This window comes from Cytobacillus sp. T106, from assembly GCF_040492155.1.
Classification (GTDB): Bacteria; Bacillota; Bacilli; order Bacillales; family Cytobacillaceae; genus Bacillus_AB; species Bacillus_AB infantis.
In genome coordinates this window covers 55,207-111,195 of sequence record NZ_JBEUMK010000002.1, presented here as the reverse complement: position 1 = coordinate 111,195, position 55,989 = coordinate 55,207, and the positions used below count along the sequence as shown (strand labels likewise).

Sequence of the window (55,989 nt, the reverse complement as noted above, 5' to 3'; positions counted from 1 at the left end):
TGGAAGCCATCAAGGTCCAGCAGGGAGCGGTCCTCATCGGTTGGTTCCTCTACGATGATTTCTTTTTTGGCAAAGCTGATGTTCAGGTTCAATTCTTTTTCAAGGTACTGATAGATGGAATCCCTGCAAATATCACCAGTCAGATGGGGAACATGCTTCTCAGCCAGAAAGTCGCGGTCAAGAATGATTCTTTCTCCTCCCATCTTTCTTGTCCGCAGGACGTCCCAGACCAGATCGCCTTCCTCCAGCTGCAGCTCTTTTTTGATAAAACCCCCGGCTTCTCCAAGGCTCAATCCGTTAAGAATAGTCTCGGGAGGTTCGCTCATCTTGCCTGCCAGCTCCTTGAAGCTGACCAGCCCGGATACTGGGAAGTCGAATTTAGAAGTATTGAGGACCATGGATCCTTTTCCCCTGATTTTTTGAATATAGCCATTTTGAGCAAGGAGATTCAAAGCTTTGCGAATGGTTTCCCTTGAAGCCTGATATTCTTTTACCATTTCATTCTCAGATGGAAGATAGGTTTCCGGTTTAATCCTTCCGCTCCTGATTTGCTCTGTGATGCTTTGGCAGATATCGAGATACTTCTTTTTCATTGGACAAATCTCCATTCTCAATTTTATCAAGCAAAGAAAAAAAGAAGGGAGAATCACCCGTCCCCCTTCCTGTATGCAGTTAGACAGCTGCACTCTGTTTCTTTTGCTTTTTAAAAGTAAAATTCTTTACGCCTGTTTTAGCAAAGATGGTTGTCAGGACGAATGGAACGACAATCGCAATGATCATGCAGATGGCAAATGTTCCGATATACTGCGCCTGGATGGAAAGAATTCCAGGCAGTCCGCCAACACCGATTGAGTTGGCCATGACTCCGCTCGCTACAGAAACAACAGCTGCAATCATCGATCCAATCATGGCAGCCAGGAATGGGAACCCGTATTTCAGGTTGATCCCGAACATCGCAGGCTCGGTTACGCCAAGGTAGCAGGAGATGGCCGCAGGGATGGAAACCTGCTTTTCTTCCTCATTTTTGCGGTTGATGAAGATCATGGCTAATACTGCTGAGCCCTGAGCAATATTTGAGATGGCGATCATTGGCCAAAGATTTGTTCCGCCAAGCTCACTCATCAGCTGAAGGTCAATGGCATTTGTCATATGATGCAGGCCGGTGATGACTAGCGGTGCATAAACGAAGCCAAACACTGCCGCAAACAGCCATCCGAATGAAGACGTCAGGCTTGAGTATACGACATCCGATATCACTGAACCGATCTGCCAGCCGATAGGGCCGAGCACTGTATGCGCTATCAAAACAGTCGGCACTAGGGCAAGGAAAGGAACAACAATCATTGAGATAGAGTTTGGAACCACTTTGCGCAATCTTGTTTCCAGGAAGCCTAACGTCAGACCAGCCAGGATTGCAGGGATGACCTGTGCCTGGTAGCCGATCATATCAATCTGGGCAAACCCGAAGTCCCATTGCGGGATATCTCCTGCCCCTGCCCCGGCAACGCCATAGGCATTCAGCAGCTGCGGCGATACTAATGTGATACCAAGGACGATTCCGAGAATCTGGGATGCACCCATTTTCTTGGCAACAGACCAGGTGATCCCGACAGGAAGGAAGTGGAATATCGCTTCCCCAATCAGCCACAGGAAAGCATGGACGCCAGCCCAGAACTGGGATATCTCAACAATCGTCTTGGTGCCATCTTCCACGAGCTTAATGTCACCGATTACATTTCTGAAGCCGAGAATCAAACCGCCGACTACAAGGGCGGGAATCAATGGTGTAAAAATTTCTGCCATATGCCCCATCATCCGCTGAAGCAAATTCTGGTTCTGCTTGGCCGCTGTTTTGGCTTCCTCTTTTGAAGTGCCTTCTACACCGGCAATCTTAGTGAATTCATTATAAAAGCTGGAAACTTCATTGCCGATGACTACCTGGAACTGGCCGGCTTGTGTGAAGGTTCCTTTTACAAGCTTAATGTTTTCGATTTTCTCAATATCAGCCTTGGATGGATCATTCAGGACAAAGCGCATGCGTGTCACACAATGTGTCACCGCTGCAATATTGTCCCGGCCGCCGATATGCTCCAGCAGCTCATTTGCAGGGCCTGTATATTTCGTCATAGGTATTCCCCCATATTTTATAATCAGCATAAATATATAATAGCGCTTTCATTAACTTGTATATACAAATACTGAGCTCTCTTAAAATTTAACTTATATATACAAGTTTGTCAATACAATTTATTCACCCGCTTAGGCAAATTATAAGTGAGCGTTCGGAGGGATTTCCGCCCCGCTTCTAAAACAAAAAAGCACCTGCCGCTTAAGCAGATGCTTCAGTACCTTATTCCGCAGAAGAAAGTTCCTCTTCAGTGACCCATAAATGATTCTTCACTTCCGCTCCCCCATCTTTAGGAGTGAAATTGATGACGTAGACAGTCTTCTCCTCTGCTGTATCAATGATAGCAGCCGCCCCTTTCATCCCTTCCATGTGCTCCGCCTCAATGATGGCCTCACTGCCCGGTTCAAAGGGCTCCTCTCCTGCATCTTGAAGCTCTTCGTGAACAACCCACTTATGGTTTTCTATCCGGTCGCCCCCTGTTACAGGGTCATAGGAAACTGTATAAACCGTCGTGTCGTATACAGCAGCAACGGTTGCTTCGGCTCCCTGCATCCCCGGCATATGTCCTTCTTCAATGATCACTTTGCTTCCCACTTTATATTTCGGATTCTCCGCTTCCTTCATGCCTTGAGGGATTTCCCCGCTGCCTGAATGATCCATTTCTGAATGGTCCATTCCCGCATGATCCTCTTGCTCTCCTGCTGATTGGCCATTCTGATGATGCTCTGTACTGTTTCCTCCATTGTCTTCACTTGTGTTGTCCGGATTGTTAGAACTGCATGCCGCCAGGATCAGGGTCAGCGTAAAAATCAAAATAGCGAGTGTTTTTTTCATCATTTTCTTCCTCCTTCTTTTAACATGTTTTATTATTTCAGATAAAAATGCAGAATTTATGTAGATAGCTTTACATTTATATTTCCCCTACCTGATGATTTTTGTTCTCCAAAAGCGTCCCTTTAGAATAGTTATCTTCAAATTTTTTGCAAATGTTAATGATATATTAGGTAATGCCGGCTCTCATCTGCTTAGCGCCTGGCCTGGAAACGGAGGGACTTTATGAATAAAATATCGACAAAGCTGGCTGCCTGGTTTCTACTTGCTGTTTTAGTCCTGGAATCTTTTTTAATGTTTTATTTATACAACAATATCATCGATTCGCGGGTGGAGGAGGAGTTCAATTCCATTCTCTCAAGAGGCAACAGCCACCGGGATGTGCTGGAGGACAGTTATACTGAAGGCACCCTCAGCCATATCGCGCTAATGGAATCAAAGACGGAAACAGAGGTCGTCATTACTGATTTAGATAAACAGATTATTGTAAGTTCGAGAAGCGTTTCTAAAAGAATGAAAGAAATTATGACAAGGCATTCTTCTGATGTTTCAAGAAATGGGACTGTTATTGAATCCAACTGGAGGGAAATGCGCTATCTTGCGACAGTGACCCGGTTCAGCAGCTCCGGCCAAGAAGGCTATGTGTATATGTTTAAGGATACCGCTCCAATGAGGCAGCTGATTGAAAAATTAAACCGCCACTTTTTTCTTGCAAGTGTTCTTAGCCTATTGGCGATTGCCTTTATCTATTTTATTTTATCCAAGTTCCTGACACGCCCTTTGATCAAAATGAAGGAAGCAACTGAGCAACTAAGCAAAGGCCATTTTCAGGTAAAACTTCCTCCCGCCGGCAAAGATGAATTAGGAGAGCTGTCCACTTCCATCCAGAAGCTTGCCAGCGACCTGAAGATTATCCAGAAAAGCCGCCTTGATTTCCTGGCCAGCATCTCACATGAATTGCGTACTCCCCTGACTTATATGCAGGGCTATACAGCAATCGCCCTGCGGGAAGGCCTGCCAGACAGTGAACGGCGGGAATACCTAGAGATCATCCAGGATGAATCTGCAAAGCTCGGTAACTTAATTGACAACCTTTTCCAGTTAGCCAAGATTGACCAGACCAATTTTACAATCCAGAAGCAGGAAATCGACCTGTGCAGGATACTGGGGGAACTTACAGCAAAAGTCAAGCCGGCGTTCAACGGGAAAAACATAGAGCTTCAGACTTGCTGTAAAGAAGGGCTTACGCTGTCAGCTGACCCATTAAGGTTCGAGCAAATAATCTATAACCTGCTTGATAATGCTTTAAAATACTCTGATGAACATACGAAAACAGCTGTACATGCTGAACAAACTGCAAAAGGGACAGTAAAGATCCTGATTGAGGATCAAGGTAAGGGAATCCCGCAAGCAGATCTTAAATATGTATTTGACAGGCTGTACAGAGTGGATAAGTCAAGATCGCGCGAGAACGGCGGCTCCGGCCTCGGACTTTCGATTGTAAAGGAATTAGTGGAGGCCCACGGGGGCACCATCCATATTTCCAGCCAGGAGACTAAAGGAACAATCGTTGAGATTGAAATTTAAGAGGTGACGCTTTTTGAAAACCATTTTGCTTGTTGATGACGAGGAACGGATGAAGAATTTGCTGGCTCTGTTCCTGGAGCCGCATGGTTACAAATGCCTGAGGGCGAAAGACGGATATGAGGCAATCCAGCTGGTTAAACGTACACATGTTGACATGCTGCTGCTCGACATTATGATGCCAGAGCTGGACGGTCTGGAGACATGCCGGAAAATCAGAGAATTTTCGAATGTCCCCATAATTATGCTCACAGCCAGGACCGACAATCTGGATATGATCAAAGGATTTGATTGCGGAGCCGACGACTATGTGACCAAGCCTTTCGATGAGAGGGTGCTGCTCGCCCGGGTAAATGCTTTATTCAGGAGGCAGCAAATCCAGCATGGGGCAAAAGAAGTCATACGCGGGGATTTCAAACTGGATATGGATTCTTATACATTAAAGTATAAAGGGAAAGCCGTTTCGCTGACCTTAAAAGAATTCCTGCTGCTCGAAACACTAATGAAACATCCTGAACGCGTATATACACGGGATCAGCTGCTGGCAGTCGCATGGGATATTAATGCCAGCACAGAAATCAGGACGGTAGACTCTCATGTAAGGAATCTGCGCGAAAAATTAAAGGGGGCTTCCTTTCCAATAGAAGAGCATTTGGCAACCGTATGGGGCATTGGCTATCAATGGAAAATAAAATAAAAGGAAAGTATGCACACATTCTGCAAACTTAAAGGGGATTTAACCTATAACCCCAATTTAAGAAAAGGAGTGAGCAGAATTGAAACCATACTGGAAATTTGCCGGAATGGTCGTGACCTCTACCATTATTATGTTCCTTTTTAAATATTGGAGCACCTTTAAGGCGGATCATATCTTCTTCAGCGAGATGCGCGCATACATGGCTTTGCTGATGGGGGCAACCATGGCTGTGATCATGCTTCTCTTTATGAGAAATATGCTGAAAAACAAGAAAGCCAACATAGGCATCCTGGCTGCCAGCTTCCTCTTATTCTTTTTATCGCTGTTCCTGATCCGGAGCCAGGCGCTTGTCGATGATGTCGATTATATGGAAGGTATGATCCCCCACCATTCCATCGCAATATTGACTAGCGAGCGTGCACAAATATCGGATCCAAGAGTAAGGAAGCTCGCAGATGAGATCATTAAAGCGCAGGTTAGGGAAATCGATGAAATGAAGCAGCTTATTGAGGATCTTAAAGATGAGGAATAATTTAAAAAATCAGCCTGGCAGGCTGATTTTTCCTTTTCAGGTAAAACAGAACGAGAAGATTCAGAAGAAGAAAATTTATAGAACATAGATAAAATCCGAAAAGAAATGATTCGGGCTGCTTCTGCCAAAATCCTGGATTTTCTTGATGAAGAAGTATTGGCAATGAGCCCCTGGAGCTGAAAAATTGCTGCATTGCCAAAGAATTGGCCCGCTCCTTCTCCGAAAAATCCTTACTGACTCTTCCAGCCCCAAAGCTATATCTGGTGCTCCACCACAACTGTCATCCAGCCCTCTGCGTATTCCGCGTAGATCTTCCCGCCATGCAGCTCAACGATCCTTTTGGAAATAGCCAGTCCCAGACCTGTTCCCTGGCTTTCTGTTCTCGCTTTTTCGCCTACGACAAACCGGTCGAATAATTGATTCAAGTCGGCAACAGGAGGCTTATCCGTCCTATTGGAAATTTTCAGTACGGCCATGGAGCCTTCAGCATTTAGAGAGAGTTCTATTGAAGAGGGCTTCGTACTGTATTTTATGCTATTCGAGAAAAGATTTTCATAAACCCGCACCATCATTTCCACGTCCATTAAAATCCGGACAGGCTCTCCTGTAATAGCAGAATGAACGGTGAGCTGCTCCCGTTCCATGATGGGCATATACTCGCCGGCCATCTGCCTTAATAAAGCTGAGAGGTCAACCTTATCCATATTCAAGAGAACATCAGGACTGGCCAGCCGTGTGTATTCCAATAACTCATTCATCAGTGATTTCAGCCTTTGTGATTTCGAATAGGTTGTTTCCAGATACTCCTTTAATTCTGTGCTGTCCTGGTATTGCCCTTTTCTCAAGAGATCCAGATAGCCGATAATCGAGGTTAACGGAGTCCTTAAATCATGGGAAACATTGGTGATCAATTCATTCTTGGCGTTTTCAAGGCTTCTTTCATGCTCAAATCTGCTCTCAAGCTCCTTGGACATAAAATTGATATTACCGGCGAGCTGGGATAGTTCATCCTTCCCTTTGATATGGATGGTCAGGCCCAACTGTCCTCCGGCTATTTCCTGGACACGATCGCTGATCATCTTCAAATAGAAGATTTTCTTGCGTACCAGCAAAAGGAAAACCAGAATGAAGCTTAAAATAATGATTGTAAAAAACAGGAACATGGTGACATTGTAAATCGGCACACTCAGTTCTGTCAGAAATTTCACATCGTACACTCTGAAAATCATTTGAGATAGCAGAACCATCACCAGGAAAGATGCTACAAAGCTGATGGCGATAGACCCGAGAAGTTTAAAAAATAGCCTGTTTTTCAGCATCATATCTTGTATCCCACGCCCCAGATGGTTTTGATATAAATCGGATGCTTAGGGTCTTCCTCGATTTTCTCCCTGATTTTTGTAATATGGACCATGACTGTGTTGTCCGATTTCAGGAGGTCCTCTTTCCAGACGGACTCGTAAATCTTGCTGACGCTCATGACAATCCCTTTGTTTCTCGCAAGCAGCTCGAGGATATCAAATTCCTTTGGGGTAAGTCTGATCTCTTTTCCGCCTGCATACACCAGCCTTGTATCTGTATTGATCTCCAGGCTGCCAATCACAATCACATTTTTATCTGCTTCTGATTCTGTATTGTATTTCTTGTATCTTCTCAAATGGGATTTGACCCTTGCGATCAGCTCAAGAGGGTTGAACGGCTTTGATATATAATCGTCTGCCCCTGAGGTCAATCCCTGGATCTTGTCCATATCTTCCGATTTCGCCGAGAGCATGATGATCGGCATATGCTGCTCTTCCCTGATTTTCATGCATGCTTCTATGCCATCCATTTCCGGCATCATGATATCCAGGATAATCAAATCGAATGCCTGCTCTTCCAGCTTGCCTAAAGCTTCCAGCGCGTTCTCCGCCTGGCTTGTCTTCAGCCCTTCGTTTTCCAGATATACCGAAATCAAATGCCTGATTTCTTTATCGTCGTCCACAATTAAAATATTGCCATCCACCCGTAACACATCCCATCATACTTCTAGTTTATCGTTGCTGCAGCTCAGTACATAAGCCGGCGGAAAATTGCGGTACTCCCGTTTAATGTCTATATTCTTAAAGAATTGCTCTATATATGCTTTTTTCAGCATTGTATATTGAAAGGTGATGAAACGCCCTTCAGGTCCCAGCAGCCTTCTGGTGTTATTTAAGATAGCATGGGACACAGGCTCAGGCAAACTTGCAAAGGGCAGTCCGGAGATGACAAAATCAATCTTTCCAAGTCCGAAGCTTTCAATATAAAAATCTATCTTCTCTGCCGACCCGTTAACAATAATCACATTATCTTCGTTCTGATATTTTTCCTTCAGCAAAGAATAAAATTCCAAGTTGTTTTCGATCAATAGGACGGTCGCATCGGAGTTTCTGTATTCCAGGATCTTTTTGGTGAACACGCCTGTTCCAGGGCCATACTCAACAATCAATTTAGCGCTCCCGAATGCAGGATCACTGACCATCTTTTCAGCCAGATAGCCGGAGCTTGGCAAGAGTGCCCCAACTTTTCTTGGATGCTTTAAATATTGCTGCAGAAATACATGCCCTTTCATTTCGCTTCACTCCATCTGTCGAATTTATACCTTTAGCATAAATTCAAAACCTGAAGAATTTCTTAGGGAATTTATTAAGAATTATTAAGATGCTTATATAGTAGTATGGGCTGGAAAACTAAAAAAGCTGCCTTAATGGCAGCTCAGATTTTAACCTTTATAAGAATAAGCCGGACTTCCCTTCACATCCGTTTTTACCCTGAACAGCCCGCCTGACAATGGATACTCTTTCTGCTGCTCTTCGTTCAGCCCATCTCTTGCAGTGGTGATGTACAAGTCCTTTAAGTCCTCGCCCCCGAATGTACAGCAGGTCACATTCTTGGCAGGGACCTTTATTTCTGACAGCTTCTTGCCTGTATGAGGATTCCATCTCGATACCTTGCCGCCGCCATAGTGGGCAATCCACAGCATTCCCTCTCCATCAATCGTCATCCCGTCCGGTGCACCGTCTCCTTCTGGAAAGCTGATGACTTCAGTGCGGTTTTCAATTGCCCCCGTTCCGAGGTCAAAATCAAAGCGGCTGATCTTTTTGGTTGGTGTATCGATGAAATACATGAATCTGTTATCCGGTGACCACGCTAGGCCATTCGAAATGCCAAGCTGATCTAACTTTTTCTCAACTTGCTGATCGGTATCCAGACAGTACAGCGCCCCTTCAGCACCTGCCCCCTGCTGGTCCATCGTCCCTGCCCAGAACCGGCCGGCAGGATCACACTTGCCGTCATTAAAACGATTAGAAGGAATATCGCTCTCTAATTCTTTTATTAAAGTGAGCTTCTCTGTCTCTAAGTTAAGAAGATAAAGGCCATCCTCCAACGCAACTGCCGCTTCCTCCGCATTTCTCGGAACAATCGTCCCTATGTTCTGATCCAGCTGGATCTCCCGGTTTTCTCCTGAAGCCGGGTTGAAGATATTCACCTTTTTCTCCTTGATATCCACCCAGTATAATAACTGCTTTTCTGCGTCCCAGCATGGGCCTTCTCCCAATGTGGCATTTGCGTCCAGGACTAATTCCGCTTCTCCCATTTTTAACACCCCGCCAATTGTATTGAATTTACTTTATTATAAACCTTCCCGGGAGGAAGCGGCTGGAAACGTATGAGCTAACAATATAAAAACGGCTGCCGACTTAGTCGGCAGCCTGAAGTGCGGCATCTTTAGGGGCATTTATCAATTTTTTTTCTTAGCTGGAACCATTATTTCGGCTTTACCCAGAGATAGTGGTTCCAGCTCTCTTACCTGGAACCACTATTCCGCTTGTCCCTGAAATAGTGGCTCCAGCTCCCTCATCTGGAACCACTATTCCGGCTTTTCCCTGAAATAGTGGCTCCAGCTCTCTTACCTGGAACCACTATTCCGGCTTGTCTCTGAAATAGTGGCTCCAGCTCTCTCCTGGAACGCTAAATTTCCTTCCGCTCCACCCGCCGGATCAGCTCTTCCAGCCAGTGAATCGTATGCTCCATCCTGGTTGAAACATAGCCTTCCATGAACTCTCTGATATTCTGCTGTGCCTCGCCGACATGCTTCTCGGCGTCTATGCTGCTGATCTGCTCCCAGCGGGCCTTGATGGCGTCCAGCTTTTTTTCCAGGATGGTGATGACCTTGCCGCGGTCCACATATTTAATATTGGCGATCGCGACGACCATCTCCCCGATCCCAGTGGATTTCTCGAATTCCTTGTAGATTTTCTTCGGCAATTCTTCACGGCCTTTTGCTGTGATACCGAACACCTGCTTATCAGGGCGATGTTCCTCTTTGATGATTTCGACTGTCTCAATGAGGCCCTGCTTCGCCAGTGTATCGAAGTGGTAGTACAGCTTGCTTTCCGTCAGCCCGCTCAGCTGATCGAGCGGAATCGGTTCGGAAAGCTGTTTTTTTAATTTATACGGATAATTATTATCCTCCATCAGTTTGCTCAATATGAAAATTTGTATGGACATACTATATCCTCCTGGAAGAAGACTCTCTTCATATCATAGCAAAACTAGGCGGTGACTTCACCTGCAGCCTTGAGGGAATCACTTGCGTCAAGCTCTGGAATCACGACCGGAGCCGGTTTGTGAAGGAACGCAACAATGGCGATATTGATCAGCATGGCAGCACCTCCGACTGCAGCCATGGACCAGAGGTACGGGCTCGGACTGATGCTGCTGTACATATTGGCCATATATGCCTGCACAGAGTAGTACATAGGAGAAATATGGCTCATCCATTGGAATGGAGCATACATCATTTCCCTTGAGATCGTAGCGCCATTGGCCAATGTCTGCATCAGCAGGATTGGCAGGTTCAACACCATGCCGCCCTCTCCGATCAGGAAAACCAGGACTGCTGTGAAGTTGAAGCAGACCATATAGTTCAGAATCTGCTGTCCGGCCATGCCGAAGAACAGATCACCGCTTGGCTCATTGACCAGATACGCCACTCCGACGGCAACAGCCGATGATACAACAGCGATCAGAAGAGCTGTTAATTGCACATAAAGAAACAGCCTGGTTTTACTTGCTTTGCCGCGGCTTTCCCTGAAAGCGGCGACCAGCTGCATCGCACCAATCATCGCACCAACATAGCCGGCCATTGTCAGGAACATCGGCAGCATATTATTATTCATGCCAGCTGGAATCTTATTGATTGAAATGACAGTCCCGCTATACGCTGTTTCAATTTTTTTAGCCATCTCTGCTGCCTGGTCTTCCGGCAGATTAAAGTTCATCAGGACACCCTGTGCGGTTTGCTGTGAGAATTGGCTGCGCAGCTGGTTGTTAATTTCACCGACGACAGATTTCATAGTAGAAGAAACGGTAGTGGCCGAGGCTTCATTAATTGTAAAATCAATCCCTGTCGATCCCTCACCTTTTTGCAGATCCGCAGAGAAGGTTTCCGGAATTCGCACAACTAAAGCCAGGTCATTATGATTCAGGTCTTTAATGGCCTGCTTATTGCTTATATCTGTTTCAATTTCTTTAAAAGGCAGATTCTCCTGGAGCTGCCCGGCAATCTGGGCACCATAAGTGCCGGCATCTTCGTTCACTATCGCAATCGGCATTTGATCGACATTCCCTGGAATCGCAGAATAGCCTGGGAGAAAGATGCCAAGCATCGCAGCTGCATAAAAAATCCCCATAAAAATCGATGCGATCGCCCCTCGTGTTTTTAGAAACTGCGTAAATTTCATTATTGCTTTCCTTCCTTCTGTGAAATTTATATTACTTTTACTAATATACTTTATTAAAAGTACTTTAATTTGAGTACTTTGTTAGTTTATTGTATCTTTTTGGGAAAGTCAACATAAAAAAAACTGCAAAGAGAGGCGCAATTAAGCACTCTTTGCAGTCACATATGATATTCATCAACCCATTCGCTATATTCACCATACAGCTGCCTTAAGCTATCAGTCCGGGCTGCAATAACCTCACATCCGCGGTCATCATAGATGAAAAAGATAATATCCCTCGTCATGTTAATGAAAAAAATATCAGGATAATAGGAAACCTCCGCACTGCCGAACCTTGGCTTCAGGAGGAAGTCTTCATTGCAGGCTGCTTCAATAAGCTTGCGGCAATGAAAATCACTTTTTCTGCCTTTCAGATAATATCGGGAAGTATACCCGGCCTCTTCATCATTAAGCAGATGCTTAAGAGTTTCATGTATGATTTTATATTTAAGCTTCTTATTTATTAAGTAATGACCAAACACCTTTGTTGGCCTTTTTGTCGTTCTGTCCGTTTCGGGATGATAGATATTTAAAGCAACAGCCATTTCATCTTCTTCCGAAAAAAGTGACATAAAAATGGAGCATGCCTGGCTGTATACAGTCTCGAACAGATCCAGGTTCAATTCCCCATCTTCCTTGAACTGATAGATTCCGTTCCCGAGTTCAAAGTGGATGCCAATATTCCATTGGGAGTAAAGGCTCGGCTTTAATATAAGATTAGGGAAAGTCCTCTCCAAGTAAGCTTTGACTTCCATCAGTATAACCTCCTAAACCCAGCTCAAAATCAGCACAAACAATCCAACACCGCAGACCAGAATCTCAAAAAAATGAATTCCGACTACGACCATATGGCTGGTGTTTATTTGATGAAAGCCGAGAAATGGGGCGTGCTGGTTGATATACAGGCAGGCACAGGACACCAGGAGAGCGGCATTGAGATGGAATTCTGTCCTGAGCGAGGTGGCATAAGGGCTGTAGCCTTCCTGATCAATCACAAGGCTGATTCCGTATTTTTTGGATAAAAGCAATGACAAGTTCATCAGAATAAATAACAGGAGGGCGAGGCTCAACGGATGCCTGCGGTAATCAATGAAACGCAGCCAGCGGTAAGCTTTGCCTGGTTCATCGTCTTCCTCCGGCTCGGCTTTCGCCATATATAGAACGAAGCCGGCTCCAACAGCTGTCGGGATCACTGTGAAAACTACATCGAGCAGCGGAAAACCCGGAAAGGCAAAAAAGACCGCAGCCAGGATGATTACCACGGCAATCAGCAAAGCCCAAATACGCTTATCACCGTTTTGTGCCTTTGCCGCTAAAGGCTGGATATATTCCCTCATATCTTTTCTTTTAGAACCAGGGAAGCCTGAATCGCTTCCGCCGGCCTTCCCCTTCAGCACTTCCATAAAAGTAAAAGATATGAGCATAAGAAGAACTCCGGCAAAGAGCCATAGATAGGCGGCGAACGGATAAGGAGCAGGGTCTTCATAGCTGCTGATAATCCAAATTCCGTCGCCAAGCAGGCATATCAGGCCGGCAAGCATCAGGTATGCTGATATTTTATAGAGAAGCATAAGATTCCCTCTTTTTTCACTCTTTTTCTCTTATTATATCAAAGGGGAAGCAGATGGAAATTCCCTGTCGGCTCCGAGTATGGATGCGCTTACTTTTTTTTCAAGTCTTAAAAGCTACTCAAAGAACGAAGTATTGAGTCGGACAACCAGCTTTCCGAACATCTCCTTTTCTTCTTCTGTCCAGTCATTTAGAACTTTGAAATAATGGGCCCTTCGGTTTGCGATATCTGCTTCCAGTTTTTCTTTTCCCAGGTCTGTAATTGAAAATACGCTTACTCTGCCATCCTTTGGATCGGAACAGCGCTTGATAAGGTCCTTTGATTCAAGTGACGCAGCCTGTCTGGACAATGTCGAGATATCAAGCTTAAATGCTTCAGCAAGCTCTTTAACGCGGGCTGGGCCGAATTCATCAAGCTGTCTGAGCAGCAGATAGGCTGAGCGCTCCAGCTGGCCGATCTTCTTTTCCGACTGCTCAAGATAGACTGCCTTGCGGATGAAGGTCGCCAATTCGTATTCTATTAGTTCAACGTCGTTTTGTTTCTCTTTTGACATGCTTTCATCTCCTAGTATGAGTGGCACATAGATTGACAAAGATTAAAATGCTTGTATAATACAAATATATACTTGTACTATACAAACATTTATCTGAAAAGTAAAGTGATTTTGAAAGGAGGAACGCTGTTCTTATTTTCCAGGACGGCTATGACTATCATGAAATGGCTGCAAATTGTCCTCCAAATCTGTGTACTATACGCCTTCACCTTTACGGGTGATGTGATCCAGCGGGCTTTCCATATACCAATACCAGGCAGCATCATAGGACTCTTACTGCTGCTTGCCTGTTTGCTGCTCCATATTGTGCCGGTCATCTTTGTGAAAGACGGAGCAAGCTTCCTGCTGTCGATCCTGCCTCTCCTGTTCATCCCGTCGATGGCAGGTGTCGTCAATTATCCGAGCCTGCTTTCCGCTACCGGAGCAGTACTGGCTGCCATCGTTGTCGTGAGTACGATAGCCACGATTGCCGCTGCAGGCCTGATGAGCCAGTTTTTAGAAAACCGTGCCGATAAACGAAAGGAGAAAAAAGCGTGCAAAGCCTTATCATCGCAATCCTGATGATTTTCTCGACCATCACCATCTATATGGTGATGGCTTCCGTATATAAGCGATATTCTTATCCTGTATTCATTCCAGTCCTGACTTCTACCATCATTATTGTCGCCCTGCTTGCAGGACTTCATGTGCCGTATAAAGAGTATATGACAGGCGGGAAATGGATCCACTTTTTGCTTGGCCCTGCTGTGACTGCCCTTGCCTATCCGCTTTATACTCAGCGCGAAGTTTTGAAAAAATACAGTCTGCCAGTACTTGGCGGCGTGTTCACGGGCCTGATCACCGGGATGATCACCGGCATGCTGTTTGCTATGCTGCTCGGGATGAACCACGAGCTCATCCTGTCGCTCATCCCTAAATCGATCACCACGCCCGTTGCCATGCAGATTGCAGACGGTATTGGAGGCATTCCTTCCATGACCGTCATCTTTGTCACACTCGCCGGCTTCTCAGGTGTCCTATTAGGCCCTTCCATCATCAAGTGGGTCCGGATCCGCTCCTCGCTTGGCCGCGGCATCGCACTCGGCAGCGCCTCACACGGACTCGGCACCTCAAAAGCGTCCGAGTACGGCGAAGTCAGCGTCTCCATGAGCTCTGTTTCGATGACCCTGTGCGCCCTTCTTGGATCCGTGTTTGGTCCGGTTATTGTGTGGCTGTTCCATATTTAAAGAAAGCCTGCTTATCCATTTGGAAGGCAGGTTTTTTTTATATGCAAAGCCGCAGCTCACTTCACAATCAGCACCGGACAGGCCGCCCGCTTGGCAACCTTATAGCTCACACTTCCCAGAACGAATTCCTGCAGGACATTCAGCCCCCTGCTGCCGATGATTACGATATCAGCTTTATTTTTATTGGCATAGTCGACAATGCATGGGCCCGGGTCTCCATCCAGAACAATGATCTCATACTGTACTCCGGATTCCTTTGCAAGCTTTTCAACTTCAGCCAGCCGCCTCTTTTTCCCCTCGCCAAGATTGGCAGAATTCCAGTGGCTCAGCGTTTCCGACTTGGCTTTATCAGGATCGGCGACATAGACGATTTCAATCCTGGAACCTGAACTGCATTTGGCGATATGGATGGCATTTTCAGCAGCCCTTTTACTGTGCTCTGAACCATCTGTTGCTAATAATATCTTTTGGTACATTTGATAACCTCCTGATATTAAGAATGATACCGCTTTCTTTTTTTGTAAAAAAAGCTTTTCCCGCAACTTATTTATGATTATAACTATTTCTTATTTGAATAGCCATGGTTCAGAATAAAAAAGGAAATATTGCCCTCCTGGACTGGAGGGCATCTGTTTTATTTTACGATAAGGACAGGGCAGTCTGTCCTTTTCACGACTTTATGGCTGACACTCCCGAGAACCATTTCCTGGAGAGCATTCAATCCGCGGCTGCCGATGACAACCAGGTCAGCATCAGAAGAATTGGCATATTCAACGATTGCAGGGCCAGGTTCGCCATGAAGGATTTTGACACTGAAGGAAGTACCGAGCGCCTCCAGCTTTTCTTCAAAAGGCAAAAGCTTTTCCCGCCTCGCAAGATCAAGGTCCTCTTTGCTTTGTGTATGGAGGACGTCAGTCATAGCTTTGGAATAGTCCGCGACATAGACGATTTCTATTGATGCACCGGACAGCTCTGCCAGCCCGGCAGCTTGGTCTGTGGCTCTTTCTGAATGCTCTGACCCGTCAATGGCCAGAAGGATCCTCTTGTACATATTTATTCCCCTTTTCCTTTAATGTGCTGATAGTTTTGAGTTTGGATCCTGGAAGGCCGCCAGCTTGTCGACCAGCTTCTTGCTCGCTGCATTCAGGTTGATCACTTGTACGTCATTATGGTTCTCCCTGAATTTGAAGACGGCCTTATCAATCGCCCCCACGGCTGAATCATCCCATATATGGGCGTTTGTGAAGTCCAAAATGACCGTTTCATTTTGGACAGCAAAATCCAATGAATCAAGAAAGCTTTCAACAGAAGCAAAAAACAATTGGCCTTCTACTTCGTATACCACTTTTTGCTTGTCCGTTCTTTTGCCCAGCCTGACAGTTGATATTTTCCAGACAAAGAAAACGGCACTGAGGATCACTCCTGCCAGAACACCCTTTGAGAGGTCATGGGTGGCAACAACAATGGCAACTGTTGCAAGCATAACAACCGCATCTGTTCTCGGCGCTTTCCGCAGATAAGTGAATGAGCTCCAGTCAAATGTTCCAATCGATACCATGATCATGATCCCTACAAGGACCGGCATCGGTATCTGCACAACCAGATCTCCCAGTACAATGATGAGAAACATCAGGAAAAGGCCTGCTGTCAAAGTGGACAGTCGTCCTCTTCCGCCTGATTTGACATTGATGACAGACTGTCCGATCATTGCACATCCTGCCATGCCGCCAAAGAAGCCATTCACCAGGTTTGCCATCCCCTGGCCCCTGGATTCTTCATTTTTATTGCTTTCAGTGCCTGTCATATCATCGACGATGGAAGCTGTCAGCAGCGATTCAAGTAATCCAACAATTGATAAAGCTAGTGAGTATGGAAAAATAATGGCCAGTGTTTCAAAGCTGAATGGCACATCCGGAATAAAGAAAGATGGCAATGATCTGGTGATGGCCCCCAAATCACCTACCGTCCGAAGCTCTGTACCAGAATAGATCGCAATGGCCGTCAATACGACTATCGCAATTAAAGGAGCCGGGATGGCTTTTAGAAACCTTGGGAGTATATAAACAATGGCAAGAGTTATCGCGACGAACACATAGGTCATTGTGGAAATGCCCAGGAAGTGCGGCACCTGTGCCATGAAAATCAAGATGGCTAAAGCATTAACGAACCCGATCATGACCGCACGCGGAATGAATTTCATCAGCTTGGCTACTTTTAATACCCCGAAAATGATCTGCAGGACACCAGTCAAAATAGTGGCTGCCAGAAGATAATCAAGTCCATGTTCTTTGATGAGCGGCACCATCAATAAGGCCATTGCCCCTGTGGCGGCTGAAATCATCCCGGGCCTTCCGCCGACAAAGGCGATAATGACAGCGATAGAGAAGGAAGCGTATAGACCCACCATGGGATCGACACCTGCTATAATGGAAAAAGCGATCGCCTCTGGAATGAGGGCAAGAGCGACGACGATGCCTGCAAGAATATCCGCCCTTACGTTTGAAAACCATTCTTTCTTAAGTTTTTCGACCAATTTAGATCCTCCTATATATATAAAGATAATGAATAACCAAAACTCAACTAAGACAGTCTAGCACGAATCTTCCTAAAAAGGAACCATTTTGAACCTTTATTTACGAAATCACAATGTGTTATGCTGATTGTAAACCTTTCATTAAAGGAGAAAAATCATGCTTATCGGATATATGAGGCCTCTTCAGGGCGATGAAAACTGTGAAAATCAACGGAATACACTGCAGAAAGCGGGCTGTGAAATCATTTTGGCAGAAGAGCATGCATCGCCAAAGAGACGCACGCAGCTGGACTCCCTGCTGGAAGGGCTTAAGCCTGGCGACAAGATTATGGTCACCAGGTTATTCAGCCTGGCGGATTCCTCACGCCACCTTGTTGAATTGCTGGAAGAAGTCAATTCAAAGAATGCTTTTATTTTTTCACTTGCTGAAAATATTGATACAGGCAATCCTGCCGGCTATTCTTTTCTTTACATAGCCAGGCATCTCGTTGAATTTCAAAGCGATGTGAAAAGCGAGAAAACGAAGCAGGGGCTTTTGGCAGCCAAGGAAAAAGGAAATATTGCCGGAAGGCCGCGCAAGGCAGATGAAAACGTCCGCCGCGCCATCGAAATGTATCAGAGCAAGCAATACAGCCTGAGGGAGATCAAGGAACAAACCGGCATCAGCAAGTCTACGCTTTACCGGTATTTAGAAAGCTGATCCCCTTTATTTCTCCATTTTTCGGTACTTCATGTGGATAGGGGGATTTTCAATGATAAAAGAGAGATTCCAGGGCATCTATTACGGCTGGGTCATTGTGTTTGTGGCTGCCCTCGGCGTGTTTTTCTCCGGCCCTGGGCAGACCTACTCTGTTTCAGTTTTTATTGATTCTTATATACGTGACTTCGGATGGAGCCGTTCTCAGGTGTCAGCGGTCTACTCGGCAGCTACTCTATGTGCAGGACTGTGCATGTTTTTTGTCGGGCGCTTCATTGACCGGCATGGACAGCGCAAAATGGCAGTTGCTGTTGGATTCAGCCTGGCACTGGCGTGTTTCTGGAACAGCCTTGTTGCCAATACCGCCATGCTTTTTGTCGGTTTCTTCTTGGTAAGACTGCTCGGTCAGGGTTCTATGTCCCTTATCCCCAACACACTTGTACCTCAATGGTTCATCCAGAACCGGGGAAAGGCATTGAGTCTGATGGCCTTGGGGGGCTTCACCAGCTCTGCCCTTTTCCCGCCGCTGAATGCCTGGCTGGTCAATACATGGGGATGGAGCTTTTCCTGGCGTGTGTGGGGAGTTGCCCTCCTGGTCATTTTTGTACCGCTTGCCTTTCTCTTGATCCGGAACAAGCCTGAAGATATCGGCCTCCTTCCGGACGGACGGCAGAAGCCGGTCCTGAAACCAGGTGAGCAGAATATGGCTGAGAGCGAACTAGAAGAAAACTGGACCTTGAAGGAAGCCATGAAAACCAAGGCTTTTTGGATGCTATTGTTCTGTGTGTCCATACCGGCATTAGTCAATACCGGGCTTACCTTCCATCTCATTTCCATTTTCGGGGTCCAGAATCTATCGCCTGGTTTGGCAGCGGTGGTTTTAAGCCTGATGGCCATCATCGGCTTTCCGATTACACTCGCAGCCGGCTTCATTCTTGATAAAGTAAAAGTAAATTATGTCCTCGCCGGCATTTTCCTTGGGGAAATCGTCTTTATTCTGATATTGCTGTCCGCCAAAAACGTCACGGTTGCCATCATTTTCGGGGTGCTGTGGGGCATCAGCGGCGGTTTTGAGAGGATCGCCCTCAATTATGTGTGGCCCAGCTACTTCGGCAGGCAGTCACTTGGCAGCATTAAAGGAACTGCCATGACCGTGACCGTCATCAGCTCGGCACTCGGCCCCCTTCCTTTCGGTTTTGCGTTCGATCTCTTCGGCGGCTATCAGGAAATATTGTATTTGACTTTGATATTGCCGCTGCTTGCTATATTCAGTTCATTGCTGGCGCGAAAGCCTGTGAAATCAGAGCAATCCTATTCCGTTTAAACCGATGCCGCATTGGCCAAATCAGATGAAAGCCTGCATTTCTTTATGAAAGGCAGGCTTTTTAACGATATTGGGAAAAGCAGATCCCCCTCCGCTTTTCCAGTTAAAAGAGATAATGTTACAGTATAATAGGAAGCCAAATCTATTAACTGGGCGCCAGAATACGTTATGAATTAAAAGAGGGGGTTTTTTAACATGGAAAACAAAGGCAAACATTACATAGCCATATTTGCTGTTTTATTAGTACTGCTATTAGCGGCTTGTGAAAGCTCAGCTGGTGTATCAAACGATGAGTCCGAGAAGCAGCAGAATAATGATTCGTCTCAAGATGCAGAGCATGAATCTTCTGGTGCAGACTCTGCAGAAGATGACACAAATACCGGCAGCACGAATACAGATGACACAGCATCTGAAAAAGAAGAAGACCCTCCCGCCAATGAAACCGAAGATAGCTTGAAGGAAGAGTATCTCCAAAAACTGAATAACAGCAAAAAAGAAGCAGACGCATTAGAAGCGGCAGATTCATCAACATACGCTTTGAAAAAAGTAGAAAATGACCGTTGGGAAATCTGGGATGAAAGGCTGAATGAGATTTATGGAGTTCTACAAGAGCGGCTTCCGGCAGAAGAGATGGAATCCTTAAGAGAAGAACAGCGCGACTGGCTAAAGGAACGTGACGCCCGCGCATTGGAGGCATCCCTCAAGTATGAAGGAGGCACGCAGGAACATTTAGAATATGTCGCTGTCCTGGCCGATCTCACAGAAGAAAGATGCTATGAACTGGTTGAAAATTATATGAATGAGGCTAAATAAGGAACACACAAAAAGGCATTGCCTCTGCGCAATGCCTTTTCTTTTAACTTCATGTATTTTGAAGCGGAATCTGTTTAACAGGTGATAGTCTACTAGCCGGCTGATTTAGTAAAGCTCACGATTCTTTCCAGCATTGAAACCAATTGCCGCCAGAAATGGTTCTGCCAGATTCTAGTTCAGTTTTACGCTCACATGCTTCCCCTGCTCAACCACATCATGGGATTCATTGACAGCATCGCTCGTCAACAGATCCACCGATTGATAGTCATCATTCTTTTCCAGGATAAAGCCCATGCTGCCCTTTTTAACGGAATTGCCTGCGATTTCCCCGGTCAGCTCTTCCAGGTAGATATCGTCTTCCCATGTTTTATGCTCGCCACTGTTCATCCTCAGGGCCGCAATCGGATTAAATTTGACTGAAGTGTCGGTATCGTTTTCTATTTCAAAGCTTACCTTTACAAAGTCGAATGCTTCTTCATGGGTAAAAGCATGGAAAAAGTCGATCATGCTGTAATCCGGTACATAGTGAAGCACTTTGACATCTTTGACAGTCATCGTTATTGGCCCGACTTTAATGGTCTCATTGACCGGGTTGTACGCTTTCAGGGTAAGCTCGCCCTTGCGGTCCTTAACGGTCTCGCCGACCAGTACCAGATTGCTGTCATCTGTCACCTGCGGGTTGGGCACATATACATCCTTTTTGACTGCTGCAGAGGCCTTGACCGTCGGCTCCCCGCTGTCTGGGTTTTTTTGGGTCTGGGATTCCGCTGAACAGCCGGCAAGGGCCGCTGCCAGCATGATGAGAACCAGCTTTTTCAAGTGAGTATCCTCCCTTAAGAAAAAGCTCCCGATGCGCTGGGCAGCGGGAAGCTTATGGATATTTTAGTTATTGAACCACCAGTGTGATTTGTTTCCTTTGCTCTTCAGCAAATCAAAAATGATTTCGGCATGGTCTGTATTGTTGACCTGGCCGGCAAAGCGTTCTTTGTAAGGGCCGTAAGCATAAACTGGTACGTCCTCGCCTGTATGGCCGCCAGTAGTCCAGCCGGTGTAGGAGCGCTTGTTAAAAATATTCTCGATTGCATTATCAATATCCACTGCTTTTTTAGATGCGGCTGCATCTTTAACCGCCTTGATTTCCTCCGGTGTCAGGGCAAGCTGCTTCTGGTCGATGTACGTTTTCAGTGTCTTTTCAACATCTGCGCCATTGGTGATTTCCGCAGCCATGAAATCAGGTGTTTTCTTTGCAGCTTTGATTGGATCCGCGAACCAGTTGTACACGCCGTCAGCTCCAATGGAGTAACCGCCTGTTGAGTGATCAGCTGTTGCCACTACAAGTGTATTCTTGTCGTTCTTGGCAAATTCGATAGCAGCTTTATAAGCCTTCTCGAAATCTTCCATTTCACTCATGGCCCCGACGATATCATTATCATGGCCGGCCCAGTCGATCTGGCTTCCTTCTATCATCAGGAAAAAGCCGTCTTTGTCGCTATTCAAGCGTTTAATGGCTGCCTTTGTCATTTCCTCAAGAGATGGTGTCTCTGCCGGGCGATCGATCATCTTTGGAAGGCCGCCTGGAGCGAACAAGCCAAGAATCTGGTCATTCTTGTCAGCCAGCAGCTGTTTTTTGTCCGTCACATAGCTGTAGCCATCCTTTTGGAACTCTTCTGTCAGATTGCGGTCTTCCCTCACAAAGTTTGACAGGCCTCCGCCAAGAAGGACATCAACCTTATGCTTGCCATTGATCAGCTCATCATAATAATCATCTGCGATGCCATTCATGTTCTTGCGTGTTTCATCATGTGCACCGAAAGATGCTGGAGTCGCATGAGTAATTTCAGAAGTTGCCACAAGTCCGGTCGCCTTGCCCCTTTCCTTTGCGGCTTCCAGTACAGTTTTAACTTCTTTTTTATCGTTATCAACGGCGATAGCGGCGTTGTAGGTCTTAACGCCTGCTGACATCGCAGTCGCTGCAGATGCAGAGTCGGTAATATTTTCAGAAGGGTCTTCCGGATAGGTCATTTGCTGTCCGACAAGATATGGATCGAATGCAGTCTGTTCGACGCCCGGTGTTTTTGGGTTATCTTTCATATAGCGATAGGCTGAGGTATATGAAACACCCATTCCATCGCCAATCAGGAAAATGACGTTTTTAACTTTTCCGCCTTTGTCTGCCTGTGCATCCTTCTCAGGAGCAAAAGATATGATGCTTCCAAGCGCAACAACTGACATCACGGCGATAGGAAGAATTTTTTTGCTCAAATGGCCTTTCTTAAACATAGGATCAACCTCCTGTTATGTATAAATCTATTAAAACTATAAGGAAGTTTTGTTGATGGCAGTTTAAGAGATAGTAAAGGGATTGTAAAAAATAGATAACAAATATTGGTTGTGATTTAAAGGAGCCGCGAATATGTTTGCGTTGGCAAGTTGAAGTGCTTTGCGGCAGCGTTTAGTTGTCTTGAGTACCTCACGTCAGGTTTTTGAAGCACTCTGAAGGGCTGGTGAACAATTCTGAGTGACTCATATTTGGATTCTGGGGTATTCTGACACCCTAATGAACTCTTTTGAGTGCTTCATATAGCGTTTTTGAAGCACTCTGATACCCTAGTGAACTCTTTTGAGTGCCTCATATCGGTTTTATGAAGCACTCTGGATCGATGAAACACCCTATGGAGTGACCCATGTCTGGCTTCTGAGGTACTCTGAGCCAATGAAACCCTGGTTTGAATGCCTCATCAGAACTTTCCCCGCATATTCCAATCCAATGTCCCCCCTCTCAACTTGTTCAACAGTATCCTTCTTAGATCATATTTAACCGGAAAAATGAAACAATTCCCAATCCACCCTTTAGCCCCCCAGCACCTAATGTTACACTAATAATAAATGGAATTATTTTGAAATGGGGTTAGGGGTATGGAAGACATCATATTAGAGATTGAAGACCTGAAAAAGAGCTATGGATCGAAGCCTGTGCTGAAAGGTGTTTCTTTTCAGGTGAAGCGCGGGGAGATCATTGGCTATATCGGACCAAATGGTGCCGGAAAGAGTACGACTGTGAAAATTATGCTGGGGATTGAGGACGGGTATTCAGGCGGGGTGAAGATCTTCGGCCAGGATATATCGGATGGGAAGATTGATTATAAAAGGAAAATCGGCTATGTGCCTGAAATTGCTGAGGTTTATGACAATTTAACGGGCCATGAGTATTTAACGTTTATCGGCGAGCTGTACGGCATTGATTCTGACCTTGCCAGCTATAAAGCTAAGGCCTTGATGGAGCTGTTTGGCATTGGGGAGGTCTATTATTCCAGGATTGCTTCTTATTCAAAGGGCATGCGGCAGAAGCTGCTCATCATTTCAAGCTTATTGCATAATCCGGACCTCTTGTTTTTTGATGAGCCCATCAATGGCCTGGATGCGAACAGCGTCATGATTTTTAAAGAGATCATGGCCCAGCTGGCTGTGCAGGGCAAAACCATCTTTTATTCTTCTCACATCATGGATGTGGTTGAAAAAATCAGCAGCCGCATCATCCTCCTTCATGATGGCAGGATTGCTGCTGATGGCACCTTTGAAGAGCTGCAGCAGACGACGGAAGGCTCGCTTGAGCAAATTTTTAACCAGCTGACAGGATTCAGCGAGCATAAGGAACTGGGTGCGAGATTTGTTTCGATTGTAGGGGAGATGTAAGGATGCAGGACTTTCAGACTCTCAAAATATTAGACCGTTTTGAATGGATGTTCAGCCGCTTGGGCGTAGACTACAAGGTTATGAGAATGATCCTGCAAGTAAAGCTGACGATGGATGGGCGCCGTGTGCCGACCGTTTTTGCGCAGAATGCGAGGAAGGCAGAAGACAAGGAAAAGAGCAATCAGTATATAAAATCACTATGGATTTATGTTTTATTCGGGCTGTTCATGATTCCCTTTCTGCTGATGGGTGAGAACTACCTTTTTCAAATGAGCCTTTTTTATGGGATCTTCACCTTTTTTGTCATGACAGCGATGATTTCCGATTTTTCGACGGTTCTGCTGGATATACGCGATCGGAATATCCTGTTTCCGAAGCCTGTTGACCGCAAAACGATCAATACAGCGAAAATGGTTCATGTTGTCATCTATCTATCATTTCTTACCATCGCACTTGCCACAATACCATTGTTTGTCGGGCTTTTTAACATTGGGCCTTTATTCCTCCTGACCGCAGTCATTAACATCATCCTGATTGACCTGTTTATCGTTGGATTGACTGCGCTTATCTATCTCGCATTCCTGAAATTCTTTGATGGGGAGAAATTAAAAGATCTTATTAACTATGTCCAGATCGGGCTTTCCCTGATGATTATGGTCGGCTATCAATTGCTGATCCGCTCCTTCGCTATCATTGATTTCACCGTCTCACTGGAGCCTGAATGGTGGCAGGTATTCATCTTCCCGATGTGGTTTGGAGCCAATATGGAATTGGTGCTGAACGGCCGCTTCCAGCCGTTCTATATCATCTTTACAGCTTTAAGTATCGTGGTTCCGTTCCTGAGCATTTGGATTTATACGAAATTCAATTCGTCTTTTGAGCAAAACCTGCAGAAGCTTGCCTATCACGGCAGTGCTAAGGAAAAGAAGCGGAGCAAAACCGGCCAATTCTTCCTGAAGGTGCTTTGCCGCTCAAAGGAAGAAAGAGCATTCTTTAAATTTGCCAGCAGCATGATGAAAAATGAACGGGATTTCAAGCTGAAGGTGTACCCTTCATTAGGGTTTTCCATCGTCGTTCCGTTTCTAATGATATTCAGCAGCTTTGATACAGACCTCAGCCGCCTGGAAGGCAGCAAATCATATTTATCTATCTATTTCAGCATGATCATCATCCCGACCATCATGATCCTTCTGAAATATTCAGGTAAATATAAAGGGAGCTGGATTTTCAGAGCCGCGCCTTTAGACCAGCTTGGCCCCATGTTCAGCGGAACGATAAAGGCATTCATCCTTAAATTGTATCTGCCGATCTACTCTATATTGAGTGTCCTGTTTGTCCTGCTTTTCGGGGCAAGAGTTGTGCCGGATCTGGTTGTCGTGTTTATCAATGCCTGTACCTATGCGGTCCTTTGCTTCATGATCCTGAAAACGGCGATTCCGTTTTCGGAGTCTTTTGACCAGTATAATCAGAGCGGCAATGGTGTGATTATATTCGGACTGATGCTGTTTGCCGGATTATTTGCCGGACTGCACTACTTAAGCACATTGCTGCCGTATGGAATCTATCTGTATATGGCAGTTGCCCTTATATATCTGGCTGTTTTTTGGAAGCTGGCGTTTAGGGTTACTTGGAAGGATGTTCTTGAATAAGAAGGCACAAGAAAGCCGCCATGGTTTGGCGGCTTCTTTTTTACTGCGACAGCGATTGTGCATATTGCTTTATAAGATTCTTTATCATAGGATTCAGCGCTTCAGGCAGCTCATCTGCTCTGAAAAATTTTGCCTCAGTCGTTTCCAACCCGTCCGCTTTAAGAACGCCGCCTTTCATATCCCTCGAAATATAGGCGATTGTCACAGGATAAAATTCATCTCCGTTCGGTAATTTCACATGATGCTCTTTTCCTGAAATCACGCCGGCCAAATCAAGCCTGCCTATTTCAATGCCGGTTTCCTCCAGGACTTCCCTTCTTCCAGCTTCTTCAGTGGATTCGCCTAATTCAATGAATCCCCCGGGAACGCCCCAGAGGCCGTCAATCCTTTTTTGCAGCAAAAATTCTCCCATATCATTGATGACCGCTACTGCAACGCCAACCAATATGAGCGGCTCATTGCCTACAACACTGCGTAAATCTTCTATATACCCCATAGTCTCCTCCATTTCCTTTCTACATGGAATATATTTCCACATTCTCAATCCAGTCCCCTTCTTTTTTAAATTCAAAAATCCCACCCATTATCCAAGACTAGTCAGCAACACCATAAACCCGTTCGTCAGCCCGTGAATTAGAACCGGAGGCCAGATGGAGCCTGTCCGCTCGTAAGCCAGGGCGAAAAGAATGCCGCTGAAGAAATTGACGGGCATAACGTTATAGGTCGGGATATGAATGATGGTAAAGATCAGCGAGCTGAGCAGCAGCGCCCCCTTCAGCCCCATCCGTGTCCGCAGCCAGCGATACAAGAAGCCCCGGTAGAAGATTTCCTCATATATGGGCGAAATGACAGCAGCTGAAATGAAGGCAATGAGCACTGTGAAAAAAGTGACGTTTTGCTGCATGGCCTCAGTTTTGCTGTTTTCCCACGTATTGCCTATAAAGCTGGTAAGCACAACAATGATGACGGCGCCGGCCAGCAAGACTGCCGAATACAGCCCGATGAGCTTCCAATCCTTCAAAGCGAATCCTTTTACTCCAACCTCCCTCCAGGAAAGCTTTTTTGGGCGGAGGGCAGTAAAATATACCCCCGCCATTAGAATAACGGCTATTGTTAATCCGGTTAATGTCCCGGCATATAAATCGTCTTTAAACCACTCGGCATAAAGAGGCTGTACAATGAGCTTCACGACACCAATCACAACAGCAAATTCAAGCAGCATCAATAAAATAAATTCTCTCCAACCCCAGCGGTCCCGTGTTTTCCAATTCATTTGATCTGTTCCCATTCTTCATCCCTCTTTCTAACTTTCCAAATGGTATAATTTAACTATATTGGGTGACGCAACGTAACCTGCAAGCTTTTTTTAGGAGGAGTACCGATGAAACTTTGGACAACCGGAGAAGCAGCGAAGCAGCGCAATGTTTCCGTTCGCACACTCCGCTATTATGATCAAATCGGCCTTCTGGCGCCAAGCTTTAAAGATGAAAATGGAAAGCGACATTATTCAGAGGAAGACTTATTTACATTGGAGAAAATATTGATTCTTAAGTCCCTTTCGCTTCCGTTAGAGGAGATCCGTGAGGTACTGAAACAGCTTTCTTATAAACAAATCTTAGTATCCCACTATAATCACCTTCAGGAGCAGCTCTCAGAGCTCCAAACAAGCATCTCCAACACAGCATCTCTGATCAATATGACCGATTTAGAGGATTCACTATCCTGGGATCGAGTCGCAGAGCTTGTGCAAAATTCACAAAAGCATTCCAAGAAATGGACCGACTATTTTCAGGAAGAGGAAATAGCGTTCCTGGAAAAAACAATCCCAAACCTTGGCAGCAATGATGAAATCACCCAGCAGTATGTTTCCCTGCTGCGAAGGATTGAATGGTGCGTGGAACACCACATACCAGCCGAGTCGGAGGAAGGCTTTGAAATTGCTTCTGAATTAATCCATCTATCAAATAAAAGCTTCCAGGGAGATACAGAACTGATGGACCAATTTTGGGAAGTCAGGAAAATGCCTGCCGAGGAAACTGGGCTCTATCCTGTTTCAGAAGAGGTGCTGGAGTTTGTGGAGCGCTGTTTGGCTTATGCGGGTTCAAGGGCTGGCAGCTAAGCTCAATGGTACATAGCCAAAAAGGAGAAAGATCAAGGCTGAATCAATTGCGGCTGGATAGCCCTTTATTTTTTCATTACCTTAAAGTCGACTGTCCCCTTTACCCTGACATGTTCTCCGGATTCAACACTAAAATCAGTAGAGCCTTGAACCACATAATAACCGGCGGGAAAGCCGGAGGCATTCAGGAACTCCTTCATAAAGTTAACATAGTCTTGAGGATCCTGATCCTCACTATAACTGCCGCTTTTTCCGTACTCTTCCCGATAAGGCTTTCCTTTTTTAATGGTTGTTGATAATCCGATGTCATTAACTGCACTTCCTATTTCATACCCCCGTATCTTTTCCCGCATCGGGAACAAGACAGCTGAGGAAGAATGATAGATTGTGACCTCTTCTTTTTCCCCTATATATTCAATTTCCCCATATAACTCTATGTCCTCACCTTCTTCGTACTCTCCCTTTTCACTTTTAATCCGGAAGATAAAGTCACCTTGAACGTTTTCATCGCTGGTCTGAGAAACTTCATATTTTTCTAAGTCTCTGTTATCGACAGAATGGGACGATTGACAGCCTGCCGTTAGAATAGTGAACAGCAGAAAAACAGCTAAGATCAAATATTTATTCACTTAACCTCTCCTTTTGGCTTCTTTAAATATTAGAAGGCATTTTCATGAGAAAGGTTTCAACTTTTTTGGCGATACAAAACAATACTGGGCATCAATGTAGCCGGCGATGTAGACTTAAAATGAGCTTTGATAAAATTTCATTTTTCCCGTACAATTTCGCCCTACCTATTCGTCCTACCAATAAAGGAGCTGATTATATGGTGACAGAACAAGAATTAGCAGGCAAAGCACGCGAACTGAAGGATATGTTTTCTGAGCTTGCGGAAGCCCATTCAGAGCAGCTTTGGAATTATTGCCGCTATCTGACCGGATCTCCGTGGGATGGCGAGGATTTGTTTCAGGAAACGATGCTGAAGGCATTGGGCGGATTATTTCAGAGATGGCATCCGACAAATACAAAATCCTATTTGTACAGGATGGCCACCAACATATGGATCGACCACTGCCGCAGGGAGAAAAGAAATCTTGGCACATTAGACGAAGGAGATATCCCAGCGGTTGAATTTACGGAGACGCTGGAGCTTCAGCAGGCACTCGGCTGCCTTGTTGAGCTTTTCAAACCAAGGCAGATTGCCGTATTCCTGCTGTTTGAAGTCTTTCAGTTCAAGGCAGAGGAAGTGGCTGGCATGGCCAGGACCACGCCGGGAGCCGTTTATGCCACAACGAGAAGGATGAAGGAAAAATTGAAGCAGCATAACAATCCGGAAACTCAGGATCACCGCTTCGTCCATGAAAATGAGCCGGTCATCAAAGCCTATTTAAAGGCCTTAAACGAAGGCGATGTCGAAGCAGTCCTGGATCTGATCAGTGACCAGGCACAAAATGAAGCACCTTTAGGCTTCGCAGAATTTAGCAAAGAAGAAATGCGGAATGGCTCGCTGCGCTATGGGTTGCCTGGATACAGGGCCGAGTCCCGCATACTTTGGGGCAAGCCGGTTATTATTGTTTTTGCCGACGAAGGACAAGGCCCGTTCATCCATGACATTCAGTACCAGGAAACCGAAAACGGAAAAATTGTCAGGCATGTAAGCTATTTTTTCCGTAAAGAATTCATTCTGGCGGCCGCAGAGGAACTAGGTGTGCCGGCACAGCTTACTAAGCCGCCTGTGGATTGGGCGAAGTAATCTTTAAAGGCAGATTTAGGTCTGTCTTTTTCTCTTGTAAAATCTGCCCTACCTGAATGTACTTTTTTCCAATGACAGCCATTCTATCGCCTTCTCCAGGTCAACATCCCGCTTCAAGTGCTCAGGTGTCCACGGGACATACAAATCCGGCGCTATCCCTTTGCCTGTCATCCCCATGCCTCTATCAATCCGGGACAGCCTTGAGGTGGGATACATGAATTGGAACCCTTCATCCCAGTGCTTGCTTATGAGGTTGGCATAATCATTTAATCCTTTTGTCGGCCTGCCGATGACCCGGACTTTGCTGGACTTTTTGCAAAGCTCAACAAAGGAGTCACCAGAACTGCCGCACATGTAATCTGACAATACAGCAACTAATTTAGGATTTTTGGTGCCTTTCACAAAGGTGTCAGGCACAATGTCTTTAAAATTAAACTCAACGAACCCTTTTCCTTTATTCCTCTGCCACTCCCGAATAAAGACCTTAAGGAATTGCTGTGCCTCTTCCCCCTGGATGCCTTCCAGTACCGGGAGCGTTTCCGCCAAGAATCTGCCGGCGTTCAAATGGGTGCAGTTAAACAGCATCGTGTCCTTTCTGTCAGCGAGCTCCACACCTTCTTCAGGCATGATATACGGCATGAGAGGATAATAGCTGGAGTCGCTTCCGCCATAATTGACCCGAACATCTATTATCCATTGGTCTGCTGATTCAATAAGATCCCTATTATCTTTGACCAGTTTTACAATGGCATCTGGATCCGCAAAATCAGTAATGGTGAATAGCAATGTATCCTGATTCACCTTTTCCACAGTATAGGCTGGCGTATATCCTGGTTTTTCATAAGTACTGAAAGTAATTTTACGAACATTCCCCTGCTCATCCTGTATGTCGCCATATTCATACAGCGAAAGGATCGGCATCCAGTCTTCCCGTTCGGGATGGTTAGCCTTCAAGAGCCGGCTGTGCTTTTCTTTCAGTTCCGGGATGGTGAAGCCCCCAAGCGAAATAATCGCCATGCCGGCATTTAATTTTTGTTCATTTTTCGCCCCGGTAACATAAAGGCAGTCCTTATATCGCCTGACCTGGAATCCTCTGTCCACCGGCTTTCTTTTTTCCGCCGAGCTGTCAGCAAAGTAAATATGGTGGTCTTGAAAGTCCAATAAATAGTCTCTTACTATATCTGCAAACTGCTCCCTGGTCAGCTTATTGGTTTCTTTTAAAAGCTGTAGTTTTTCAAGATAAGCCTCCGGATCATCCCATCCTTTTTTATCCACGCACCCCGCATAGTCGTAATGCATGATTTCTACAATCTCTCTGAAAATCTGTTCCATAGCCTATCCCCTTCGTTCATATTTTCCCTTATATTTCCTATTGTATATCATGAAAGGTTTGACCTTCTTTGAAGGTGTAAACTGTTCTTCCTTTAAAGGGTTTGGAATAATATATTAAAATGCAAATACAGTCATAAAAACAGGGAGCTGAGAAATTGAAGCGGAGAATGAGTCTTTTGCTGATTGGATTAATGTTAATTGCCAGTGCCTGTTCCTCTCAAACGGACGGAGGAGCCAATTCTTTTCAAGAGCAGGCTGGCGATGAATTTGAGACTGATGTATTTATTCCTGAATATGAACAGTATTCCATCACATCGGCTGAGGTTAAATATCCGCCAACAGGTGACAAGAAGGACCTGGTTGTGGTCTATTCAAAAGAAAAGGGTAAGTTAAGAGACAAAGAGTATATCGAAAAATATGAGAATACAATGGATTCGAAGGTTCTATATGGACTTTATGATGGAGAACCCTGGCTTTTCATCATCACCTACAGCAATTTCGAGATCATTGATGGTGAAATTGACAGCAAGATTAAAACGATGAACGGTGTGGATGTCCATTATAGAGAGATTGCGGCTGACACAGATATGCTAATAGCATTCTTCAATCTCGAGAAAGGCTCTTATCATATTGAGTTTTCATTGAGAGAGGGAATGACTAAGGAGAAGGCGTTTGAGATTGTTGAGGATATTATTGAGAGTAATGGGTAGAGGGATGGGGCTTCCATCCCTTTGTTTTTTTGCCGGGGTATGAGTGCAAATTGTAATGTTGAATAGGTGGCTGCTTACTTCTTAGATTTAGGTATAAAATATGTACTGCCGCCCATCAAAAATCCACCGATGATTGCAAGTAATGTACCGATGATAATCCAATGAGTTAATGAAAGAGTAGACAAATATATTCCTAACAACAATAAAAGTAAGCCAGCAAAAAATAAACTTCTTACCTTTCTCATTTTTTCTCCCTTCAATATACGTTTGTTCAAACTGTCCCTTTGATAGCTGCTATTCCTTACGTTTTTTTTCATCAAAATAAGTCCAAGTATAATAAATAACCCAAAATATAATTGGCAATATAAAGGCATAGATATTTTTTATTGGGAGAATAAAAACGATGAAAAAGCCAATTATTATTCCAATAGGCATCAGTGTCCAATAAATTTTATCTTTAAAAGGCTTCACGCTAGGTCCTCTCTTTCTCAACTTTTACTGCCATTTATTTGAACTGGGGTGCTTGTTCAGCCAACGTACTCTATTATATATTTTAATGTTTTTTCAATTTATTATATTCGGGGTTAGTGAAAGAGTGTCTCTTGAGATTGTTAATCTAATACTCTTGTAAATCTTTCGAAAGATATATCAGAATCGTAAACTCATTCAACCTTCTTTAATAGCGGCGCGGTAATAAACATAATGAATAAACCTAACCCATAACAAAATAATGAGATATACCACGCTTTTCCGTAATCCGTTAAACTAGCCATGAGCACCATTTCCTGACCTCTATATGAAGATAAGCCTCCCAGAATAAAAAAAATACCTAGTACTATTAATATTGGGATTAAAGTTTTCAATCCTTTTGGACTCGTAAAGGCCAAGAATAAAGATTCCCTTTTATAAATTGACAATATCCATACAAGAACAAATATCCCTAAGCATACTGCAAACCACGTATATCCCCATGTCATTCGATAAATAGGAAAGGAGAGAAACACTGACATTGTTAAAAATTGAGTATAAGCTGTTAAAGAATTATATCTCACTATCCCAATATCGGGTTTTTTCCACCATATCCAAGCTATTGACACTTCGATGACTGTAACGATCATAAACGTTATAAATAATTTCATATTCCAGATTCCATACGGGATAAGCGACATAAATACCGCCCACAATATATTTGAAAACAGGAGGTACATTGCATTTGAATCAAAGAAGTTTTTAACTGATCTATCTACTTCTCTCACCAACTCCCTCTCTCCTTTCTATCAAACGGTAACTTAAAGTCCCTTTCTATTACTACGTTAAAGGTATCAAAATGTTTCATTACTTATGAAAACAAACTTGAGTGACTGATTTTTCACACCAGATTTTTGTGGTGGCAGTGAAAGCGAGTAAAAGATCGCAGACGGAGTGGAATTCACTAAGGGAAGCTGCTGGGGATACTGACTTATTTATAGCTTTCTTCTATCCTGAAGAAGGCTCTTATAATATTTAGGTTTATGGAGAGCGGGAATAGCTAAGTAGAAGTCGTTTGAGGTTGTTGGAGAGATAATTGAAGATAATGTCTAAAGGGATGGCGCTTTCCATCCCTTTGCTTAATGCTTCTGTAGAATTATAGAGTTGATAAGCTTGATTGAAAGTCTTACCTTGTTAAAACATAATATATAACGTAGAACCAACTAAAAAATCCGTGAAGGATTGCCCAGAGAACGGATTTGTGAATACTCCATGATATTGTTATAGCTAAAGCAGAACCAAATGTAATGGCACCTTTAGAACCAGCTGGCGCTTTGAATCTTTTTTCCGCCTTGTACTTCATAGTCCGCCCCCAATTTCTTAATCTTCTTGATCTTTTCTATAAGTTATTTTTCATTGAGAAGATTATTCCCTTTCACCATTATTAATTTCAATTCCACCAACCCGCACTTCCATCCTTTCCGGCCCACTGTAACTTCATTGTAACTCCCCCCTCCTACACTAATCCTGAAGGATGAAAGGAGGAGTGGTTTTGATGGCTCGCAAAAAATCCTGGATTGGTTTAATCGTTTTGATTTTTGTATGCTCGGTCACATTGCTTCCTGGTAATTCAAAGGCTGCAGGACAATTTATTACAGGCACCTATGGAGGGAAGCCTTATAAATTGTATGTTCCTGATCAGTACAATGAAAGTCAGTCTTATCCGTTATATGTCATGCTGCATGGGTGCACACAGGATGCCAGCCAGTTTGCAACAGGGACAAAGATGAATGCATTGGCTGATGAAAAAGGGTTCTTGGTACTGTATCCTGAACAGACCAGCAGCGCCAATTCCAATAAGTGCTGGAACTGGTTCGAGGCAGCCCACCAGTCGCGCGGCAGCGGGGAACCAGCTGCTATCGCCGGGATGGTAAATCTTATTAAAAATAATTACTCAGTCCAAGGAGATCAGGTGTATGCGGCGGGTCTCTCAGCAGGTGCAGCGATGAGCGTGATCATGGGGGCCGCATATCCTGACCTTTTCTCTGGAATTGGGGTGGGAGCGGGTCTTGAATACAAGGCTGCAACCAGCATGACCGGAGCTTTTACGGCTATGTCGAGCGGCGGCCCTGACCCTGTGCGCCAGGGGAGGGCTGCCTATCAGGCAATGGGAAGCCAGGCAGACACCATGCCAGTCATAGTGTTTCACGGAACTTCGGACTATACAGTCGCACCGGTAAATGGAAACCAGGTCATCACCCAATGGGCAGTGACAAACGACTTAGCACAGAACGGCAAAGAGGATGGCTGGATCGACGACCAGCCGGACCAAACCGAGAACTTAAACGTTCCTGGCGGAAAAAGCTACACTGTCAGCCATTATAAAGCTGGGGACGGCAGAGTCTGGATGAAAAAAGTCACTGTCCAAAGCATGGGGCATGCCTGGTCAGGGGGAAATGTGCAAGGCAGCTATACGGATCCACAGGGCCCTGATGCCAGCCGGATGATGTGGGAATTTTTCCATTCATTTGCAGGCGGTGATGATGGAGGAGATGCCGGCGATGCCCCTGCTACATCAGCAAGCCCTAAAGGCGGAACCTATAATCAGCCTGTCTATGTAGAGCTCCAGACCAATAAAGAAGCATCCACTTACTACACAGTGGACGGTTCGAATCCTACAGCACAATCCACACTCTACACGGGACCGATTTACATTTACGACGATACGACCCTTAAGTTTTTCAGCCAGGACAGCTCCGGGCAAAGAGAGTCTGTCAAAGAAGAAGTATATATCATCGAAGAAGATGCTCCTCCCGGGGACTCGCTGACATTCAGCGCCATCTCAGGGGAAAGCGGGTTTGCCGGCCGCTTCACAGCAGATGGCAAAGGCTCCGGGGACATCAAGGCTGGCGATAAAGGAATGTACAATACTGATACCTTCAGAGGGATCTTATCCTTTGACACAAGCACGCTCGGACAGACAGCGATTGGGTCAGCAAAATTGCGCCTGTATACAAAATTGATCACAGGGGCAGTCACTGATGTAAAAATCGACATGAAGAACGGAACTTTTGGATCTGCCCCAATCGAACAAAACGATTATTCCGCCGCAGCCACACTTACCGATATAGCCAGTTTTCAGCCGGCCGCCGTTTCTAATTACATTGATATAGATATCCCGGCCAGCGCACTGGCTCAAATCAACCGGAGCGGCAAGACTCAGTTCAGGCTAAAAGCAGCAACGGCAGCTAGCTTTAATCAGAATTCCGTCCTTTTTTATGGAGGCGGGAATGGAGATCTTTCTCCGGTTCTAATAGTAAATCGCGCCAACTGATCTCTCTTTTTTCCCTTTGAACTTCAGTCCCAATAATTCTTCATAATCTCATGGGACCAATCTGGCTGGCTGATAGGCTCTTTAGGCAGGAATTCCTCCATCACCGGCTTGATATCAAGAATCGGCGTCCCATTGATGCAATCAAGCCCAGTGACGGTCAGTTCCCTGCCTTCTCTTTTGACTATCCTCACAGTTGTCAGGCCTAGTTGATTCGGTCTATTTTTGCCGCGCTGAGCAAAGATCCCCACTTTGGGGAGGCTGCTGTCATTTCTGGGATGCCTTGCACCAGGCACTATTTTACTTTGATCCACCCGATGAAAATGATAAATGATTTCTAAGTGAGAGAAGGATTCAATTCCGTCGAGCCCGTCTTCTGGCAGAGAATCGTCCAGCACGATCCTGCTGACCACTTCGCCCCAGTAATCGTCCTCTATTTCGTGTCTTTCATTATATGCAATCCCGATAGGATTTACTGTAATCATAGCACTGCCCCTTTCTTAACGATGAGAGGAAACTGTTTATTTTTTTTTTTATATGAGGAAGAGGTATTTCTTAGTGAAACAAAGTGACAGATTCCTGTTACTTATGAATTATATTCCAATGATAGGACCGTATTTTTGTTCTGAGTACAACCATTCGCTATCATAATTTTTCTCATTGGCGTGTTATCAATTTTCGTTGCGCCCAGGTACGAGTTTGCTTTAAATTCATTTCTCAGCCTATATAACCCCAGCAAATGGAGCCTCTGTCCCAGCCCATTCCCTGAAAATTTCGGGTGCATGCCAATCCAAAAGAGACGTCCTTGTCTATCCGAATCAGGCTCCAGGTGGGGAAAAACAACGCCAGCCGGTTCATCTGCAATCATCAGTACTGTGTACATATTGTTTACCTGTGAGGGCAACTCTGTTTGCATGCCCGTTAAAAATCTTCTAGTATCGTTAAAACTCCTGCCCATTACCTCTGACAGAAAAGCGATTGATTCCTCGTGATGAATGGACCATACTTCATAACCGGCTGGAGGTTGATTGATAGGTTCAGTAAATTCCCTGGTGTAAATGACTCTTTCTCCAGTCATTACCATTTTCCTTTTTGTGAACATCAATTGATCAAGGAGAGTTCTAGGGCATTCGAACAAGATACGCCTCTCTTTAAAGGCAGTTAGATTAGTAATAAGTTTCTTTATGGCTGTGTCTGCTTCATGGGGATTGTTTATTTGATCTTCAAACATTTCTAAGATGAATTCTTGATCATTTTTTATGTAATGGATCCCTGCTTTTTTTAGACTCTTGAATACTTCATCCATTTTCGGCCCTCCTCAAAGGAGCATTAAAACGCCTTTCTCTGGTAAATGAATGTGGTGACTCCCCAGGAAATGCCATACAGAGCCAAAATGATTACTGCTGCCCCCGTGTACAACGCCGGGTTGGACAAACTTGCAATAAAACCGGTGATTAAAGAAAGATCTTCAGCAATCAGGTTTAGGAGATGCGGGCCCGTCCCTGTTAATAGAACGAATGTAATCATCAGGACTGTTGTGATATGCCCTGGCTTAAAAATATAAAACAGCGGAAATGTGAATGCAGCGAATGCTAAGAAGATGCCGCCGCCCATAGCCATATCTTCGATGGTAAATGCCTTATTGAATGCAAGCAATGCCAGGCAAGTGCCGCCTATGGCTAGAATCATATAGATAACTGCTCCGAGATAACGTGAAGCAATGATTTCATTACGCGTATAGGGCAGGCTGTTCAGCAGAATGTTCGCCTCTGCTTTTTCATCATAGGCATAGGCATTAAAGGGGATAAAAATGCTGGCAACGCTGAAAATCAGCACAGGATGCGAGTCCATCATAATAAAGAACAAGATAAAAGGAATAAAGGTCAAGATCAGTTTTTTCTGCAGTATCACATCGCGCCTGATAAGGTTAAACATAGCTTTCCCTCCCCTTCATGTAATACATAATATCCTCCAGGCCCGCCTGTTCCACTACAACAGAATGGCCAAAAATATTATTTACAAGTTCGATATTGTCAGTCAGGGCCTCAAACCCTGTAGGAGCCCGGTGAATATGGACAAAAGCCTTCTCTGTATCCCGGTCCAAAAGTTCCAGCCCGCCTTTTACGAGCGCATAATTTTCCCCCACCTCGTGGACAGACTGATTAAATACCAGTCTCCCATTTTGCAAAAAGGCAATATAATCAGCGATTCGGTCCAAATCTGTGGTGATATGTGTAGAGAAGAAAATCGTGCGCCGGTCATCCAGCATCAATTCCTGCAGCAGATCGAGCATTTCCCGCCTGAAAATAGGATCCAGTCCTGATGTCGGTTCATCCATGATAATCAGCTCCGCATGGTGCGATAAGGCAATCGCCAGTGATGCCTTCATCTGCATCCCTTTTGAAAAGGTTTTGATCGCTTTATTAAGGGGCAGCTCGAACTGCTCTACATATTGATAAAACAAACGATCGTCCCAACGCTTATACGCTGGTCCAACAATGCGTTTTATATCTTTTAAATTCATCCCTTCATAAAACACATTTCCGTCATAAACGAACCCGATGCGCTCCTTGATCTCCTTCTCATGTGTCTTATAGTCCAGCCCGAAGATCCTGATCTCGCCCTGATCCGGCTTCAGCAGATTCATCATCATTTTAATGGTCGTCGACTTTCCGGCGCCATTCCCTCCGATGAACCCTGTAATAAACCCCTGCTTCACTTGAAAATTTATATCTTTAATGGAAAAACCCTTGAATTCCTTGGCAACATTTTTCAATTCGACCACGTTCTCCATACAGTCACTCCTCATATAAAATCTTCAATAGCTGCTGAAGTTCATCCAATGAGAGACCAATTTCCCGGCCGTTAATTATAACCGCCCCCAGCTGTTCCTCAATGACCTTCAGCTTCTTTTCCCTAATAACTTCTAAATTTTGTTCGGCAACAAAAGACCCTTTGCCAACAATAGAATAAATAAAACCCGCCTTCTCCAATTCCTCGTAAGCCCGTTTCGTCGTAATCACACTGATCTGGAGATCCTTCGCGAGCTGGCGTATGGAAGGCAGCGCTGACCCCTCCTGCAGATCGCCCGCTAAAATCAAGGATTGAATCTGTTTAGTAATTTGTTCATAAATCGGCTCCTTGGAACTGTTGGAGATAATGATTTGCATGGAATTCCCTCTTTTTCAACTATTGTATATATACTATATATACATTATATACACACTTCCAAAACCGCGCAACCATTTTTTTGGGCCAGGGGGTCAGGTTCCTTGGCTCATTTTTTTCCTGCATTTATTCCGAAACAGCAAAAAAGCCGCCTTGCAGGCAGCCTATTCCAAGTTAAATCGCGTCCCTATTTTTCCACCTAGCATCCTTTGCCTTTTTCTTCTCCAATATATCTTCCAGTTCCTTTTTCGTATCGGGATCAAAATAATATTGCCGCTCAAGTCCATAGTGGAAGCTTTCACCCTTCTTCCCCACTTCCTCGAAAACGAACGCCATTCACAAACCATTTCAAGAAGATATTTTCTGGGCATCGGCAGGGCTTGTTTATTTTTCGGGTCAACCACCCAATGTTCCCAGTGGTGCTTGTTCTTGTGCTGATGGTGGAGCCAAGCATATTTCCACTTTAATTCATCTGCGGAATCCTTTTGACCCTCATAGAAGAACTTCTTTGCATATGGCATAAACTCCTGCGGGGTAAATTTTGACCAATCGTGGATAATCCCCTGCAGGAATAGCCCCTCTTTCCAGCACTCGATCAGGACATTAAGTTTATGTTCCAGTATATACAATATGTTTTTCCAGACTGCCCGCAGCACGATACTCCCCCCATCCAGTTTTGTTTCCTTTTCCTAAATTTCTGGAGCCCTGAATTTGCTTGCCAGCCCGCTCTAAATAACTTTCCGCAAAAAATGTACAGATTCTTTGCCACAGTCAAATCAGCGTGCTTTATTCCTCCAAAAAACAAAGGTCAGAAGCAGCGAAAATATAGGAGTTAAAGCAACCAGCCTCCAGCTATTTTCAGCTCCCAGGAAGTAATAAGCCATCGGAAGTGATGTGATAAAACTGATGAACATGGAAGCCATGATTTCTTAAATAGTCCAAAAAGGAGAGTGATGACACAAAGGAGGAAGGATATTTGCCATAGCACCACAATCAAATGAACGCCCCCTGTAGATTTGCATGTGATATCAAGAATGGAAGTGAATAAAGGAATCTGCTCTGGAGGATATTAATGCTAGTGCAGCTTTTTCCGTGCACGATCATGAATGTGGAGGGATACATTGTGAGTACACTTACTAGCTTGATTAAAAGGATCCTTCATTTAATTATTAAGCTGGAGTTTTTTATTGATACGTATAGATATCGCTTAAACCGCTTAATAAGAATGCAGCCCTTAACGTAAGCAATAAGGGTCTCATGGCTATCTTTTCCCCGCGTGATGAAGACAGGCAGCTGCGCCGGGCTTGCCTATAGGACAGAAGGACAGGTTTCTCATGTATCTGTCCCTCTGTTCTTCTAAAATTTTTCAGCAGTACAAAACAGCTCCGCAAAATCATTCACAATGTTTTTATCAGGATCCATTTTCACATCTCGCCTCATTCTTTCTAATCCTTCATAATACTCGCTGTCGTTTATTAAAGTCAGCACCGAAATATCTCTATTTTCTGCATGGACTAGGTAGTCATTCACTCTTATATTTTCCCTTCGATACTCAATTCTTAAATTTACTTTAAAGCCTGATTCAGTAAGTTCATTAAAAATTTTGCCTTTGTTCCAAAATCTTTTCTCATCTTCTCTAAAAGCAGATGGGAAGTAATGATACACCCACCAATCCGGCATATCATGAACAGCTATATTATGTAATTTATAGATGCCGCCTTTCATTAATATCCGATAAATCTCACTTAACGCCTGTCCTTTATTGCTATAGTGGTGAAACGCATAGTTGTTCGAAATGAAATCAAAGGTCTCTGATGGGTACGGCATATTCTCTGCATTAGCTTTTACAAAAGCTGCGTATATCACCTTTTCCCTTGCCTTATTCAGCATCTGATCTGACAGGTCCAAGCCATGCCAGCTAATATTGAGCCCTGAAAAGGCATTTATTTGCTTTTCAAGATAAAGGCCTGTACCGCAGGATAAATCTAGAACCTGATATTCAGGTTTCCGATTGCTTTCTATATACTCTTCCAATTCGTTATCCAATCTAATTTCATCTGTCCTAAATTGATTCTTATCGTATCTCTCAGCTATATTGGTATAATCCGTTATTTTCACTGTATTTCCCCTCCCTCATTAAAGGGCTAATAAACACTAATATTCACCAAATTATTCCATTATCCTCCTTTTAAAGATGAATATTCTCATAAAAAAGAGTTTGCAAAAGGGACAGATACCACGGCCCAAATTGCAGTATGGTTTTTGCTTAATTGGAAACGCTAGAAACAATATACATATGCACTTAGGGATATTTGATTAGGAGGTATCTTGCATGGTTCTGACAAATCCTTTAAATGTGTCCGAAATAGGCTCGCTTTGGCAGACATATCAGGAAAAAACCTTGATTATGCGGTTTCTGGAATACTTTATCGAAAAGGCAGATGACCCGCAAGCAAGAAATATTTTGGGCGGATTATGGCAGGAGCTTAATTTTTATGTAGCTGAGATGGAAAATCTATTTTCTGAACAGGGAATGGTTAAACCTGTGGGTTTCACATCAGAGGATGTAAACCTGGAGGCCCCCAAGTTATATGATAATGGATTTGATATCATGTTTGTCCGTGTATTAAAGGAAGTTAGCATGGGGCTGTACACCCTTGGCATGAATATGACCTACAACAAAAAGGTAATGGCCATTTATGAGGGACTCACAACTGTCACTCAAAAAATCTATAAACTTTCAACCCGCTATTTACTTGAAAATGGAATTCTATCTCTCCCTCCTAAAGTGACTATGCAGAAGAAGACGGAATTTATTAAAAGCAAAAAGTATATGGAGGGGTTTAAACTAATTGGTGAAAAAAGGCCTCTATCAGCCCTGGAGGTTGGGATCCTTCATCATAATCTTGAAGTTAATAATATTGGAATGCAGTTAATTACAGGCTTTGCTCAGTGCGCTCAAAACAAGGAAGCCAGGCAATATTTTTTAAAAGGGAAGGATCTTGCCAAGAAACAGGTCAAAGTTATGGAGGAATTACTTCTGGATGGGGATGTCCATCTCTCCGCGACTTCCGGGGCAACGGTAACTACATCAACAGTTCCTCCCTTTTCTGACAAGCTGATGATGCACTGTATATATATTCTTAATGGGTTTGGACTGATTGGGTCAGGCACAGGGGGATTTTTCAGTTTAAGAAACGATTTGGCGATGAAAACACTTTTGCTCGCAAAAGATGTCTATTTCTACGCGCAGGAAGGGATTAATATTAAGATTAAAAATGGCTGGTTCGAGGAACCCCCGCAAATGGAAAACCGTTCCCAAATCATTAAGAAAGGACTTGAATAAGGCATTTCTATAGAAGATATTAATGACAGATCCGGTTCTGCCTGACACTAATATCCTTGTAGAGGGATAAACTTTGAGTTCATTCTCAAGATTAGTTAAAAGGATTATTACGCTGCTCATAAACATCGAATGCTGTATGGAAACATTTAAGGACAGGCTTAACCACTAATGAGAATACAGCCTTTAACCATAAGCAGCAGGTATCTCAAGACTATTATGCTTCCACACTAATACAGAGAGACAGGTTTTCCGTCCGCTCGGGCCAAGAAACCTGTCCCTTTTCTTTCATGTAAACCAAATCCTCGATATCTGCAATGGGTTGATCACTGATTTCAACCTGCCGTCAGGATGATACAGCTTAATAGAGTCCATTTTTTTAAAATCATGCGATGCTTTTTCCATATTGTCGAGCAGCACCTTTGTTTCGTTTACATCCAATTTAAAAGATAGAGATTGCCCCGATAGCAGGATCTCTGCCTTAATATTTCCTTTAGGATCGTGGTTTTTATTATACATTTGAAAGTCCTCCCAATGAGCCAAGGGGACAGGTCCGCTGGCCCGTTTGGCATGGAACCTGTCCTATGACTTTATATATATTCCATCCTTGCCGTATGCATACAGATGTGAGCCCCGCATAAACACCGGCCCAATGATGCGTTTGCCATCTTCATCAATTAACTGCAGCTTATGTTTTGCTGTATAGCTGTGTTGATTTTTCCGGTAGCGCATGAGCGTTGACATATCGATTTGACCAATCATGCCCTCTTTATCCAACAAAAATCGCCCCATCAGAGGGTAACGGCCGTTCACACGATAGCGCCCGGCTTCTCTCATCTCATCCAGATGAACGAGATCAAAATCATCATAATAGTAAAAGTAGACTTCCTTAGATCCAGCCACATTCAAAGCGTAGCAGTCAATGATGCCATAATCACCGGCTCCCCACAGCCGCTTGCCATTCATTGTGTAAGCCACAACACCGGCACTTCCCATGGGCTCATCCCATCCAAAATTCCCAAAGATGCCTTCATCAAAGTAACTGACCCAGATGGTATCTGTCTCATCGATCTGGACATCATTAATTCCATCACCGAGCGTGAATGCCTCAATCAACTGACCATTTGGATTATACCTCCTGGCGTTCCGTTCAACGTATGTGCCATCCTTTAAACAGCGGCTTTGTACTATCAGCAATGTCCCATCGGAAAACAGATCAGCGTGAGTCGGCATTAGAGGAATGTTCTTTAATTCCGCAGTCTCTATACTGTTATCTCTAATCAACGTGATGGTCCAGCTGCATTTCGGCACAGGCCGCTCAAAAAAATCGAGTTCCTGTTGGCCGGTTTCAATCAGCAGCAGTGTTCCATCCTGAGCTATCTGGCCGCCGGCAAAGTTTAAATCTGACCTGTAATCACGCCGCCTTTGCAATATTAGTTTTTCTATTGGAATCACCCTACGTTTTCCTCTCCTTACTTGGCGCTGACTAAAATAAACATAGAGGCATCCTGCTTCATGAAAACACGTTGTTTTCCATCAGCTCTCTCTTTCAAGTGGCCAAGGGGGAAGGTTTAAGCCCCCTCTGATTTTCTTTCCCTTTAAACATATACCGGATCCCTTTACCCGCAAGAGCTTCGTCCTCATATCTTGGGATCACATGAAAATGAGCATGGAAAATATGCTGTCCGCCAGCCTCGCCGCAGTTCCAGCCTAAATTATAACCTCGAGGCTCATGCTTTTCATCCAAGTACTTTTTCACATCCTGAAGGAGACTGTAGGTGGCCGCCCACTCCTCAGGTGTTAAATCAAACGCAGTTTCCCTGTGCTGAATAGGAACAATTAACCCTGGCTTCCCCTTATTTGACTCTGCCCCAGCTGTAAAAAAAGACAATGTTCATTGCTCATGACAACATTCTGATCCGGCTCAAGCTCCAGCCTGCAAAAAATACAGTTATCCATCATTGATCTCCTCACTTTTATCGGTAAAACTTATATCAGCTAACCGAAAACCACCACACAACCAGCCCCATGCTTACAATTCCCCAGACTGTCGTCGCGAAGATCCACCAGACTACAGGACGGGATGAAATACCGCTGCTTTCCCCGTCTCTTTTTAGAGCAGCGACCCTGCGTTCCATATTCTTTTTCATGGAAACGAGAACCGCAAATCCGCCTATGAAAAAACCGAAAACAATCCAGAATAGTAAATCCACATTTCAGCCTCCTTTTCAAATAGTACTGCCCCCGAATGCTTATGCATATCTCTTAATCAATACTGTGCAGTAATCTTCCAGGGATTTCTTTATACCTCATAAAACCATCTTCCAGAGAAAGGGTGGTGTAATAAGAGGAGGGTTCTGCTGCTGCCAATAAACACTGATCGTAGATAAGATTAAGATACAGTCTTTTTCGCGGCTTAATTCCTTTTTCTATAAGCAGATCAGCTAATCCCCTATAAATCTTGTCTAATGTTTCACCCATACATATTTCTATAGCAAAACCTCCTGCAAGGCTTCTCCACCACGCTCTAAAGGATGTATATATCTGATCGAATTCAGATAATGAATCATCATTTTCAATGAACAGTGTCTGATAGAATAAGTTTCTTTCTTCGATTAAAATCAATTGATCTTGTGATGGATCATCAGCTATTCTTTCTGATATATCATTCCATAAATCTCTGAAGCGCACATCAAAGTCTTCGCGCAGCTGGCACTCTGCCGGCATATAGGGAAACTTCAAATCAGACTTGCTCCGGGTTTTATTCAGGAATATATTCTGGATATAAATTAAGAAGTTCAATGAATGCGAAGCTTCCATTGTTATGGTTAATGAATTTTCCATATGAGCTCCTCTCAAGACTAAAAATACTGCTCAATATCGTCCAAATCAGCCCCGCTGATAATCTGGTAACTCCTGCTGCTGTCTTTTTTTGTCCTTTTGCTGAAATCATAAACCAATAAGTATTTATCATCGTAAACTGTCAGCCCATATTTCCTCTCATCATTAGCTTTTAGAGTGATCCAATACGATTCTTCAAAGTCCAGAGAACCCATTTTATCTGCCTTTAGCTCCATTTCAGACCAGCTTTGGACCAGTTTTTTCACATCGTTTTTCTCCAAAACGACTTCCTTATCAGTGGAAGATTTGATTATTTCTATAGCTGTAATCTCAGACATATCAGGCACCGCCTGGTTAAATGTTGTGCTTCTTGTATTGATCATATATATAGCCCCAAGGATGATCAGGATAGACAAAAATCCGAGAACCATGAATTTCTTCAATCATTCTCCCCCTTCACTTACAGCTGTGAATGCACATATGAGTGCCTGCCCGCTTACCAAAGAACTTCAACAAAAAAAGCGCTAATCCTCCTTAAGATCAACGCACAGACTTATTCATCAAAGTTAAGATCTTTTCTTTTATGCCGCCAATACTCGTAAAAAGTATATAAGTTTCTTTCTCTGTTTTAATAACCACTCTGTCTGTATTGCCGGATGGAAACCCAATCCTTATGGCTTCCTTTTCCTGCCCGCCATAGGTATCATCATTCGATACTTCTGTAATAGCCGATAACGGTATTTCAGTCTTATTTAATAGCCAGTTTATCTCCAGGCTCCCATTCTTCTCTGCCACTTTAACTTCCATGGTATCCCTCCTGTTAATATTTGTATACGGAAGAGACACCGATTTAGTTTCAATTTTTTGGTGATATGAGCCATGGGGACAGACCCCCCGGCCCCACACTAGATCAAAAGTTAATCCCTACCCCAAATAATCCCCGGCTGCCTCAACATCAAATAACCCGTTCTCCCTCGCAAACTGCAATAGCAGATGGAGATGGGCCGCACCATATAAAACAAAAATCCGTTCTTCATTGGAATCCAATAAGTTTACCAGATTTCTAAAAATCAACAGATTGCGATAATACCAATACTTCGCTGTCCAAATGGCGCCCGCCGGGTTGCTATTGCTGCCTGTCAGGGACATTTTCATGTAAAGTTCCTGTCCCCTGGCAATATTCCGCGGTTCATTATGCCAAAGCAGATAGTCCTTTATAGAATGATTCTGCAAAAATGTATTTGCTTCAGAAGTGATTTTCTGCCCTATCTCTGTAAACGCCCTATACTCTTCCGTATCTTCCCATTCACTTAGAGCCCCGAGGTCCGGCACACCCTCCTCATCCTGATTCCAATCGACTGCATGTACATGTCCCAAACCGCATTCCTTTGCCAGCCGGAATCCGACTTGATCGATTTCATTAACGGTTAATTCATAGCCTCCACTCAAATAAGAAGCATATTCATTATTCAAAGCTTCTTCCTTTTCCTGCAGAACTTCCAAGGCTACCTTTGTCGGGTTAAAATTCTTTAAACAAGTGATAACCTCCTGGATTTCTGCTTGCCTTGTGCCTGATAAAATATCCATTTTGTCTGTCATATACATATCTCCATTATCTATGCCTGCAAAATGGTCCGTTCCAAAGATTAACAGAGTTGGCTTGATAGGAAACATCCCCTTGGTAGATTTTCAAAAACAAAGGAACAGGTCTCTCATACAGCTTGTCACAAAAAACCTGTCACTCCTTCCCGCTATTTAGCTATGACCGGCACCCACAACTCGCTGTTTGGAACCCTGTCAGGCGCCAGGTAGTTCTCAACGCACGGTAAATCTGCCAGTTCATAACCTGAGGCAGGCAGCCATTCGGTGTACAGGCGCTTCCAAGCCTCAGGAATGTCAGGGAAAACAGCCCAAGTACTTGCGGGAATTACGATTTTCTCCAAGCCGCTTGCAGATTCACCCGTATAACGGCAGCCCATGAAATAATCGAACTCTTCATCGGTAATGGCAGCCTGCTTTCCGACTAGACCCAGTATCCCTTCCAGCTTGCATGGGGGATTTTCCCAGGATAGATTGATAAAATGCTGCAGCAGGCCCGTTTCAGTTGCTTCTTTCCACAGCCCCGGTATTGTTTTAAAAGCGTCCTCCGTAACCACCTTCCGCCTGACTCCCGCTATTTCAACATCAGTTTCCAGCACTTCGATCCGGTAATCCATTTCCTCGTCCCCTTTAATCGAAATTTGAAAAGAAATCCTCGGGATGGCTTTTAGCTTGATTCCCTTATTCCTGGCCGCTGATGGAGTAATTCCATGAAGGTTTTTAAAAGCACGGCTAAAGGCATCCGGGGAATCATAGCCATATAGAAACGCCAGATCAATCACCCGGACTTCAGCGTTGTTTTGAAGCTCGAATGCCGCCTGTGATAAGCGCCTCCGCCTGATATAGTCTGATAAAGATAATCCGGTCATGGAAGAGAACATCCTTGGAAAATGGTAACCCGAACAGCATGCTCTTCTCGCTATTTCTTTTCCATCTATTTCACCCGCTAAATTCTCCTCAATATAATCCATTGCTCTATTCAATCGCTCTAGCCAATCCATCTCTTACCTCCTTCCCTGCTAAATATAGATAAAAAAGAAAACTTAAGTCCGGCATTCTAAGTGCAGAAAATGACGGGTACAAAAGTCAAAGCTGTATCCAATACCTCTGAACCGCCTCACCGCTGTCTGGCGAAATGACCTCATTCTCCAATACCCCGCCAACTTTCTGAATGGTCCTGGCTGAAGCTATATTTGCTTTATCACATGTGACCAGCACTTTTTCCAAACCCAGTTTCTTTGCTTCGACCAGGCTCAGCTTCAGCTGTTCAGCCGCATATCCTTTGCGGCGTTCAGCCGGATGGATGCTGTAGCCGATATGCCCGCTCTCCACCAGCAGTTCTGGTGTCAGCCGGTGGCGTATATTAACCAGGCCGACTACTTTATCATCAACCATGCTCAGGAATTGTGTCGCAGGAACCCGGTTTGGCGGCAGCTGCCCTTCTTCCTGGCTGATGACTTTTTCGAGCCATTTCTCATAATGTTCATAGTTTTGCAGGGAAGAGCCTCCATAAAGATATTCTCCCGAGTCCAGAAATGCTTTTCGGTATGCCAACATTTGTTCTTTATGTATCTTTGCAGGTCTTATCAATTTCATTAAGATCAGCTTCCTTTGCTGTTTTTCCAAAATATGCATATGACTTGTTTCGCTGCCGGGTGGCGAATTTCCTTCTGACTGTCTCAGGAACAGACCTGCAATTATTTTTAACTGGTCTTCACTCATTACTAGCAATAACAGTTCTGCAGCTGTGCTATATCATGCATACTTTGGAAAATAAAACAAAACCTAACCTAAGCAGAAAAATAGTCTGGTGGTGCTTGCATGCAATTTTCCCGTATCCAATTGATTTTTGTCCTGATTCTATTTATCGGCATTTCCAACCATGTTCTCATCATGCCTCACTTGCTGGCCACAGGAAAACGGGATGCATGGATCTGCGTGCTGATTGCTTATGCCTTTTTACTGAGCTGGGGCTGTATCCTATATTTGATTATGAAAAAGAATCCGAAGCGGCTGTTCCTCTTTGATTGGGTCAAAGAGCGTGCAGGAAGGACTGTATCTCGAGTCTTCATGTCTATCTTTTGGGTTTTCATTTTCACTATTAGCGCCATTTCATTTTATGATTTGATTCAATCCGTGCATATTTACTTTCTGCCGCATACCCCTTCCGTTGCTGTCCTGCTGCCTTTTCTGCTGATCAGTGCATGGTCCGCCTACAATGGATTAAAATCGATTGTTTATGTTTCTGCAGTGCTGCTCCCGATTGTGTGGATGCTTGGAGTTTTTGTCTCCTTATTTACCGCGGAGGAAAAAGATTATTCCTATCTCATGCCGGTTTTTACAGAGGGCTATCCACCCATTGTTAAAGGAACAATCATCATTCTTGGGGGAAGCGCTGACCTCCTTGTACTCCTGCTTCTTCAGCACCGTCTTAAAAAACCGTTAACATGGCGCAATCTTATTGTGCTTATTACAATCCTGGCAGGACTTATTCTTGGGCCTACAATGGGATGTTTATCTTCATTCGGACCCACTCTTGCAGCTAATATGCGTTTTCCCGCCTTTGAGCAATGGCGCCTTATCACCCTGGGAGAATATATTTCCCACGTTGACTTCTTGGCCGTATTTCAATTATTAAGCGGTGAAATCATCAGAATTTCGCTGGGTCTCTATCTTCTTACAAATATGCTAAAAGATTATCCTGCCTTTTCTAATAAGAAGCAAATGTTTGTGGTGGTGTCACTGCTTTTAGGAATATTAACACTGGCTCCCGTAAGCGATATGTGGGTGCAAACGATAATCGGACATTTTTTTTATCCGGCAGCCTTCGCCTTTGCCGTTTTTATTACACTGGCGTTATTGATCATTAGTTATCTGCCTGTAAGGAAAGGAACCCAAACTTTATGAACATGGAGCGTTTCGATCATATTTTGGCAAAAGGGACTCTGACCGGTGGGGATTTGAGGCTGTTCTTTGAACATTATGCAGATATTGAATTCGTCCCAATTGAAAAAGGCGATGACCTTCAAGCTTTTTATTGCAAAGGCATGCTTGATTCCAGGCAACTGAATGAGTACTTCAATCGGATTCTGCTTAGTATCAGCAGAGAAGAACCACGGAGCTACTCTGAAATCCTGCCTCCTGTCCAGCATATTAAAAGCATGAAAGAAATGATCAAACTAGTTTTTTCCGGTTCCCTGATTGTGTTTCGGGAAGGAACCCCATTTTTCTATGTGTTTGATATCAGCAAAGTGCCGCAGCGGAATCCGCAGGAATCATCAACAGAGGTGTCTATTAAGGGGCCTAAGGATAGTTTTACCGAAGAAATGAATACCAATATTTCTTTGATTCGCAAGAGAGTGAAGTCAGAACAGCTTTATTGCGAATCCTTTACTTTAGGTTCCATTAGTAAAACAGAGGTATCTTTGCTCTATTTGCATGACAAGGTCAATTCAGATTTCATTAAAGAGGCCAGGCATCGGCTTAATGATTTTCAGGGTGAAAGTATTGTGAGCAGCGGCCAGCTGGAGCAGTGGCTTTCTGATCGCTCCTTCTCTTTGTTTCCTTTATTTGATTATGTGACCCGTCCGGACTTTGTAGTTGAAAGCATGCTGCGGGGAAGGTTTATTTTAATTGTGAATGGGTCTCCATCTGTATTGATCGGACCAACAAATGTGTTCGAGTTAATTAAATCGCCAGAGGATGTGCATTTTCCTTACTACTTTGTTGTCTTTGGAAGATTGATTCGAATGATAGGCTTAATAGCTGCGATCTTCCTGCCGGGGTTCTGGGTGTCGCTGGCTTCTGTGAATAATGACCAGCTGCCATTTGCCTTATTGGCGACTCTCGTTGTGTCACGGGAAGGATTGCCGCTCCCAACCGGCGTGGAAGCTATTTTTATACTGGGGCTATTTGAGCTGTTAAGAGAAGCAGGAGTCCGGATGCCCACGGTGCTTGGCCAGACTGTTTCAATCGTGGGAGGCATTATTATTGGGGATGCTGCAATCCGTGCAGGACTTACCTCGCCAACCATGATTGTAATTATTGCGCTGACTGCGGTCGCAAGTTACACGCTTGTGAATCAGTCGCTGGTTGGAACCGTCAGCATCCTTCGTTTTTTTACGTTACTTTTATCGATTTTCTTAGGTGTTTACGGACTTTTCATTGGAGCTTTAAGCATCCTCATTTACCTGTCCGTACTGGAATCATTTAAAGTGGCTTATCTTGAACCAATTGCCTCACTCAAATTCAGAGAATATCTGGCAGCCTTTTTTGTGAACCCCTTCGACCGCAAGAGGTTCGGAATATCATTCATTCAGAAGCGGAGAAAATAGGATGAAGCATAAGTTTGCTATAGCGTTAATGGCCACTATATTTCTTTTCAGTACCACGGCATGCGACATTGCAGAGATTGAAAATCAGAACTTTGCCACGGCTCTTGGAGTCGACTATCAGGACGGAAGGTACCATCTCTATATTCAGATGCTCGGGCTGGGTTCGGTGGCGAAAAGCGAGGGAGGTGAAAAGGCGCCGCCTGAAGTGTATGTGTCAGAGTCGAGTGGAGAAACATTCATCGATGCCTTTTTTAAAGCTTACGGGACAGCGCAGGAAAGGTTTCTATGGGCACATGTTACAGCCATCGTTTTGAGTGAAACTGCACTGGAAAAAGGATTGGACAGTGTCTTTGACGGCTTAACACGTTACTATGAATTCCGGCCGACACCCTGGATTTTTGGAACAAAAGAGCCCATAATCGATATTCTCTCTACCGGCGGGTTTTTTAATCAAACCTCGCTGAATACTATTCTTCATAGCCCTGAGAGCACATATAAACAAAACTCTACCATTAGGCCAATCAAGCTGAACCAATTTGCACGTGAATTTTTTGAACCAGCGTGCACATCCTACATTCCATCACTCACTATTAATCAAACGCAGTGGAAGAAGAACAAAAAGAGTGAGCCAAAGCTAGCATTCAATGGTGCTTTCTTTCTCGCCGGACAAAAGTACAAAGGATACTTTTCCTACGACCAGCTAAAAGGCATCAGATGGCTGACTCCGGAGACAGCACGCGCCCCCTTGCTTTTGCCAAACGAAAAAAGGCCTGAATTCCTTGCTGTTCTCGACCACCAAAATGTTAAGATCCACCCTGAAAAGCAGGGCGAAAGCTTCCGGTTCAAGATTCTCTACCTTGCCAATGGAATTGTCAGCAACCGCATCAGGAACAACACAATCAAGGTTGGTGCAATGGAGGAATACACAAAAAAAGGGGTCATAAAGGAAATCAGACAATTATATCAGCTGGGCTTAGAAAACGACATAGACTTTTTAAACCTGGAGCACCAGCTATACAGACACTATCATTCTGACTGGGAAAAGCTGAAGGATCAAAAAAACCTGCTCAAAGAAGATAGCCTGAAGGCCATTGAAGCACATATTACACTGGAGCATTCAGGATCATTCAAGAATAGGAAAATTACGATAAAGGAATAAGAGCCACAGGGACAGGTCCCTTGGCTCAATTTTGAAAGGGCAGCTGCCCTGTGTTCTTCCTGATTACTTAAAGACGCAATATTGCCCTTTCAATTTCCTTTATCACACCGTATGTCCCTTCCGTTTGGTTCGAGCATACGAGCCACGGGCAGTTCCCTCGGTCCGTTTGGGCTCAAGAAACCTGCTCCTGTGCTATCCTCAGCTCTTCTCCTCAAGCCTATTCAGCCATTCCTCAACCAGAGCATTAAACACATCTGCCTGCTCAATCTGCAGATTGTGACCCGCCATATCAAGAACTGCAAAAGCGGCCCGCGGATAGTCCTCTATCAGCTCCCAGGTATCACGGTAGCCGGTAATATGATCCTGCCTTCCTGTGATGATCAGCGCCGGATGGTCAAGTCTTGTTGTTATATCAAAGCTAAATCCATATCCGTTATTTTGGATTCTCTCTAGAAACTCTGCATTGGCCAGTCTGGAAGGAAGCAGAACTTCTTTCTGGAATCTTTCCCATTCTCCCTCACCCTGCACAACTCCAACGGAACAGAACTCTTCAGCTTCCTCTGGGGATAGACTCGAGATCAAGCTGCTGTCCTTTTTTAAAACCGCATGCTGGGGCAATGTCCTGCCGGCAGACTCAGCTATGGCCACCGGCGCCAGCAGCATTAGACCCCGGACCCTACCCGGCCTTGAATAAGCGACCCCTCTCGCGAGATAGCCCCCATACGAATAGCCGCAGACGGCAAACGTTTCTTCAGGAATGATCTCATCTAAAAGCTGCAGCACGGCTTCCAGCATGTCATCCGAGTTTCGGATCGAAGGCAGCGGCTCAGACTGGCCCATGCCAGGCAAATCAATATAAATTCTTTTCCAGCTGTCCTGCTTCTCGAACAGCGGCTCCATTGCATGCTGCATCACTCTGTGGTCAAGTGTCCAGCCGTGCAGCATAACGATTGGGACCCCTTCTCCAATGGTTTTATGGTAAATAGACATAGTTGCAGTTCTCCTTTTCCTAATTAAAAATATGTAAGAATCTAATTTGTTTCAGGCATTAAACTTGGTTAGAAAAACACAGTCGCAGCCACAAAGATCACAGCAGCCGAAATAGCTGGCATTACAAACAACACAATCGGCAAAAAGAGTATTCTCCAAACTAAGGGCAGATCAATATCTTTCTTTCTTAAACTGAACAGCATCGCTATAAGGTTTATAATTAAAAATGGAGCGAACTTCAGGATATCTGTTAAAACTGACTTCTTACCGGAGTCTGATTAGAATGCTGCCATTGTTAAGGAGAAAAAGTAAACAGGAATGGAAAATAGATTCACAAACCAGCTTTTTGATTAGGTTCAATGCTATATAAACAGTTCTATACTAGAACTCAATCCCCTCTTTTATCCAGATATTTCTGCCCGCAAAATAAAAAGGACATTCATCCATATAGAATAAATGTCCATCCAAAAGGTATTTATCCGCAGCATTGCAGATCAATGAGCTTCCTTACTGCATTCACAATCACTTCAGGTTCATCCCGCTGTATATAATGAGCACTGTTTTCAGCGATTACCATCTCACCCTGTGAGGAGATCTCCAGCAGTTCCCGCTGCATATCGTTCCACAATGCCTGTGATTCAGCAGAATAGTGAGCCTTCTTCCCGGCTGATAGGACAATTAGCGGCACGTTTAACCGGCGCCTCGTATCTTTCAGCTGCTGGAGGCTCTCCATAAACTCATCATAATTGCCTTCCCTGACGAATTGCTTATTGTAGGCTTCCTGAAAATCCTCCGGCATTGACGGTAGGAATCTTTCCCTGTACTCTTCAGGAGTTGAGTCAACCAGGACCAGCCCGCACACCTCATCAGGAAATTCCGTAGCATACATCCGCATGTTCCCGCCGCCAAATGAGTGGCCCACTAATAGGTAGGGCGGGGCAATCGCGGCTACAGTGAGCAGCTGTTTTAATTCTTTTACCATCTCGCGGCTAGTTCTCGGGCTGTTACTTCTTTCGCTTTTTCCGAGCCCTGCCCGGTCATAGGTGAAGACTCTCGATAGCATTGAGAGTTCTTCAAGTACCGGATCCCAGGCCTTTGAATAGTCACCATAGCCTGCGTCCATAATGATTGTTGGATTCCCGCAGTTTCCGCCCATCAATTTGGCATATAGTTTGCAGCCCTTTATCTCTGCCATTATTTCTTTCATAAAACCCATTCCCCTCGTGTTTCTGAATGATTACCAAGAATCATTTAACAACTAACAGGCAGCTCTTCAACCAGCATGATTTGAGAATGCTATTTTTGCAGATTCTTCTTCATAAGAGATGCAATTTGCAGACCGTCATGCTGACCGGTTTGCTCCAAATGTTTAATGATTAATCCCTGCCGCTCCACGGGATGATTTTGGCTCAATTTAGCCTTTGCTTCAATTCTGGCGATCCTATTTTAAGAGCAACAATCCCTCTGCTCATCCCCTTTATGAAATCTTGATCTATGTGCTCCAATTGATATGGGCTTTCCGGACTTTCATATTTGACGGTCAAGTCATTCAGGGTATTGAATATCTCTGATTCATCTTCAATTATCTCCAGTTTTCCGTATACATGTACAGAGACATAGTTCCAGGTCGGGACAGCCATTTTCGTTTCATACCAGGAGGGTGAAATATAACTGTGAGGGCCTTGAAAAATGGCAAGGACCCGCTGGCCCCCGGCGGTATTCCACTGATTGTTCGGACGGGCAAAATGTCCATATAAAGCATGCTCGGACTTCTTCAATGTCAGGGGAAGGTGAGTCGCATATGGTTCCCCGTTGTGCTGGGAAATGAGCGTCGCAAAGCTGTAATTCTCGATAAAACGACAAATCTCATTTTCATCATTAACCCTGAAATGCTTTGGAACATACATACTAATATCACCCCAATTATTATAGAAGCACCTTAACCATGATCAGATCTGTTTGTTCTTCATCGCCCATATAGAATGAATGGGCTCCTGTTTGGACAAACCCCATCTTTTGATAAAAAGCAATCGCATTTTCATTCTGTTCCCACACACCCAGCCAGACTTTCTTCTTTCCCTGCTCCTCTGCCATTCCGATCGCTTTGTTCAGCAGATATTTGCCAAGCCCATGCTTCTGGAATGACTTCTTGATATAAATCCGCTCTATTTCAAGCGCTTCCTCGCCCATTTCCTCCGACTGGGCATCCTTCACATTGACCTTCAAGTATCCTGCGATCTCTTCATTGAAAAAAACAAAAAAGAACTGTGAAGACTTATGGGATAACTCTTTTATCAGCTGCTCTAAGTTATATGCCTTCTCCAGATAAGCATTCATATTTTCTGGTGAATTCTGGTCTTTAAAGGTATCATTGAAAGTTTCAATGCTGATCTGCTGCAGCTGGTGTAAATCTTCCAGGGTACATCTTTTCAAATACATCGACATTTTTTAACCGCTCCTTCATTGGTCAATAGATTCTCTTGTTTCCTTTTTTCACAGATTCCCAGTCTTTTTCAACATTCTTTCTGACTCTCTGGAGAAAATGGAACATGGCTTCTGCTTCTCCTTCAGTGAATCCTTCTAATGCAACCTTGTTGGAATAATCATTTTCACTCTTGATGAAAGGGTACACACTGCTGCCCTTCTCAGTTGGATTAAGCCTCTTAATTTTCTTATTTTCAGGATCGTCCCTTTTTTCAATAAAGCCATTCATTTCAAGTTTTTTAATGGCACGGGCGGCTGTAGTCCGGTCGACTTTAATCATCTCGGCCAGCTTTTCCTGGATAATCCCGGGATTCTCACAGATCCGCACTACATACAAATACTGCCCTTTGGTAAGGTCATGCTCTTTGAATTCAATATTGCTGATTGAATCCAGGGCTCTTGCAATCATGCCTATTTCTCGAAGAATTTCCGTCATTAGTTGCTCCTTAAGCCATATTTAATGTACTGACATGAATTAAATCTAACTTATTTATGTTGCATTTACAACAAAAACTACGCCGATATAAATAAAAAATAAGCACCGCCAGCGGCAATGCCTGTTTTTCATCCATCTCACCTGCCTGATTCCTTTTCCCATTCATAAAGAATATCCGGCAAATTTTCTTCGTTCTCGAAGCCACGGCCGATAATGTTGAATCCATGCTTTTGATAGAAGCGCTGAGCATTCTCATTTACCTCAAAGGTGTATAGGGTAAGCCGG

Annotated in this window: 63 protein-coding genes and 3 pseudogenes (2 of these 66 cut by a window edge); 19 read left to right on the top strand and 47 right to left on the bottom strand. The window is 44.3% G+C overall.

Translation table 11 applies throughout. The features are described 5' to 3' along the window. The 3 genes from treR to ABU165_RS04975 form a co-directional block, all read right to left on the bottom strand. On the bottom strand, positions 1-593 hold the 5' portion of the coding sequence (gene treR, locus ABU165_RS04985; protein ID WP_318059685.1) for a trehalose operon repressor. Its footprint begins 124 nt before the window's first position; only the first 593 of its 717 coding nucleotides appear in the window; the start codon lies at positions 591-593; the stop codon falls past the left edge of the window. A gap of 79 nt (positions 594-672) precedes the next feature. Beyond that, complete coding sequence (gene treP / locus ABU165_RS04980; protein ID WP_094767933.1) at positions 673-2,127, bottom strand: PTS system trehalose-specific EIIBC component; 1,455 nt, start codon at positions 2,125-2,127, stop codon at positions 673-675. Positions 2,128-2,350: 223 nt separating this feature from the next. Continuing rightward, on the bottom strand, positions 2,351-2,965 hold the full coding sequence (locus ABU165_RS04975; protein ID WP_318059684.1) for a YdhK family protein: 615 nt from the start codon (positions 2,963-2,965) through the stop codon (positions 2,351-2,353). A gap of 219 nt (positions 2,966-3,184) precedes the next feature. On the opposite strand from ABU165_RS04975, the gene ABU165_RS04970 reads away from it, so the two are divergent. The 4 genes from ABU165_RS04970 to ABU165_RS25165 all read left to right on the top strand — a co-directional run bounded on the left by ABU165_RS04970 (position 3,185) and on the right by ABU165_RS25165 (position 5,952). Further along, positions 3,185-4,546, top strand: a complete 1,362-nt coding sequence (locus ABU165_RS04970) for a sensor histidine kinase (protein ID WP_148949945.1) — start codon at positions 3,185-3,187, stop codon at positions 4,544-4,546. Between the two features lie 13 nt (positions 4,547-4,559). Beyond that, positions 4,560-5,240, top strand: coding sequence for a response regulator transcription factor (locus ABU165_RS04965; RefSeq protein WP_009794478.1), 681 nt, complete (start codon positions 4,560-4,562; stop codon positions 5,238-5,240). A 79-nt stretch (positions 5,241-5,319) separates the two neighbouring features. Beyond that, on the top strand, positions 5,320-5,772 hold the full coding sequence (locus ABU165_RS04960) for a DUF305 domain-containing protein (RefSeq protein WP_318059683.1): 453 nt from the start codon (positions 5,320-5,322) through the stop codon (positions 5,770-5,772). A gap of 84 nt (positions 5,773-5,856) precedes the next feature. Next, a complete protein-coding gene (locus ABU165_RS25165; RefSeq protein ID WP_224949783.1) occupies positions 5,857-5,952 on the top strand; it encodes a hypothetical protein in 96 nt (31 codons plus the stop codon). A 74-nt stretch (positions 5,953-6,026) separates the two neighbouring features. Here the strand turns inward: ABU165_RS25165 and ABU165_RS04955 are convergent, their stop codons facing one another. The 9 genes from ABU165_RS04955 to ABU165_RS04915 all read right to left on the bottom strand — a co-directional run bounded on the left by ABU165_RS04955 (position 6,027) and on the right by ABU165_RS04915 (position 13,702). Beyond that, a complete protein-coding gene (locus tag ABU165_RS04955; protein ID WP_455550504.1) occupies positions 6,027-7,094 on the bottom strand; it encodes a sensor histidine kinase in 1,068 nt (355 codons plus the stop codon). Beyond that, positions 7,091-7,777: a response regulator transcription factor gene (locus ABU165_RS04950; RefSeq protein WP_009794482.1), complete on the bottom strand. Its 687-nt coding sequence runs from the start codon at positions 7,775-7,777 to the stop codon at positions 7,091-7,093. Before ABU165_RS04950 ends, ABU165_RS04955 begins: the two co-directional genes overlap by 4 nt. Positions 7,778-7,792: 15 nt before the next feature. Next, entirely contained in the window at positions 7,793-8,365 is a 573-nt protein-coding gene (locus ABU165_RS04945; RefSeq protein WP_009794483.1) for a class I SAM-dependent methyltransferase, read from the bottom strand. 150 nt (positions 8,366-8,515) lie between these two features. After that, positions 8,516-9,391, bottom strand: coding sequence for an SMP-30/gluconolactonase/LRE family protein (locus ABU165_RS04940; RefSeq protein ID WP_318059682.1), 876 nt, complete (start codon positions 9,389-9,391; stop codon positions 8,516-8,518). Between the two features lie 374 nt (positions 9,392-9,765). After that, complete coding sequence (locus tag ABU165_RS04935) at positions 9,766-10,305, bottom strand: PadR family transcriptional regulator (protein ID WP_009794485.1); 540 nt, start codon at positions 10,303-10,305, stop codon at positions 9,766-9,768. A gap of 44 nt (positions 10,306-10,349) precedes the next feature. Beyond that, the gene (locus ABU165_RS04930; protein WP_318059681.1) at positions 10,350-11,540 is read right to left on the bottom strand and encodes a YhgE/Pip domain-containing protein; all 1,191 of its coding nucleotides are present in this window, start codon (positions 11,538-11,540) and stop codon (positions 10,350-10,352) included. A 158-nt stretch (positions 11,541-11,698) separates the two neighbouring features. Continuing rightward, complete coding sequence (locus ABU165_RS04925) at positions 11,699-12,334, bottom strand: DUF3885 domain-containing protein (RefSeq protein ID WP_009794487.1); 636 nt, start codon at positions 12,332-12,334, stop codon at positions 11,699-11,701. Between the two features lie 12 nt (positions 12,335-12,346). Then, positions 12,347-13,150 carry a hypothetical protein gene (locus ABU165_RS04920; protein ID WP_318059680.1) on the bottom strand — a complete coding sequence of 268 codons (804 nt, stop codon included), beginning with the start codon at positions 13,148-13,150 and terminating at the stop codon, positions 12,347-12,349. 114 nt (positions 13,151-13,264) lie between these two features. Beyond that, positions 13,265-13,702, bottom strand: coding sequence for a MarR family winged helix-turn-helix transcriptional regulator (locus ABU165_RS04915; protein WP_148949949.1), 438 nt, complete (start codon positions 13,700-13,702; stop codon positions 13,265-13,267). A gap of 159 nt (positions 13,703-13,861) precedes the next feature. Between ABU165_RS04915 and ABU165_RS04910 the strand changes: the two genes are divergently transcribed. Then, positions 13,862-14,263, top strand: a complete 402-nt coding sequence (locus tag ABU165_RS04910) for a CidA/LrgA family holin-like protein (protein ID WP_035402941.1) — start codon at positions 13,862-13,864, stop codon at positions 14,261-14,263. Continuing rightward, positions 14,236-14,928, top strand: coding sequence for an LrgB family protein (locus tag ABU165_RS04905; protein WP_022544558.1), 693 nt, complete (start codon positions 14,236-14,238; stop codon positions 14,926-14,928). The genes ABU165_RS04910 and ABU165_RS04905 overlap by 28 nt, the downstream gene beginning before the upstream one ends. Before the next feature lie 56 nt (positions 14,929-14,984). On the opposite strand, the gene ABU165_RS04900 is transcribed toward ABU165_RS04905, so the two are convergent. The 3 genes from ABU165_RS04900 to ABU165_RS04890 form a co-directional block, all read right to left on the bottom strand. Further along, positions 14,985-15,404, bottom strand: a complete 420-nt coding sequence (locus tag ABU165_RS04900) for a universal stress protein (RefSeq protein ID WP_318059679.1) — start codon at positions 15,402-15,404, stop codon at positions 14,985-14,987. Positions 15,405-15,562: 158 nt separating this feature from the next. Continuing rightward, positions 15,563-15,979, bottom strand: coding sequence for a universal stress protein (locus tag ABU165_RS04895; RefSeq protein ID WP_148974985.1), 417 nt, complete (start codon positions 15,977-15,979; stop codon positions 15,563-15,565). Positions 15,980-15,997: 18 nt separating this feature from the next. Further along, positions 15,998-17,461 (bottom strand): SulP family inorganic anion transporter, encoded by a 1,464-nt coding sequence (locus ABU165_RS04890; protein ID WP_318059678.1) that lies wholly within the window; start codon positions 17,459-17,461, stop codon positions 15,998-16,000. Between the two features lie 157 nt (positions 17,462-17,618). On the opposite strand from ABU165_RS04890, the gene ABU165_RS04885 reads away from it, so the two are divergent. The 3 genes from ABU165_RS04885 to ABU165_RS04875 all read left to right on the top strand — a co-directional run bounded on the left by ABU165_RS04885 (position 17,619) and on the right by ABU165_RS04875 (position 20,295). Continuing rightward, positions 17,619-18,161, top strand: coding sequence for a recombinase family protein (locus tag ABU165_RS04885; RefSeq protein ID WP_318059677.1), 543 nt, complete (start codon positions 17,619-17,621; stop codon positions 18,159-18,161). Between the two features lie 52 nt (positions 18,162-18,213). Then, the gene (locus tag ABU165_RS04880) at positions 18,214-19,482 is read left to right on the top strand and encodes an MFS transporter (RefSeq protein ID WP_318059676.1); all 1,269 of its coding nucleotides are present in this window, start codon (positions 18,214-18,216) and stop codon (positions 19,480-19,482) included. Positions 19,483-19,677: 195 nt separating this feature from the next. After that, a complete protein-coding gene (locus ABU165_RS04875) occupies positions 19,678-20,295 on the top strand; it encodes a lysozyme inhibitor LprI family protein (protein WP_253618862.1) in 618 nt (205 codons plus the stop codon). 171 nt (positions 20,296-20,466) lie between these two features. On the opposite strand, the gene ABU165_RS04870 is transcribed toward ABU165_RS04875, so the two are convergent. Both ABU165_RS04870 and ABU165_RS04865 read right to left on the bottom strand, forming a co-directional pair. Next, entirely contained in the window at positions 20,467-21,114 is a 648-nt protein-coding gene (locus tag ABU165_RS04870) for a DUF4352 domain-containing protein (RefSeq protein ID WP_253618864.1), read from the bottom strand. 63 nt (positions 21,115-21,177) lie between these two features. Next, positions 21,178-22,575, bottom strand: coding sequence for an alkaline phosphatase (locus ABU165_RS04865; protein ID WP_318059675.1), 1,398 nt, complete (start codon positions 22,573-22,575; stop codon positions 21,178-21,180). A gap of 636 nt (positions 22,576-23,211) precedes the next feature. Here ABU165_RS04865 and ABU165_RS04860 point away from each other — a divergent pair. Both ABU165_RS04860 and ABU165_RS04855 read left to right on the top strand, forming a co-directional pair. Beyond that, complete coding sequence (locus ABU165_RS04860) at positions 23,212-23,988, top strand: ABC transporter ATP-binding protein (RefSeq protein WP_318059674.1); 777 nt, start codon at positions 23,212-23,214, stop codon at positions 23,986-23,988. Positions 23,989-23,990: 2 nt separating this feature from the next. Beyond that, a complete protein-coding gene (locus ABU165_RS04855; protein ID WP_318059673.1) occupies positions 23,991-25,637 on the top strand; it encodes a hypothetical protein in 1,647 nt (548 codons plus the stop codon). A gap of 40 nt (positions 25,638-25,677) precedes the next feature. On the opposite strand, the gene ABU165_RS04850 is transcribed toward ABU165_RS04855, so the two are convergent. Next, complete coding sequence (locus ABU165_RS04850; protein WP_318059672.1) at positions 25,678-26,133, bottom strand: NUDIX hydrolase; 456 nt, start codon at positions 26,131-26,133, stop codon at positions 25,678-25,680. Between the two features lie 87 nt (positions 26,134-26,220). Next, positions 26,221-26,925 (bottom strand): CPBP family intramembrane glutamic endopeptidase, encoded by a 705-nt coding sequence (locus tag ABU165_RS04845; protein ID WP_318059671.1) that lies wholly within the window; start codon positions 26,923-26,925, stop codon positions 26,221-26,223. 93 nt (positions 26,926-27,018) lie between these two features. Between ABU165_RS04845 and ABU165_RS04840 the strand changes: the two genes are divergently transcribed. After that, positions 27,019-27,756, top strand: coding sequence for a MerR family transcriptional regulator (locus tag ABU165_RS04840; protein ID WP_318059670.1), 738 nt, complete (start codon positions 27,019-27,021; stop codon positions 27,754-27,756). A 65-nt stretch (positions 27,757-27,821) separates the two neighbouring features. Here the strand turns inward: ABU165_RS04840 and ABU165_RS04835 are convergent, their stop codons facing one another. After that, positions 27,822-28,385 carry a hypothetical protein gene (locus ABU165_RS04835; RefSeq protein ID WP_318059669.1) on the bottom strand — a complete coding sequence of 188 codons (564 nt, stop codon included), beginning with the start codon at positions 28,383-28,385 and terminating at the stop codon, positions 27,822-27,824. Positions 28,386-28,582: 197 nt separating this feature from the next. On the opposite strand from ABU165_RS04835, the gene ABU165_RS04830 reads away from it, so the two are divergent. After that, a complete protein-coding gene (locus ABU165_RS04830; protein WP_148949958.1) occupies positions 28,583-29,509 on the top strand; it encodes an RNA polymerase sigma factor in 927 nt (308 codons plus the stop codon). 48 nt (positions 29,510-29,557) lie between these two features. Here the strand turns inward: ABU165_RS04830 and ABU165_RS04825 are convergent, their stop codons facing one another. Beyond that, complete coding sequence (locus ABU165_RS04825; protein WP_318059668.1) at positions 29,558-30,841, bottom strand: S41 family peptidase; 1,284 nt, start codon at positions 30,839-30,841, stop codon at positions 29,558-29,560. A 155-nt stretch (positions 30,842-30,996) separates the two neighbouring features. Here ABU165_RS04825 and ABU165_RS04820 point away from each other — a divergent pair, with 155 nt between their 5' ends. Next, entirely contained in the window at positions 30,997-31,551 is a 555-nt protein-coding gene (locus ABU165_RS04820; RefSeq protein WP_129613146.1) for a hypothetical protein, read from the top strand. 74 nt (positions 31,552-31,625) lie between these two features. On the opposite strand, the gene ABU165_RS04815 is transcribed toward ABU165_RS04820, so the two are convergent. Both ABU165_RS04815 and ABU165_RS04810 read right to left on the bottom strand, forming a co-directional pair. After that, positions 31,626-31,796 (bottom strand): hypothetical protein, encoded by a 171-nt coding sequence (locus ABU165_RS04815; protein WP_165352627.1) that lies wholly within the window; start codon positions 31,794-31,796, stop codon positions 31,626-31,628. A 417-nt stretch (positions 31,797-32,213) separates the two neighbouring features. Then, positions 32,214-32,810, bottom strand: a complete 597-nt coding sequence (locus tag ABU165_RS04810) for a hypothetical protein (RefSeq protein ID WP_318059667.1) — start codon at positions 32,808-32,810, stop codon at positions 32,214-32,216. A 764-nt stretch (positions 32,811-33,574) separates the two neighbouring features. On the opposite strand from ABU165_RS04810, the gene ABU165_RS04805 reads away from it, so the two are divergent. Beyond that, positions 33,575-35,353, top strand: coding sequence for an extracellular catalytic domain type 1 short-chain-length polyhydroxyalkanoate depolymerase (locus ABU165_RS04805; RefSeq protein ID WP_318059977.1), 1,779 nt, complete (start codon positions 33,575-33,577; stop codon positions 35,351-35,353). 23 nt (positions 35,354-35,376) lie between these two features. Here the strand turns inward: ABU165_RS04805 and ABU165_RS04800 are convergent, their stop codons facing one another. From ABU165_RS04800 to ABU165_RS04765, 8 genes and pseudogenes are all read right to left on the bottom strand, one after another. Continuing rightward, entirely contained in the window at positions 35,377-35,835 is a 459-nt protein-coding gene (locus ABU165_RS04800) for an SAM-dependent methyltransferase (protein ID WP_009794514.1), read from the bottom strand. A 101-nt stretch (positions 35,836-35,936) separates the two neighbouring features. After that, on the bottom strand, positions 35,937-36,656 hold the full coding sequence (locus ABU165_RS04795; protein ID WP_318059666.1) for a GNAT family N-acetyltransferase: 720 nt from the start codon (positions 36,654-36,656) through the stop codon (positions 35,937-35,939). Positions 36,657-36,679: 23 nt separating this feature from the next. Beyond that, the gene (locus ABU165_RS04790; protein ID WP_318059665.1) at positions 36,680-37,285 is read right to left on the bottom strand and encodes an ABC-2 transporter permease; all 606 of its coding nucleotides are present in this window, start codon (positions 37,283-37,285) and stop codon (positions 36,680-36,682) included. After that, entirely contained in the window at positions 37,278-38,144 is an 867-nt protein-coding gene (locus tag ABU165_RS04785; protein WP_318059664.1) for an ABC transporter ATP-binding protein, read from the bottom strand. The genes ABU165_RS04790 and ABU165_RS04785 overlap by 8 nt, the downstream gene beginning before the upstream one ends. A 4-nt stretch (positions 38,145-38,148) precedes the next feature. Further along, on the bottom strand, positions 38,149-38,520 hold the full coding sequence (locus ABU165_RS04780) for a GntR family transcriptional regulator (protein WP_009794518.1): 372 nt from the start codon (positions 38,518-38,520) through the stop codon (positions 38,149-38,151). 172 nt (positions 38,521-38,692) lie between these two features. Further along, positions 38,693-38,854: a hypothetical protein gene (locus tag ABU165_RS04775; RefSeq protein WP_318059998.1), complete on the bottom strand. Its 162-nt coding sequence runs from the start codon at positions 38,852-38,854 to the stop codon at positions 38,693-38,695. 23 nt (positions 38,855-38,877) lie between these two features. Then, positions 38,878-39,174 (bottom strand): annotated as a pseudogene (locus ABU165_RS04770) (DUF5662 family protein); the annotation flags it as partial. Positions 39,175-39,874: 700 nt separating this feature from the next. Then, positions 39,875-40,636, bottom strand: coding sequence for a class I SAM-dependent methyltransferase (locus ABU165_RS04765; protein WP_318059663.1), 762 nt, complete (start codon positions 40,634-40,636; stop codon positions 39,875-39,877). Between the two features lie 214 nt (positions 40,637-40,850). Here ABU165_RS04765 and ABU165_RS04760 point away from each other — a divergent pair, with 214 nt between their 5' ends. Beyond that, positions 40,851-41,864 (top strand): DUF3231 family protein, encoded by a 1,014-nt coding sequence (locus ABU165_RS04760; RefSeq protein ID WP_009794524.1) that lies wholly within the window; start codon positions 40,851-40,853, stop codon positions 41,862-41,864. A 285-nt stretch (positions 41,865-42,149) separates the two neighbouring features. Here the strand turns inward: ABU165_RS04760 and ABU165_RS04755 are convergent, their stop codons facing one another. The 10 genes and pseudogenes from ABU165_RS04755 to ABU165_RS04710 all read right to left on the bottom strand — a co-directional run bounded on the left by ABU165_RS04755 (position 42,150) and on the right by ABU165_RS04710 (position 47,897). Continuing rightward, positions 42,150-42,380, bottom strand: a complete 231-nt coding sequence (locus ABU165_RS04755; protein WP_009794525.1) for a hypothetical protein — start codon at positions 42,378-42,380, stop codon at positions 42,150-42,152. A gap of 63 nt (positions 42,381-42,443) precedes the next feature. After that, positions 42,444-43,316 carry a hypothetical protein gene (locus tag ABU165_RS04750; protein WP_318059662.1) on the bottom strand — a complete coding sequence of 291 codons (873 nt, stop codon included), beginning with the start codon at positions 43,314-43,316 and terminating at the stop codon, positions 42,444-42,446. A 94-nt stretch (positions 43,317-43,410) separates the two neighbouring features. Then, a pseudogene (locus ABU165_RS04745) lies at positions 43,411-43,820 on the bottom strand (HIT family protein). A gap of 35 nt (positions 43,821-43,855) precedes the next feature. Next, positions 43,856-44,074 carry a hypothetical protein gene (locus tag ABU165_RS04740; RefSeq protein ID WP_318059661.1) on the bottom strand — a complete coding sequence of 73 codons (219 nt, stop codon included), beginning with the start codon at positions 44,072-44,074 and terminating at the stop codon, positions 43,856-43,858. A 52-nt stretch (positions 44,075-44,126) separates the two neighbouring features. Beyond that, positions 44,127-44,705 carry a hypothetical protein gene (locus ABU165_RS04735; RefSeq protein ID WP_318059660.1) on the bottom strand — a complete coding sequence of 193 codons (579 nt, stop codon included), beginning with the start codon at positions 44,703-44,705 and terminating at the stop codon, positions 44,127-44,129. A 17-nt stretch (positions 44,706-44,722) separates the two neighbouring features. Next, positions 44,723-45,145, bottom strand: a complete 423-nt coding sequence (locus ABU165_RS04730; RefSeq protein WP_318059659.1) for a DUF5301 domain-containing protein — start codon at positions 45,143-45,145, stop codon at positions 44,723-44,725. A gap of 97 nt (positions 45,146-45,242) precedes the next feature. Then, on the bottom strand, positions 45,243-45,509 hold the full coding sequence (locus ABU165_RS04725; protein ID WP_009794530.1) for a SunI/YnzG family protein: 267 nt from the start codon (positions 45,507-45,509) through the stop codon (positions 45,243-45,245). 117 nt (positions 45,510-45,626) lie between these two features. Then, entirely contained in the window at positions 45,627-46,301 is a 675-nt protein-coding gene (locus tag ABU165_RS04720) for a DUF5694 domain-containing protein (protein WP_318059658.1), read from the bottom strand. A gap of 152 nt (positions 46,302-46,453) precedes the next feature. Continuing rightward, positions 46,454-47,302 carry an AraC family transcriptional regulator gene (locus tag ABU165_RS04715; protein WP_318059657.1) on the bottom strand — a complete coding sequence of 283 codons (849 nt, stop codon included), beginning with the start codon at positions 47,300-47,302 and terminating at the stop codon, positions 46,454-46,456. An 85-nt stretch (positions 47,303-47,387) separates the two neighbouring features. Beyond that, entirely contained in the window at positions 47,388-47,897 is a 510-nt protein-coding gene (locus ABU165_RS04710) for a GNAT family N-acetyltransferase (protein ID WP_318059656.1), read from the bottom strand. A gap of 225 nt (positions 47,898-48,122) precedes the next feature. On the opposite strand from ABU165_RS04710, the gene ABU165_RS04705 reads away from it, so the two are divergent. The 3 genes from ABU165_RS04705 to ABU165_RS04695 are packed head-to-tail and all read left to right on the top strand — an operon-like array spanning position 48,123 to position 51,794. Continuing rightward, positions 48,123-49,208, top strand: coding sequence for a GerAB/ArcD/ProY family transporter (locus ABU165_RS04705; protein WP_148949971.1), 1,086 nt, complete (start codon positions 48,123-48,125; stop codon positions 49,206-49,208). Further along, the gene (locus ABU165_RS04700; RefSeq protein WP_148949972.1) at positions 49,205-50,635 is read left to right on the top strand and encodes a spore germination protein; all 1,431 of its coding nucleotides are present in this window, start codon (positions 49,205-49,207) and stop codon (positions 50,633-50,635) included. Before ABU165_RS04705 ends, ABU165_RS04700 begins: the two co-directional genes overlap by 4 nt. Position 50,636: 1 nt before the next feature. Then, positions 50,637-51,794, top strand: coding sequence for a Ger(x)C family spore germination protein (locus ABU165_RS04695; RefSeq protein WP_318059655.1), 1,158 nt, complete (start codon positions 50,637-50,639; stop codon positions 51,792-51,794). Between the two features lie 198 nt (positions 51,795-51,992). On the opposite strand, the gene ABU165_RS04690 is transcribed toward ABU165_RS04695, so the two are convergent. From ABU165_RS04690 to ABU165_RS04665, 6 genes and pseudogenes are all read right to left on the bottom strand, one after another. Then, a complete protein-coding gene (locus ABU165_RS04690; protein ID WP_318059654.1) occupies positions 51,993-52,784 on the bottom strand; it encodes an alpha/beta fold hydrolase in 792 nt (263 codons plus the stop codon). Between the two features lie 475 nt (positions 52,785-53,259). Further along, the gene (locus tag ABU165_RS04685; RefSeq protein ID WP_101548681.1) at positions 53,260-54,000 is read right to left on the bottom strand and encodes an alpha/beta fold hydrolase; all 741 of its coding nucleotides are present in this window, start codon (positions 53,998-54,000) and stop codon (positions 53,260-53,262) included. An 80-nt stretch (positions 54,001-54,080) separates the two neighbouring features. Beyond that, positions 54,081-54,691 (bottom strand): annotated as a pseudogene (locus tag ABU165_RS04680) (FMN-binding negative transcriptional regulator). 19 nt (positions 54,692-54,710) lie between these two features. After that, positions 54,711-55,229 (bottom strand): spermidine/spermine N(1)-acetyltransferase, encoded by a 519-nt coding sequence (gene paiA / locus ABU165_RS04675; RefSeq protein WP_022544576.1) that lies wholly within the window; start codon positions 55,227-55,229, stop codon positions 54,711-54,713. A gap of 22 nt (positions 55,230-55,251) precedes the next feature. Continuing rightward, complete coding sequence (locus ABU165_RS04670) at positions 55,252-55,704, bottom strand: MarR family winged helix-turn-helix transcriptional regulator (RefSeq protein WP_094767890.1); 453 nt, start codon at positions 55,702-55,704, stop codon at positions 55,252-55,254. Between the two features lie 137 nt (positions 55,705-55,841). Further along, positions 55,842-55,989, bottom strand: the 3' end of a protein-coding gene (locus tag ABU165_RS04665; protein WP_094767889.1) for a GNAT family N-acetyltransferase. It continues 296 nt past the right edge of the window; only the last 148 of its 444 coding nucleotides appear in the window; the start codon falls outside the window, past its right edge; the stop codon is at positions 55,842-55,844.

Coding starts and splice junctions, on each gene's coding strand:
- ABU165_RS04700 (WP_148949972.1), top strand. CDS start 49,205: ATGAACATGGAGCGTTTCGATCATATTTTGGCAAAAGGGACTCTGACC.
- ABU165_RS04760 (WP_009794524.1), top strand. CDS start 40,851: ATGGTTCTGACAAATCCTTTAAATGTGTCCGAAATAGGCTCGCTTTGG.
- ABU165_RS04935 (WP_009794485.1), bottom strand. CDS start 10,305: ATGTCCATACAAATTTTCATATTGAGCAAACTGATGGAGGATAATAAT.
- ABU165_RS04795 (WP_318059666.1), bottom strand. CDS start 36,656: ATGGATGAAGTATTCAAGAGTCTAAAAAAAGCAGGGATCCATTACATA.
- ABU165_RS04900 (WP_318059679.1), bottom strand. CDS start 15,404: ATGTACCAAAAGATATTATTAGCAACAGATGGTTCAGAGCACAGTAAA.
- ABU165_RS04735 (WP_318059660.1), bottom strand. CDS start 44,705: ATGGAAAATTCATTAACCATAACAATGGAAGCTTCGCATTCATTGAAC.
- ABU165_RS04815 (WP_165352627.1), bottom strand. CDS start 31,796: ATGAGAAAGGTAAGAAGTTTATTTTTTGCTGGCTTACTTTTATTGTTG.
- ABU165_RS04690 (WP_318059654.1), bottom strand. CDS start 52,784: ATGTCTATTTACCATAAAACCATTGGAGAAGGGGTCCCAATCGTTATG.
- ABU165_RS04945 (WP_009794483.1), bottom strand. CDS start 8,365: ATGAAAGGGCATGTATTTCTGCAGCAATATTTAAAGCATCCAAGAAAA.
- ABU165_RS04685 (WP_101548681.1), bottom strand. CDS start 54,000: ATGGGTTTTATGAAAGAAATAATGGCAGAGATAAAGGGCTGCAAACTA.
- ABU165_RS04885 (WP_318059677.1), top strand. CDS start 17,619: ATGCTTATCGGATATATGAGGCCTCTTCAGGGCGATGAAAACTGTGAA.
- ABU165_RS04780 (WP_009794518.1), bottom strand. CDS start 38,520: ATGCAAATCATTATCTCCAACAGTTCCAAGGAGCCGATTTATGAACAA.
- ABU165_RS04925 (WP_009794487.1), bottom strand. CDS start 12,334: ATGGAAGTCAAAGCTTACTTGGAGAGGACTTTCCCTAATCTTATATTA.
- ABU165_RS04860 (WP_318059674.1), top strand. CDS start 23,212: ATGGAAGACATCATATTAGAGATTGAAGACCTGAAAAAGAGCTATGGA.
- ABU165_RS04865 (WP_318059675.1), bottom strand. CDS start 22,575: ATGTTTAAGAAAGGCCATTTGAGCAAAAAAATTCTTCCTATCGCCGTG.
- ABU165_RS04915 (WP_148949949.1), bottom strand. CDS start 13,702: ATGTCAAAAGAGAAACAAAACGACGTTGAACTAATAGAATACGAATTG.
- paiA (WP_022544576.1), bottom strand. CDS start 55,229: ATGTCGATGTATTTGAAAAGATGTACCCTGGAAGATTTACACCAGCTG.
- ABU165_RS04970 (WP_148949945.1), top strand. CDS start 3,185: ATGAATAAAATATCGACAAAGCTGGCTGCCTGGTTTCTACTTGCTGTT.
- ABU165_RS04940 (WP_318059682.1), bottom strand. CDS start 9,391: ATGGGAGAAGCGGAATTAGTCCTGGACGCAAATGCCACATTGGGAGAA.
- ABU165_RS04805 (WP_318059977.1), top strand. CDS start 33,575: ATGGCTCGCAAAAAATCCTGGATTGGTTTAATCGTTTTGATTTTTGTA.
- ABU165_RS04875 (WP_253618862.1), top strand. CDS start 19,678: ATGGAAAACAAAGGCAAACATTACATAGCCATATTTGCTGTTTTATTA.
- ABU165_RS04670 (WP_094767890.1), bottom strand. CDS start 55,704: ATGACGGAAATTCTTCGAGAAATAGGCATGATTGCAAGAGCCCTGGAT.
- ABU165_RS04710 (WP_318059656.1), bottom strand. CDS start 47,897: ATGAAATTGATAAGACCTGCAAAGATACATAAAGAACAAATGTTGGCA.
- ABU165_RS04880 (WP_318059676.1), top strand. CDS start 18,214: ATGATAAAAGAGAGATTCCAGGGCATCTATTACGGCTGGGTCATTGTG.
- ABU165_RS04715 (WP_318059657.1), bottom strand. CDS start 47,302: ATGGATTGGCTAGAGCGATTGAATAGAGCAATGGATTATATTGAGGAG.
- treP (WP_094767933.1), bottom strand. CDS start 2,127: ATGACGAAATATACAGGCCCTGCAAATGAGCTGCTGGAGCATATCGGC.
- ABU165_RS04855 (WP_318059673.1), top strand. CDS start 23,991: ATGCAGGACTTTCAGACTCTCAAAATATTAGACCGTTTTGAATGGATG.
- ABU165_RS04955 (WP_455550504.1), bottom strand. CDS start 7,094: ATGATGCTGAAAAACAGGCTATTTTTTAAACTTCTCGGGTCTATCGCC.
- ABU165_RS04785 (WP_318059664.1), bottom strand. CDS start 38,144: ATGGAGAACGTGGTCGAATTGAAAAATGTTGCCAAGGAATTCAAGGGT.
- ABU165_RS04775 (WP_318059998.1), bottom strand. CDS start 38,854: ATGGCGTTCGTTTTCGAGGAAGTGGGGAAGAAGGGTGAAAGCTTCCAC.
- ABU165_RS04830 (WP_148949958.1), top strand. CDS start 28,583: ATGGTGACAGAACAAGAATTAGCAGGCAAAGCACGCGAACTGAAGGAT.
- ABU165_RS04910 (WP_035402941.1), top strand. CDS start 13,862: ATGAAATGGCTGCAAATTGTCCTCCAAATCTGTGTACTATACGCCTTC.
- ABU165_RS04840 (WP_318059670.1), top strand. CDS start 27,019: ATGAAACTTTGGACAACCGGAGAAGCAGCGAAGCAGCGCAATGTTTCC.
- ABU165_RS04790 (WP_318059665.1), bottom strand. CDS start 37,285: ATGTTTAACCTTATCAGGCGCGATGTGATACTGCAGAAAAAACTGATC.
- ABU165_RS04850 (WP_318059672.1), bottom strand. CDS start 26,133: ATGGGGTATATAGAAGATTTACGCAGTGTTGTAGGCAATGAGCCGCTC.
- ABU165_RS04975 (WP_318059684.1), bottom strand. CDS start 2,965: ATGATGAAAAAAACACTCGCTATTTTGATTTTTACGCTGACCCTGATC.
- ABU165_RS04920 (WP_318059680.1), bottom strand. CDS start 13,150: ATGCTTCTCTATAAAATATCAGCATACCTGATGCTTGCCGGCCTGATA.
- ABU165_RS04720 (WP_318059658.1), bottom strand. CDS start 46,301: ATGACAGACAAAATGGATATTTTATCAGGCACAAGGCAAGCAGAAATC.
- ABU165_RS04825 (WP_318059668.1), bottom strand. CDS start 30,841: ATGGAACAGATTTTCAGAGAGATTGTAGAAATCATGCATTACGACTAT.
- ABU165_RS04930 (WP_318059681.1), bottom strand. CDS start 11,540: ATGAAATTTACGCAGTTTCTAAAAACACGAGGGGCGATCGCATCGATT.
- ABU165_RS04895 (WP_148974985.1), bottom strand. CDS start 15,979: ATGTACAAGAGGATCCTTCTGGCCATTGACGGGTCAGAGCATTCAGAA.
- ABU165_RS04705 (WP_148949971.1), top strand. CDS start 48,123: ATGCAATTTTCCCGTATCCAATTGATTTTTGTCCTGATTCTATTTATC.
- ABU165_RS04755 (WP_009794525.1), bottom strand. CDS start 42,380: ATGTATAATAAAAACCACGATCCTAAAGGAAATATTAAGGCAGAGATC.
- ABU165_RS04845 (WP_318059671.1), bottom strand. CDS start 26,925: ATGGGAACAGATCAAATGAATTGGAAAACACGGGACCGCTGGGGTTGG.
- ABU165_RS04725 (WP_009794530.1), bottom strand. CDS start 45,509: ATGGAAGTTAAAGTGGCAGAGAAGAATGGGAGCCTGGAGATAAACTGG.
- ABU165_RS04800 (WP_009794514.1), bottom strand. CDS start 35,835: ATGATTACAGTAAATCCTATCGGGATTGCATATAATGAAAGACACGAA.
- ABU165_RS04695 (WP_318059655.1), top strand. CDS start 50,637: ATGAAGCATAAGTTTGCTATAGCGTTAATGGCCACTATATTTCTTTTC.